We start from the raw sequence: 41,055 nt of genomic DNA, 5'->3' as shown, positions 1-41,055 counted from the left end.
CCCGGTTCCGGGTGCCCAGTCGGCATCCCCTCGGCGACGCCCCCGCCGATCAGCGGGACGTCCCACCCGGCCGATACCGCCCGAACCGCAGGACGTCACCCGAGATCCCATCACTGCGCATCTCGAATCCGTCGTGCGCCCTTTCGGCGCTCGGCCAACCAATTGCCTTGACATGGCCTCCGGTCGGCGATGTGAAGCCGCATCTTCGGCGGCACGCCACCGGGCTCCCTCCGCCCATTCCAAGATCCGGCCTGGCAGCTGTGGAGCAGGCCCTCGCCGACCTGCCGGCCTACGACCCGTGATCCAATAAGCGCGCTGCCGTCGGCCCGCACATAGCGGCCGACGGCGCGGCGGTCAGCTTGCGGCCTCGTAGTCGGCGTCCACCCTCTCCGGGTGTGAGTAGTCGAGGTACAGGAAATCCCGGCAAGGTTGATCTTGGTCAGCGGGCACACCGTTCTGTGGCCTCGCTGAGATTCACGGAAAGATCGTCGAGCGGGTGCCGGCGCTGGCTACGGTCCGGCCGTGCCGGTGGAGTTTCTGACTGATGAGCCGGCCGAGGCGTACGGGACGTTCGCCTGAGGTGGCCACGCGCCCGTGCAACACCGGCCTGGCGCAGGCCGCTTCAGCGATCGACCGGCTCGTACTCGAACCAGTCGAAGTGGACGGAGCCGGCCCCGGCGAACATACCAATCACCCGGCCGGTGAAACCGCCGGCGACCTCAGTCGAGAGGTACTTCCCGTCCAGGGAGGCGAGTTCGACGAAGGTGCCGTCCGGCTCCTCGATGCCGATCGTGACGGTGTCCGGGCCGGTGCGTGCGTCGTTCACCGCGTGTACGGCGGTGACCTCGATGCGGAGGACCACAGGCCCCGGGCCTGTCGGACGGGACGTGACGACCGTGTTCAACGGGCCGATACGGGCCCGCACTTGAACCTCGCCGTACGACGCCTCGATGTCGTAGTGATGCTGCTCGTCGAGGCGGACGGCCAGGCCTCCGCGGCCGTCCGCGACGTCGACCAGGGCTCGCACGCGGCATGACACGTGCTGCTGCCGCCGGCCGACGAACGTCACGTCGGTGTCGTCGAGGGACCCGCCGCGTGCCTGAAGAGTGAGCCAGCCGGGCTTCTCCTTCGTGGTGCACGCCTCCGGCGGTCGGTGGCGCAGCGAGATCCAGTGCGGGGCCGGCGCGGGCAGGTCGAAGTCGTCCCGGCCCGGCACGGCGGCCTGCGGTTGCAGAGGCCAGTTCGGGGCGGGCATCGAGGTCGACAGTTCACCCACGACCGGCCAGCCGTCCGCCCAGTCGACCGGCACCAGGAACGTCTCCCGGCCGAGTACGTGCCATCCCGGGGTGCCACCGCCCGGTCGTACGCCGAGCAGCACCATCCACCACGAGCCGTCCGGTGCCTGCACCAGGTCGGCGTGGCCGGTGTTCTGGACGGGGTGGTCGGTGCCTCGGTGGGTCAGGACCGGGTTGGCCGGGCACGGCTCGAACGGACCCGTGGGCGTGCGGCTGCGGGCGATCGAGACGCTGTGGCAGCGTTCGGTGCCGCCTTCGGCGATCAACAGGTACCAGTAGTCGCCGATCTTGTAGAGGTGCGGTGCTTCGGGCGCCTTTGCGCCGGGCGCGCCGGACCAGAGCCGGCGCGACGGACCGAACGTCTCCCCGGTGTGGGGATCGATGCGGACCTGTCCGACTCCGGCGGTGGTGCACCAGCAGTTACCGTCCTCGTCCCAGGCGAGGTCCGGGTCGATGCCCTGTACCCCGGGCAGGTGGACGGGATCGGACCAGGGTCCGGCCGGATCGGTGGCTGTGAAGAGCAGATTGCCGTCCCCGCTCACATTGGTGACGATCAGCCAGAAGCGGCCGTCGTGGTGGCGGAGGGTGGGTGCGTAGATGCCGCCCGAGGACGGGGTGTCGAGCGGCAGGCGCAGCTGGCTCGGCCGGTCGAGCGCATTGCCGATCTGGGCCCAGTTCACGAGGTCCCGGCTGTGGAAGACGGGCACCCCGGGGAAGTACTCGAAGCTGGAGCAGGCCAGGTAGTAGTCCTGACCCGCCCGGCAGACGGAGGGGTCGGGATGGAAGCCGGGGATCACCGGATTGTCGATGGTGTTGGCGTTCTCGGACTTGCTCGACACCCTCATCGAATCCTTACGCTTGTAGGTGGGTTGGTTCAGCGGTGGAGCTGGACGACCACGATCGAGTAGGCCGGTACCGTCTGGCTGGTCGCGCTGCCCGTCGTCGCGGAGCCGATCGACGTGGCGTTCTTCAGGTACGAGTACACGGTCGGGGTGGCGGCGGACGGGCTGAACCCGCTGTAGGACAGCGTGACCGTGGCGGCGTTGACGGGGTCCTTGTTGATGAGCATGACGCTGAGGTCGCCGCCTGCCCGCCGAACCGCGTGCGCGGAGATGATCGGTGTCGAGCCGACGGCCCGGACCAGCGTGTCGCCCGGAGCGCCCAGCTTGGTGATCATCCGGGTGCCGTGGTACGGAGGGAAGGGTGTGTTCAGGGGCGGCTCGCAGGAGGCACCGCTGGACAGGATTCCTCCGTCGTCGTAGTCCGTGGCGCCTTCGACCGTGGTCACGCGCGAGCAGTCCGTGCCGTTGTGCAGATTCCACCAGTCGACGGTGAACGCGCCGTTCTCCATCCAGGTCAGATACTCGTCCGGCGCGAACAGGCCGTTCGGGGAGGTGTTCTTGTAGGCGTTGGCGTTGACCTCCGTCACCGCGATGCCCACGTTGGGTGCGTTGCTCCCGGCGTACTGGTTGATCAGCGAGCGCAGGGTGGCGGCCATGTTCGGGATCTCGGCCTGGGGCTTGCCCAGCAGGTCGGCCTGGCTGTTGCCGATCGGATAGTGGTGCACGATGACGAAGTCGATCTTCGATCCGGCGATCGACAGGACCGTGTGGTTCCAGTCCATCGAGTCTCCCGGTCCCGTGATGCCGTCCGGCCAGGCCCCGGGAGTGGTCAGCACCGCACCGATCTTGATGGACGGGTCGACGGCCTTCATGGCGGTGGCGTACTGGACGAGGTTGGTCGCGTACGTCGTGGCGGTCTTACTGGCATGGTGGTCGATTTCCCAGGTGGCGCCATAGAGGCCGTTGCCGTAGACCTCGTTGCCGATCTCCCAGTACTTCACGCCGTAGCCCTTGGTCACGTTGGCGTAGCGCACCCAGGCCGCCGCCTCCTCGGGTGTGCCCGAGCCGTAGTTGGCGGTGATGATCGGCTGTGCGCCGACAGCGCGTACCGTGCCCATGAAGGTGTCGAACCCCGTGTTGGGCGCGACGTAGCCGCCCTCGACGGTGTGGGTCTGCCAGTGGTAGCCGTCGGCGTAGCTGCCGCCCGGGTAGCGGACCATCCCAGTACCGGCGTTCTTCAGCAGCCCTGGGACGTCGGGATGGTTCATGTTGCCGTCGTAGACCGCGACGTTCATACCGACACCGGTCGCCGGGATCGTCGCAAGCGCACGGCCTGCTTCGACCGACACCGAGGCGCTGATGGCAGCGGGAACGGCCACTGCTGACGGTGTGACAGCCACGCCCGGGGCGGCCACGGCCAGTGACACCGCTGCGGCCAGCCCGATCAGTCGGGCGCGATACCTGTGGACCAACCTCCGCATGAGCTCCTCCAAGGGAATGCGACCGAGGTGGGTGGAGTGGGACGGCGTTCATGGTCCGGCGCGTCGCGGGCTTTTCCAGCCTCGCGAGAAGAACGAAACTTTCGCTCTGTGAGGTCAGATAATTTCTTCGCCGAGATTAGCCAGGGGAACCACGGTGGTCAACGGTCGCGCAGCCCGCTCCCCTTACAGGAACCTCGGACACACCGACTCGCCCGCCGCCGACGGGCTGTCGGCGGCGGGCGTCTGTGCAGTTGGTTAAGCGCGGAGCGGCGGGCAGCCGCTGAGGTCAGCCTTTGGGGGGAGCCGTGCTGCCCCGGACCGTGAGGGTCGTCGCGATCTCCACCCCGACCTGAGGTGCCGCTTCACCGCGGCCGAGTGTGAGCGCCAACTCGGTGGCGGCCGCGGCCATCTCGGTCAGCGGCTGGTGGACGGTGGTCAGCGGTGGGTCCACCCAGGCCACGACCGGCAGGTCGTCGAACCCGACGACGCTCAGGTCGTCCGGGATCCGCAGGCCGGCCTCGCGCGCCGCCTGGTAGACCCCCAGCGCCTGTAGGTCGTTGGCGGTGAAGATCGCGGTCGGGCGCTCGGGCAGAGCGAGCAGGGAACGGGCCGCCGCGCAGCCGTCCTCGTGGGTGAGCGGGGCGTGCACGACGAGTTCCGGATCGACCGGCAGACCCGCGGCCTGCATCGCGGAGCGGTATCCGTCCAGCCGGGCGCAGCAGTACAGCTGGTCGTCAGGGCCGCTGATCATGGCGATGCGGCGGTGCCCGAGTTCGGTGAGGTGACGGGTCGCGGCCCGGCCGCCGGACCAGTTGGTGGCGCCCACGAACGGGACGTCGTCGGGCAGCTCCGTGGCGGGGTCGAAGACGACGAACGGGATTCCCTTCGCCTTCAGCTGCTCACGCTCGGCCTCGGAGAGCTGGGCCACGGACAGGACACAGTTGGGACGCCTGGAGACGGTGTCGTCCCAGGTGGGCTCGGCCGTGTCGTGCAGCCCGAACTCGGAGACCATGAGGCCGACCCGGTGTCGGCGGGCCACCCGCTCGACGCCCCTGATGATCTCCACCGCCCACATGTGCTTGAGCTCGCGGAAGACGAGCTCCACGACGTTGTTTCTGTTGGCCCCCGAGGGTTTGCGGTAGCCGTGCTCGTTGACCAGTGCCTCGACCCGGGCACGGGTGTCCGCGGAGACCCCCGACTTTCCGTTGATCACCTTGGACACGGTAGGGACGGAGACCCCCGCCGACTCGGCGATGAACGCGATGGTCACCGGCCGGGACGTGTCGCCCTGCCCGTCGTCCTTGCCCGCCGGCCCGTCAGCCGCGTTGTCCGCCAAGATCGCCTTCCCGGTCTTCGAATCGCTCGCACCAGGCGGGGCCGGATGCAAGAGACGCTTGAACAGAACTGTGTGGGTATGCCCGGCCATTCTGGCATCTCTTCCTGACTTACCTGTGGCCCCGAGCACATCTTCATGTTAACTTCTCCGCCGCACAGAGCGAAAGTTTCCTTTCTGAAGGCGCGACTCGGTCGCGACGGGCGATCTCCACGTGCCGAGCATGTCCGACACAGGGACCCGCCTGGGTCTGCGCCGCCCCCGACCGGAAGGTGCACGCGATGACGAGGAGACGGACCCGGTTTCTCCCGCGACGGCGCCGGCCGTCACGGCCTCACCGAAGACTGACGGCACTTCTCCTGGCGATCGTCCTGCTCCCGCTGGTGCCCGCCACCGCACAGGCCGACGATCCGCCCGTCCCGCCGCCGAGCGCCCCGGCCGCCCGCAGCGCGGTGGCCGCCATGCAGCCCGGCTGGAACCTGGGCAACACCTACGACGCGATCCCCGACGAGACGTCCTGGGGCAACCCGCCCGTGACCAGGGCACTACTGAAGAAGGTCAGGTCGCAGGGGTTCAAGAGCATCCGCCTGCCCGTCACCTGGGGCGTCCACCAAGGTGCCGCCCCGGACTACACGATCGACCCGGCCTGGATGGCGAAAGTCCGGCAAGTCGCCGACATGGCGCTGGACGAAGGCCTGTACGTGCTGCTCAACATGCACCACGACTCATGGATGTGGGTCAACAACCTCTCGACGGATCACGACGCCGTGCTCGCCCGCTACCGCGCCACCTGGACCCAGATCGCGGCGGAGTTCCGCGACGAACCGTCCAGACTCGTCCTCGAAAGCATCAACGAGCCGACATTCAGCGGCACTTCGGGCGACGACGAGAACTACCGGATGCTCGCCGAACTCAACCGGGCCTTCCACACGATCGTCCGCAACTCCGGCGGCGGGAACACATCCCGCCTGCTCGTGCTGCCCACCCTGTACACGAACGCCGACCAGGGCCGACTCGACGCACTGGCCGCCGAACTGACCTCCCTGCGCGATCCCATGATCGCCACGACGATCCACTTCTACGGCTGGTGGCCGTTCAGCGTGAACATCGCCGGCTACACCAGGTTCGACACCACCTCGGAGCAGGACCTCACCAACACCTTCGACCGCGCGTACAACACCTTCGTGTCGCGCGGCATCCCGGTCATCATCGGGGAGTACGCACTGCTGGCCTACGACCACAACCGCCCCGGCATCATCGAACGCGGTGAGCAGCTCAAGTACTTCGAGTTCCTCGGCGAATACGCACGCCGGCGAAAGCTCACCACCATGCTGTGGGACGCCGGTCAGTTCCTGAACCGCAACACCTTGCAGTGGCGGGACCCGGAGCTGTTCGCCCAGATCAAGTCGAGTTGGACCACACGTTCGGGAACCGCTTCCAGCGACATGGTGTTCCTCACCAAGTCGGCTGCCATCACGAGTCAGACGCTCACCCTCAACACCAACGGCACCGACTTCCAGGGCCTGCGCCACGGCTCCCGCAACCTCGTGCGGGGCAGGGACTACGCCGTCTCCGGCAGCCAGCTCACGCTGACAGCGGCCACGCTCGGCGACTTGGCGGGCGAACGGACGTACGGGGTCAACGCAACGCTGGAGGCCCGGTTCTCCCGCGGTGTCCCGTGGCGGATCGATGTGATCACGTACGACACTCCGGTCCTGTCGAACGCCTCGGGAAGCACCACCGGCCTGAGCATCCCCACCGAGTTCCGCGGGGACAGGCTCGCGACGATGGAGGCCCGGTACGACGACGGGAGCAACGCGGGCCCGGCGAGCTGGACTCCCTACCAGCAGTGGGACACCGCCTTCTCGGCCTACACCAGTGACTCGATCAAGCTGACATCCGAGTTCTTCGCCTCGCTCAAGGACGACTCCCGCGTGACGCTCACCTTCCACTTCTGGAGCGGCGCCTCAACGACGTACTACGTCACCAAGTCCGGCAGTTCCGTCACCGGCACGACCGCCTGACCTCGTCCGTCGCGGTTCCGGTCTTCCCGCAGGCCCGTCGTTGAAGCGCTTCGACGGCGGCACAGCCCCTCGACATCTCACCGGCGAAAGCAGCCCACCCATGACTTCCGACATGAACCGCAGAACCCTTCTCAGCACAGCCGCGGCCGTTGCCGGCACCGTCGCGATGGCGCCGCTGCTGTCCGCGTGCGGCGACGGTGGGCAGAGCACCGGCGGAGCCAGCACGAAGAAGGGGCTCAAGACCGCACTGCCGTCGTTCGCGCCCAACAGCTCGCTCAAGCCGGACATCCCGTCCGTCGCCGGCGGCGCCGACATCGCGACCGACCCCGGCTTCCTGACCTATCCGGCCCAACAGGCCCGGACCGTGGACGGTGTTCCGGGCAAGGGCGGCAGCTACACCGCCGTCACTCCGCTGTGGGGGACCGTCCCCTCGCCCAGCAACTCCTTCTACCAGGCCATGAACAAGGCCCTGGGTGTCGATCTCAAGATCAAACCCACCGACGGCAACAACTACCTCACCATCATCCCCACGATGACCTCGGCCAAGAAGCTGCCCGACTGGCTCCAGCTGCCGGCCTGGTGGAACTCCGGCTTCAACACCGGCGGCCTGGCCGGCACCCAACTCGCCGACCTCACCCCCTACCTGGCCGGAGACAAGATCAAGAAGTATCCGAACCTCGCCGCCATCCCCAGCGGCGCCTGGCAGGCGGGCTCCTGGGGCAACAAGATCTACGGCATCCCGTCCTACTCCAGCAGCTGCGTCGTCGCGGGCACCACCTTCTACCGCCGAGACATCCTGGACGCCAAGGGCATCACCGCCGACCAGATCACATCGGCGGCCGACCTGTTCGCGCTGGGCAAGGAGCTGACCGACGCCAAACGCGGGGTCTGGGCCTTCGACGACGTGTGGACGTACCTCTTCCCCTTCTGGGGTGTGCCCAACAAGTGGAAGGTCGAGAACGGCAAACTGATCAACAAGTACGAGACCCCGGAGTTCCTCGACGCCCTCGACTGGCACTACAAGCTCGCCAAGTCCGGCTCCATGCACCCCGACGCCCTCGCCGGACAGGAGGCCTCCGCGAGCACCCGTTTCTACTCGGGGAAGGTCCTCATCTCCGGCGGTGGCACCGGAGCGTGGAATCTCACCGACCAGCAGTCCGGTTCGGCCGCGAACAAGGACTACCGGCGCGGAGCCTTCGACGTCTTCGCGGCCGACGGCACGTCCAGGCCGAGCCTGTTCCTGGGCAACTCCACGGGCGTCATCAGCTACCTCAACCGCGGGCTCGGAAAGGACCAGATCGAGGAACTGCTGGCGGTCGCCGACTATCTGGCCGCCCCCTACGGTTCGGCCGAGTACACGATGGTCAACTTCGGCGTCGAGGGCGTCCACCACACCATGGTGAAGGGAGTCCCCACTTTCACCGACGCGGGAAAGAAGTACGTACAGCCCCAGACGTACTCGTTCCTGGCCTCGTGCCCGCAGGTGGTCAGCAACCCCGGAGCCGACCAGGTGACCAGGGACTTCACCGCCTGGCAGGCCGCCAACGTCAAGTATCTGTACAAACCGGTGTTCTGGAACATGAACATCTCCCTACCCGCCTCTCTGGCCACGGCGGACGCGGCGCAGTCGGTGGAGGACACCATCAAGGACTGCTGCCACGGCAAGCAGAAGGTCTCGGACGTCCAGGCCGCGATCGCCGCGTGGAAGAGCAGCGGCACCCGGCTCAAGAACTGGCTGACGACCAACGTCCTGGAGAAGTACGGCACCGGCCAGTGAGGACAGCGCAGTGACCACCACCATGGCCCGCAAGACCGAGAAGAACACAGCGCGGAAACCGTCGCAGCCACACGTCAGACTTCACTGGCGGATCCGGCTGCGCCGGGACAAGTCCCTGGTCATCATGACGATTCCGGCCGTCGTGCTGCTCCTGGTGTTCAACTACGCGCCACTCTTCGGCCTGATCACGGCCTTCCAGTACTACGACCCCCTGGTCGGCGTCTGGCACAGCCCATGGGCCGGGCTGGAGCAGTTCACCACCCTCGTCCAGGACTCCTTGTTCTGGGGAGCGTTGAAGAACACGCTCTACCTCAGCCTCGTCCAGCTGATCCTCTTCTTCCCGATCCCCATCGCCCTCGCCCTGCTGCTCAACACCGTGCTCAGCGAGCGGCTGCGCAACCTCATCCAGTCGATCGTCTACCTCCCCCACTTCTTCTCGTGGGTACTGACGATCACGATCTTCCAGCAAATGCTCGGCGGGGCCGGCGTGCTCAACCAGTTCCTGCGCCAGCACGGCGCCGGCACCTGGGACATCATGACCAACTCGAACACGTTCGCCCTGCTGGTCACCTCCCAGGCCGTCTGGAAGGAGGCGGGCTGGGGGATCATCGTCTTCCTCGCCGCACTCGCCGCGATCGACACCCACCTGTACGAGGCCGCCGCCGTGGACGGCGCCGGCCGCTGGCGCCGCATGTGGCACATCACGCTGCCCGGGATGCGCGGGGTGATCGTACTGCTGCTGGTACTGCGCCTGGGCAACGCGCTCACCGTGGGCTTCGAACAACTCCTGCTCCAACGCGTGGCCGTGGGCCACAACGCGGCGGATGTGCTGGACACCTTCTCCTTCTACTACGGCATCGCCACCAACAACTACAGCTATGGGGCTGCGGCGGGGCTCTTCAAGAGCGTCATCTCGCTGTTGCTGATCTGGGGCGCGAACAAGCTCGCACACTTCTTCGGGGAGGACGGGTTGTACCGCCGATGAGCACTGCCGTTCCGCTGCGACAGCGCCGCAGCGACAAGCGCCCGGTCTGGGAAGAGCCACCGACGGCCGCCACGACCACGGGCAAGAGCGCCGCTCTCACCTTGGTCGCCGCGGCCGTGCTGGTACCGCTGTGGATCATCGTGGTCACCAGCCTCTCCACCCAGGCCGCCGTCAACCGGGCCGGCGGCCTGGTGATCTGGCCCGACGGACTCACCGTCTCCGCCTACCGGGAGATGCTCGCCGACCCGACCGTGCGCACCGCTGTGCTGGTCAGCCTCAGCATCACCCTCGTGGGGACAGGCGTCTCCATGGTGGTCTCCGTGCTGTGCGCCTACGGACTGTCCCGCGCCCGCTCCTACGGACACCGGCCGATCCTGACGCTGCTGGTCGTCACCATGTTCGTCAGCGGCGGCCTGATCCCCACCTTCCTGGTGGTCACCGGTCTGGGCGGCTACGGCCGGTACTGGGCCCTGATCCTGCCCAGCGCGGTGTCGGTCTTCAACATCCTCGTGCTGCGCTCCTTCTACGCCGGCACATCGGCGGAACTCATCGACGCCGCCCGGATGGACGGAGCCGGCGACTGGCGGACCCTGTGGTCGGTGGTCCTGCCGACCTCCCGCGCCGTCACCGCGGTCATCACGCTCTTCTACGCCGTCGGCTACTGGAACGCCTTCTTCAACGTCATGCTCTACATGCCGACGGAAAGCCAGAAGTGGCCTTTGCAATATGTGCTGTTGACCTACGTGAACCGCGGCAACGGCCTACCGGGGTCCGTCAACAGCGGCTTCGGCAACGCTCACGCCGAAACAGCTCCGCTGTCGTTGCAGATGGCTGTGGTCGTGCTCACCCTCGTCCCCCTGCTCGTCGTCTACCCGTTCATGCAGAAGCACTTCAGGACCGGTGTGCTCACTGGAGCGATCAAGGGCTGACGGTGTCTCAGCGTCCGCCGCGCCAGGAAGAGGCCGCCGTTCCCCTGACCGGCACGGAGACGCTGAGCACCGCACCGGAGGTGGCGGTCGGACTCTTCACCCCGTAGCGGGCCGTGGTGACGTAGAGGCGGTTGTCGCTGGGATGCAGGCACACCGAGGTGGGGTGAGGGGCGGGGACGGTCACGGTGTGGAGCAGGCGGCCATCGGGGTGGTACCGGCGGACCACGCCCGCGCCCCACATCGCGACCCACAGGCAGCCCTCGGCGTCCACGGTCATTCCGTCGGGGCTGCCTTCGTCCTCGCGGAATCGGGTGAAGATCTCCGGGGCGCCGACGAGGTCGCCGGAGACGAGGTCGACCCGGCAGCGGAAGACTGTGCCGGCGGCCGTGTCGGCGAGGTACATGACCGTGCCGTCGACGGTGAACGCGGGTCCGTTGGCGATGGTCAGGCCGTCGAGGACGTGTACGACCGTGCCGTCGGGGTCCGTCCGGTAGAGCGAGCCCGCGCCGTGGGTGCCGTCATAGGCCATACTGCCCGCCCAGAAGCGGCCGGCGGGGTCGGCGACGCCGTCGTTCATCCGGCTGGGGACCGGGGTGCGGTCCTCGGGACGGTCCAGCCATTCGGGTGTGCCGTCAGGGGTGAGCAGTGCGATGCCGGTGTCCGCGGCAGCGATCCATGCTCCCGGACGGTCTCCGACCGGCGCGACGGCTCCCAACGGCACGTCGAGCCCGGCCAGTTGGCGCACAACCGCCGGTTCGGTGTCGTCTCTCAGTTCGAAGAGCCGACCGCTGAGGATGTCGACGTACACGTACCGGTCGTCGATCCAGCGACCGCCCTCGGCGAGTTCGTATGCTCCGTCGACGACGATCGCCGCCGGTACTGCCGTGGATGTCATGTTCAGTCCTCCGGATCAGCGAATGGTCATGCCCTCGGGCTGGTCGAACAGGCCGAGTTCGTCCCGCGTCGGCAGGCCCTCCCAGTCGCCCCGGGTCGCGACGGCGAAGGCCGCGGTGGTGACGGCTCGGTGCAGACGGGCGGGCATGTCCGCGCCGTCAAGACGTCCGGACAGGTACCCGGCCACGAAGGCGTCGCCCGCGCCGACCAGGTCGACCGCGCCGACCTCTCGCGCCGGGCAGTCGGTCGTGCCGTCAGCGGTGAAGGCGGTCGCACCACGTGCGCCGCGTTTGATGACCACCTCGTTGACGCCTGCGGCCAGGATGCTGTGCACGGCCTGGGCTTCGCCCGCTGCGGGCCGTTCCAGCATCAGCGGCAGCTCGTCCTCGGAGGCGATGAGCAGGTCGGTGTGGGCCAGCAGCGGCCGGAGCGCTGTGCGGGCGCGGTCCGACGTCCACAGCCGGGAGCGGTAGTTGACGTCGAGGCACACGGTGATGTCGGCGGCGCCGGCGGCCGTGACGGCGGCCAGGGCGGTCTCGGCCGCCGACGCGCTGAGCGCCGGTGTGATGCCGGTCAGATGCAGGAGGCGGGGTCCCGAGGCCAGCGCGGGCAGGACATCAGCCGGTGAGAGGGCCGAGCCTGCGGAACCGGCACGGTAGTAGTTGACGCGCGTGAGTGTGCCCAGGCGGGGTTCGGTCAGCAGCAGTCCCGTGGGCCGGCCGGTGTCGTCGGTGACCGCGTGGCCGGTGTCGATGCCTTCGGCGCGCAGGGTGCGCCGTACCAACGCGCCGAGTTCGTCCGCGCCGACCCGGCCGGCCCAGCGCACCCGGTGCCCGAGCCGGGCCAGGCCGATGGCGACGTTGGACTCGGCTCCCGCCACGGACAGGCCGAGACTGCCGCCGAGCCGCAGCGCTCCGTGGGCGCGCAGCGCCGCCATCGTCTCACCGAAGGTCACGACTTCGGGCGGGGCCTGGTGGTCCCGTGTCGTCACGGCGTCCCCCCTGTGGCCACCTTGCGGAACACGGCCGCGCGGGCGCGGAGTCGGTCCAGGTCGCCGCCGTCGGCCGCGTCCCCGACGAGGGGGGAGCCGACGCCCACGGCGAGGGCGCCCAGATCCAGGTAGTCGCGGGCGGCCTGTGCGTCCACGCCGCCGACGGGCACGAACGGCACCTCGGGGAAGGGGTCGCGCAGGGCACGCAGATAGCCGGGTCCGCCAAGCGATCCGGGGAAGAGCTTGATCGCGGCGGCACCCCGCGCGAGGGCGAGTTCGATCTCGCTCGGTGTCACGGCGCCCATCAGCACGGGTATGCCGTACGGCTCCAGGCCGTCTACCAGGGCCGGGGTGACGAGGTAGGACGCGCCGGCGTCCACGGCGCGGGTGGCGTCCGGGGCCGAGCGGACGGTGCCGGCGCCGACCAGCGCGTCGGGGCCGAGTTCGGCGCGCGCCTGCCGGATCACGGTCAGGGCGTCGGCGGTGGTCAGCGAGACCTCGACGGCCGTGATGCCCTCCTCGGCGAGGGTGATCACGGTGCGCAGGGCCGCGGCGGCATCCTTGCCACGGACGATCGCGAGTAGGCGGTGGGTGCGGAGCGATTCCACGAGGTTCATGGGGGCGGGCTCTCCTTGGACGTTCGGTTCGCGGGCAGCGGTCACCATTCGGTGAACGCCCCGTCGGCGCCCCGCCATACGGGGTTGCGCCAGCGGTGTCCGGTCTCGGCTGCGCGGCGTACCGCCTTCTCGTCGATCTCGACGCCGAGCCCGGCACGGGAGCTCGCGACGGCGTATCCGTCCTGGAACCGGAAGGGTTCGGGGTCCATCACGTACTCCAGCAGGTCGGCCCGCTGGTTGTAGTGGATGCCCATGCTCTGTTCCTGGATGAGGAAGTTCGGTACGGAGAAGGCGATCTGGAGGCTCGCGGCAAGGGCGATCGGGCCGAGGGGACAGTGCGGGGCCATGGTGACGTCGTACGTCTCGGCCATGGCCGCGATGCGGCGGACCTCGGAGATGCCGCCGGCGTGCGAGAGGTCGGGCTGGGCGACGGCGATGCCGCTGGTCATGACCTCGCGGAAGTCCCAGCGGGAGTAGAGGCGTTCGCCGGTCGCGAGCGGGACGCTCGTGGACTCCACCAGGCTGCGCAGGTGGCCCGAGTGTTCCGGCGAGACGGGTTCCTCGACGAACAGCGGGTGCAGCGGCTCCAGTTGGGGCAGCAGACGGCGTGACATGGCGGTGGAGGCCCGGCCGTGGAAGTCGACGGCGATGTCCCTCTCGTCGCCCAGCACTTCGCGGACGGCCGCGACCCGTGCGACGACCTCGGCGGTGCGGGCCGGGGTGTCGATCGGGGCGAGCTCGGCCGAGGCGTTCATCTTCACGGCGGTGAAGCCCGCCTTCATCTGTTCCTCGGCCAACTCCGCGACCTCGCTGGGGCGGTCCCCTCCGATCCAGGCGTACATCCGGACGCGGTCGCGTACCGGGCCGCCGAGGAGGCGGTGCACCGGGACGCCGTAGGTCTTGCCGGCGATGTCCCACAGGGCCTGGTCGATGCCCGCGACGGCGCTGGAGAGGATGGGGCCGCCACGATAGAAGCCGCCCTTGGTGAGCACCTGCCAGTGGTCCTCGATGCGCAGCGGGTCCTGCCCGACGAGGTAGTCCGCGAGCTCGTGAACTGCGGCGCGTACGGTCTCGGCGCGGCCCTCGATCAGAGGCTCGCCCCAGCCGGTGACGCCCTCGTCGGTGGCGATGCGCAGGAAGAGCCAGCGCGGAGCCACCAGGAACGTCTCAAGTCCGGTTATCTTCAAGGGGCTTCCTTCGGCAGCGGGTCGGTCGCGACGTCATCGTGTTCCTCCCGTGCCCGGACGGCCTCCAGGTCGTCGGAGGCTTGGGCGAGGAGTGACTCGACGGCGGCCACGGCGGCGTCGGGGTCGCCGGCTTCGATGGCGGCGAGCAGTGTCTGGTGCACGGGGATGGAGTCGGCGAAGTGCCGGGCGCCGTGCACGATCCGGTCGCGCACGCGCAGGCCGGCCTCGATGACGACCTCCATCCGGCTGAGGAGTTCGTTGTGCGCGGCGTCCAGCAGGGCGCGGTGGAAGGCCAGGTCCGCCTCGACCATCGCTTCCGCGTCCGTTCCCGCCGCAGCCATCGCGTCCAACGCCTGCCGCAGCGCGTCCAGATCGGACGGGGTACGGCGGGTCGCGGCAAGCCGGGCCCCGGCGGGCTCGACGATCGCGCGGACCTCGGCGAGATCTTCCAGGAAGCCCTCGGTGGGAGCACTGCTGCCCTGCCAGCGCAGCAGGTCGCTGTCGAGCAGGTTCCAGTCGGCGCGGGGCCGGATGGTCGTGCCGCGTTTCTGCCGTGATTCGAGCAGGCCCTTGGCGGCCAGTACGCGCAGCGCCTCGCGCACGACGGTCTTGCTGACGCCCAGTTCGGTTTCGAACTTGGCCGGGTCCACCACGGAGCCCGGGGGGTAGTCGCCGCGTATGATGCGCCGGCCCAGTTCTTCCACCGCTTGGCCGTGCAGCCCCCTGCCGGGATGGCTCACCACGTTCTCCGTTTCCGTATCGGTCCTGTTCGCGGAGGCCGCGCACGGCGGCCTACCGCGCGGTGCGCGGCGCTCACGAGGACTCCTTCATGACGCTCCATCCTCCATCGACCACCAGGCCGGCTCCGGTCACGTAGGAGGCGTCCCCCGATGCCAGGAAGACCACTGCGGCGGCCACCTCCTCCGGCTGCCCGAAGCGCTTCGCGGCCGTGGCCGCCACGCTGCGCGCCCGCTCGGACTCCGATATGCCCTCCCAGGCGGCGGTGAGGATGGGTCCGGGCAGCACCGTGTTGACCCGGATGTCAGGACCGTACTCGACGGCCAGCTGCCGACCCAGCGAGCACAGCGCGCCCTTCGCGGCGGCGTACGCGGCATGGCCCGGCAGACCGATGACCGCGTGCACCGAGGAGGTGAGGACGACCGAGCCCCGCGCCTCGCGCAGCATGGCCGCGAAGGTCTTCATCGCCCGCCAGGCCGGCTTGAGCAGCACGGCCATCTGACCGTCCCACTCGGCCTCGCTCAGTTCGTGGGCGGGTTTGTTGAGCTGGGCGAAGGCGTTGCTGTGCAGCACGTCCAGCCGCCCGTGGTGCTCATCGATGTGGCGGGCGAGGTTCTCCCAGTCGGCGGCGGAGGTCACGTCGCAGCGTACGTACTCCGCCCGTCCTCCGCTGTCCACGATGCCTGCCGCGAGCGCCTTGCCCGCCGCGTCGTCCACGTCCGTGACGACGACGGCCGCGCCCTCGTCCGCGAGCCTTCGGGCCGTGGCGGCGCCGATTCCGTGGGCGGCGCCGGTGATCACCGCCACCCGCCCCGCCATCCTGCGGCACTCCGTCATCGCGTGCGTCTCCCCTCTGATGTCTGCTCCTGCACCCACCATAGCTGTTTCAATTAATTATGAATATATCTTGACGGCATGGCGATGACGCTCCAAAACTGACCCGCATGCAACCAGCACCCTCGATACCGATCGACACCCGGCGGCACCTGCGCCCGCCCGGGATCGCCTTCGGCGGCGACTACAACCCGGAGCAGTGGCCCGAGGAGGTGTGGGCCGAGGACGTCGCGCTGATGAAGGAGGCGGGCGTCTCCATGGTCACGGCCGGGATCTTCTCCTGGGCCAAGGTGGAGCCAAGGCCCGGGGAGTACGACTTCACCTGGTTCGACAGGGTGATGGACAACCTCGCCGGGGCGGGTGTGGCGGTGTGCCTGGCCACCATGACGGCATCCCCGCCACCCTGGCTGTCCCGGCTGCACCCCGAGATCCTCCCCGAGACCGCCGACGGCCGGCGCATGTGGCTCGGCGGACGCCAGCACTACTGCCCCTCCAGCGCCGTGTACCGCGAGCACGCCGCCCGCCTGGTCGAGCGACTGGCCACCCGGTACGCCGACCACCCCGCCCTGGAGATGTGGCACATCGGCAACGAGTACGGCTGCCACACCCCGATGTGCTGGTGCGACGAGTCGGCGGCTGACTTCCGGCGCTGGCTGTCCGAGCGGTACGGCGGCATCGAGGCGCTCAACGACGCATGGTCAACGGCATTCTGGTCCCAGGGGTACGACAGTTTCGACGAGGTGCTGCCGCCACGGCTCGCACCGACCTTCCCCAACCCCGCGCAGCAGCTGGACTTCGCCCGGTTCTCCGACGACGCGCTGCTCCAGTGCTACCTGGCGGAAAATGAGGTCCTGCGCCGGAGCACACCGGACGTTCCCGTCACCACCAACTTCATCGGTGTGCACAAGCCCGTCGACGCCTTCCGCTGGGCCGCCCAGGAGGACGTCGTCTCGGTCGACGTCTACCAGGACCCGCACGACGAGGACACCCACGTCGCGGCGGGCTTCATCTTCGATGTCGCGCGTTCCGCCCGTGCCGGTCAGCCGTGGATGCTGATGGAGCAGGCGCCCAGCGCGGTCAACTGGCGTGACCGCAACGGGCCCAAGCCGCCCGGCCGCATGCGCCTGTGGAGCTGGCAGGCGGTCGCCCAGGGCGCGGACGCGGTGCTGTACTTCCAGTGGCGCCAGTCCCGTGGAGGCGCCGAGAAGTACCACTCGGCAATGCTCCCGCACGGCGGCACCGACACGCGCACCTTCCGTGAGGTGAGCGAGCTGGGCCGCGAACTCGCCTCCGTGCCTCGGATCGCCGGCACACGGTCCACCGCCGACGTCGCCCTCGTACTGGACTGGAACAGCTGGTGGGCCCTGGAGCTGGACTCACATCCGTCCACCGCGCTGAACCAGATGGACATCGCGCTCGCCCACTACCGGCCCCTGTTCGAAGCCGGCATCGCCTGCGACGTCGTACCCCCCGACCGGGACCTGTCCGGCTACCGCCTGGTCGTCGCACCCAACCTGTACCTGCTGAAGGAACGGGACTCCGAACGTCTCACCGAGTTCGTGCGCGGTGGCGGCCATCTGCTGGTGTCGTTCTTCTCCGGCATCGTCGACAACTGCGACCGGGTGCACCTGGGCGGCTATCCCGCGCCGCTGAGCGAGGTACTGGGCCTGCGCGTCGAGGAGTTCTGGCCGCTGGCGGAGAACGAGACCGTCGACGTCCGGCACGTCGACGGCACGGTCAGCCGCGCCGACCTATGGTCGGAGACCGTGGTACCCGAAGGCGCCCAGGCAGTGGCCGAGTTCGGCTCCGGGCACCTTGCGGGGCAGCCCGCCGTCACGCGGCACTCCTTCGGCGACGGAACCGCGTGGTACGTCGCGACACGCCTCGCACCGGAGGCGATGCGGGCCCTGACCGACGACGTGTGCCGTACGGCGTCCGCAGGCCCCGTGCTTCCCGGCCTGCCCCAGCACGTCCAGGCGACCGTGCGCGAGGGAGACGGCGGACGGTTCGTCTTCCTGCTGAACCACGGCCGGGAAGAGGTCGAAGTCAGGCTCCCTCAGCCGCTGACCGACGCCCTGACCCGAGAGACGGCTCCCGCCGACCGCATCACCCTGCCGGGAGCCGGAGTAGCCGTACTGACCGAGCCGTAGACCACCGATCGAGCCGTAGACAAAGAGATGTAAGGGACGTACATGAACAGCTCACCACCCTCACGGAGATCAGTGCTCCGATGGGGTGCCGGGGCGGCTGGAGTCTCCGCGCTTTCGGCCCTCACCGGCTGCGGGCAGACCGTCGGAGCCGCCCGCACGACCCGGCAGGAATCCACCCGCCCCGGCCAGAAGGTGAATCTCGTCTTCTGGACCTGGGTGCCGATGCAGAAGACCGTCGATCTCTGGAACAAGACGCACCCCGACATCCACGTCGAGATGCAGACCATCCCCGCGAGCACCGGGGGCGGCTACCAGAAGATGTTCTCCGCCCTGACAGCCGGGAACCCGCCGGACCTTGCGCAGGTCGAGTACCAGGAGCTTCCCGCCTTCATGCTGGTCAACGGCCTGACGGATCTGAGCAGTTACGGGGCCGACGAGCTGCGCGACAAGTACGTGCCGTGGCAGTGGAACCAGGGCGTCTTCGGCGGGCGGGTCCACACCATCCCCCAGGCGTCCGGCCCGATGGGACTCTTCTACCGCCAGGACCTTCTCGCGAAGTGGGGCATCGAAACCCCTGCCACCTGGGCCGAATTCGAGAAGGCCGCCCGCGTGGTCAAGGCCCGCGGCAACGGTGCCAGGCTGTCCGCGTTCAACCCCAACTCGCCCGCCTGGTTCGCCGCGATGTGCTGGCAGCGCGGGGCTCGCTGGGTGCACACCGAGGGTGACACCTGGATCGTCGGCATGAACGACGACCGCTCCCGCGAGGTCGCCGAATACTGGCAGAGATTGGTCCGCGACGACCTCGTCTTCGTCGAACCCGACCTGTCCAGCGGCTGGTACCGGCAGTTGCAGACCGGGCAGGTCGTCACCTGGATCGGACCGCAGTGGGGCGACGCCCTGCTGCGCGGCAACGCACCGGGCACCAAGGGAAAGTGGCGGGTCGCCCCACTCCCCCAGTGGAAGGCGGGACAGAACGCCTCCGCCAACTGGGGCGGAGCCTCCACCGCGGTCCTTCAGGGCAGCCGCCACCCGCGTGAGGCGCTGCAGTTCGCGCACTGGATCAACAGCGACCCGAAGGCCGTCGACCTCAACATCGCCGTCGGCTACGGCTGGCCCGCCGCAACCGGCGTGTTCGAAGGATCGGCACTCGACAAGCCCGACCCGTTCTTCGGCGGCCAGCGGTACAACGACGTCTTCACCGCGTCCGACCGGGCCATCGACACCTCCTGGAAGTGGTCACCCACCACCGACGCCGACTTCGCCCACCTCGGCGACGCCTTCGGCGCCGCCATGGCGGGAGAGGGCACGTTCGCCTCGGCTCTGGCCGACGCGCAGAAACGCGCCGTGGACGACCTGCTGGCCAAGGGCCTGAAGGCGAGGAGCCAGTCATGAGCAGCAACGACCTTGCTCGGGGCGGACGTCGGGGCACCGCTCGCCCGGACCGCGCCGCCTGGGGATTCCTGCTTCCCTTCGTCGCCCTCTTCCTGTTCGTGTTCGTCCTGCCGCTGGGCTACGCGGTCTACGAGAGCCTGCTGAAGCCGATCCGCTCCGGTCCGCTGGGCCTGGGCCCGGCCACCATCGGCTTCGCCGGTCTCGACAACTACACCCTCGCGCTCCAGCAGTCGGACTTCCTGGGCAGCTTCGGTCGGGTGCTGCTCTTCGGCATCGTCCAGGTCCCCGTGATGCTGCTGCTGGCCACCGTGCTGGCGCTGGTCCTCGACACGCTCTCCCAGCGCTGGGCGGGCATCCTGCGCGCCGCCTACTTCCTGCCCTACGGCGTACCCGGAGTCATCGCGTCGATCCTGTGGGGCTTCCTCTACGTACCGGGTGTCAGTCCCCTCGTCGACCTGCTCGGCAGGATCGGGCTCGCGCCCGACTTCCTCGGCTACCACGGCGTGCTGTGGTCCATCGCCAACATCGTGATCTGGGAGTTCACCGGCTACAACATGCTGGTGATCGTCGCCCAGCTCAAGTCGATCCCGCAGGAGTTGTACGAGGCCGCGCGCATCGACGGCGCGAGCTCCTGGCAGACGGCGGTGAGGATCAAGCTGCCGCTGGCCCGGCCCGCGCTGGTGCTCACCGGCGTGTTCTCCATCATCGGCACCCTGCAGCTGTTCGCCGAACCGCTGGTCATCAAGCCGCTGACCTCATCGGTCACCAGTGCGTACACGCCGAACCTGGCCGCCTACAACGAGGCGTTCGCCAACAACAACATCTACCTCGCCGCGGCCGAGTCGGTGATCCTCGCCCTGGTCGCGAGTGTGCTGTCCTTCGGCTTCCTCAGCCTGGTGAACCGTAAGGAAAGGGGCGCACGGTGAGCGTGTCCACACCGCAGACGACGAAGTCGGTGGACACCTCCACCGGCACCTCGCGAGCCGCCGTGGCCGGCCATGACGGTCGGCCGCCCCGAAGGCCGAAACCCTCGCGGATTCTGGTGGTCGCCCTGCTCACGATCGCGGCCCTCTACTTCCTGCTGCCCGTCTACTGGCTGGTGGTGGCCTCCACCAAGAGCAGCGCGGGGCTCTTCGGCAGTTTCGGGCTGTGGTTCTCCGACTCGCAGTGGCTGCACAACCTGTCGCAGGTCTTCTCCTACGACGACGGCGTCTTCTGGAACTGGACATGGAACAGCTTCCTTTACGCCGGGATCGGCGGCGCGCTGGCGACCCTGCTGGCATGTGCCGCCGGGTACGCCCTCGCCGTGTACCGCTTCCGCGGTCGCGAGGCGGTCTTCAAGGTCGTGCTCGCCGGTGTGCTGCTGCCCAGCACCGCGCTCGCACTCCCCCTGTACCTGCTGTTCAGCGAAGTGGGCCTGAACAACACCTACTGGGCCGTACTGATCCCCAGCATGGTCAGCCCGTTCGGGGTGTACCTGTGCCGCATCTACGCCGAGGCGGCCGTACCCATGGAGATGCTGGAAGCGGCACGGGTCGACGGCGCCGGCGAGCTGCGGATCTTCAACACCCTCGTCCTGCGCACCATGACGCCCGCCCTGGTGACCGTATTCCTCTTCCAGTTCGTCGGCATCTGGAACAACTACTTCCTGCCGCTGGTCATGCTCTCCGACGACCACAAGTACCCCCTGACCCTGGGCCTCACCACCTGGCAGTCCCAGGCGGACCGGCACCCCGAGCTCTACCAGCTCACCGTGGGAGGCGCGTTCCTGTCGATCCTCCCGCTGGCCGCCGCGATGCTCGTCCTCCAGCGCTTCTGGCGGTCCGGCCTCACCCAGGGCAGCGTCAAGGGCTGAAAGAAGCCGGTGAGAAGGGGAAGGGCAGCCTGCCCCTCCCCTTCTCACCGGCCGTCGATCCTCAGGGTCATCTGCCCTTCGGACGGGCTGCCTTGCGGAACGCGTCGTAGACGAGCTTGGGCCGCTCCTCGTCGAACGTGAGCAGGCCCATGACGGAGATCCCGTTGTAGGCCTGGTTGTATCCGGCCCGCTGTTTGTAGTCCTTGAGCACCCAATAGGTGAACCCGGCTACGAACTCGCTGCGCGCGGCCACCTGATTCCAGTGCGCGGTGAAGCTCGCCGCCTGCCACTCCTCGGTGCCCTGCGTGGTATCGGGACCGTGGGTTCCGGCCACCGACCAGGTGCCGTTCTCCGTGATCAGGATCGGCTTGCCGGGGTACTTCGCGTGCACCGCGTCCAGCGTCGGGCCGAGGTCGGCGTCCTTGCCGTAGAAGTAGCCGAAGTACTCGTTGAACCCGATCACGTCCGCGAGGTCGAAGGCGGGGTCGTTGCTGGTGTTGGACGCCCAGGTCACCGGACGGGCGGTGAGGTCGACCGCCTTCACCGCCGCCTTCATGTCGGCGAGCCAGGCCCGGTAGACCGGGGCACCGTCGGCGTCGATCTCCGACTCGTTCTGCAGTCCCCAGAGGATCACCGAGGGGTGGTTGTGCTGGTTCCACGCCATCGTCAGGGCCAAGGCGCGGGCGAGGCCGTAGCGCTCGGTCTGCAGCTTCTCCTGGGCGGTGTTGAGCCACATGGTGTCGATGTCGTCCATCACCAGCACGCCATGCGCGTCCGCCCAGTCGTAGACGTAGGGGTGCCGGTTGTAGACGCAGTTGCGGATGAAGTTGGCGCCCACTGCTGTGATGTGGCCAAGCTCGCGGTCATACTCGGTCGGCGTCATCGCCCTGCCGTGCGCGGCCGTCTCCTCGTGCCAGTTGAGCCCCTTTAGGAGCAGGGGTCTGCCGTTCAGCCTCAACTGCGCCTCGCCGACGGTCAGTTCACGCACGCCGTACACGGTGGACAACGTGTCCACCCGTGGGCCCGAGTGCCTCCCGGCGGTCAGGGTGGCTCGGGCGGTGAGCGTGCGCGGCGACGCCGGGCTCCATCGCGGGGCGCCGGGTATGCGGAGCACGACCCGTACGACGCCCGCCGACCGGGCAGCGATCCGGGCCGGGACCACGACGGGACTGCCGCCGCTCTCCCGGCCGGGATCGAGTGTGACCTGGCCGTCGAAGTCGGAGGTCCCGTGGTTCTCGATGACCGCGTGTGCCTCAAGGCGCCCGCGCGCGGCGGACACGAGCAGTTTGGCGAGGGTGACCTGCGGGACCGCCTCGATCCAAGCCGAGCGGGTCAGTCCCGCGTACGGCCAGTAGTCCACGGGCTTGTACGGGATCTCGTGGTCGTCGGTGACCGGCTGCGGAGGCGAGGCCGTGTAGTCGGTGTAGCTCGCCCGACGGAAGACCCGCACGGCGATCGTCTGGCGCGTTCCGGGCCGGAGCGCCCCCGCGGCCGGCAGCGCGAAGGGCGAGTTGGCACCTTCGTGCTTGCCGAGGTGCGTGCCGTCGACCCAGACCTCGGCGCTGTATCCGGCGGCCAGGAAAGCGATGCGCACGTGCCGGGCACGCCAGGACGCGGGTACGTCGACGGTGGTGCGGTACCAGGCGTAGCCGTCGGTGAATGCCGTGCCCTGGCCGAAGGGGGCGGTCTCCGAGCCGAAGCCGGGCGTGTCCAGCAGGTCCCAGGCCGCTGGGACGTCGATGCGGCCCCATCCCCGGTCGTCGTGGTGCGGGGACTGCCAGCCCTCGTCGAGCCCATGATCGGCGGGGTCGAAGCGGAAGCGCCACCGCTTGTCCAGGGACAGGTAGTCGCGCGTGGGCTCATGGGTGCGCCAGCCGTCGAAGGCCGGGAGCACCGTGCCGTACTGGAAGACGACGTTGGTGCCGCCGACGTCACGCACATGGGTGCCGGAGGGCTCGGTGGCCGGGTGGGTGTCGAGCACCGGGCCGTTCGCGTCGGCCGTGGCCGCGCCGTCTGCCGCTCGCGCCGTCTCCGGCCAGGCCGGCAGGGCGACGAAGGCGGCCGCGCCCAGCGCCGTGACGACGGTGCGCCGGGAGGGAGGGATGGATTCGGTCATGACGGGCGGCTCCTTGAGTCACGTACGTGTTCGTCCGCCCCACAGCCTGGACAAGCCAACCACCCTCGTCAAGGATTATTCATAAATAATGAATTGAGCTAGCGTGGTGCCGTCGACCGCCGACGGCGCCTTCCGTACACGAACGACGGGTGACCTCATGACCACCGCATCGCAGCAAGCCACGACGCCCGAGACCACGGGCCGACTGGCCATCACCTTGTGGGACTTCAGCTGGTACACACAGGCCGGACCCGGTGAGCCCTTCGCCGACCTCGACCGCGCCTTCGCCGAGACGGTGGAGCGGGGCTTCAACACCGTGCGGATCTGTGCCATGCCCTTCCTGCTGTTCTCCGGACGCGTCCCCGACCCGGAATCCCTCCAGGTCCGGGGCCTGGGCGAGCAGTTCGGACAGCGCACCCGCTGGTACGACGTCCGTGGCGGCTACCCGCTGGACGGCCGCCGACGGCTCGTCGAGCTGTTCGAGGCGGCCGCCCGGCACAACTGCAAGGTGATCGTCTCCTCGTGGGAGTACCAGCAGTCCCCCAGCTTCGCCGACACCGACGCCTGGCATCGCGCCCTGGCCGAAGTGCCGGGCCCGGACCGCGCCGAGGCGGTGGCCGAAGCCCTCGCCGAGCTGTTGGACTTCCTCACCGAGCGCGGGCTGTCCGACCGTGTCGCCTACGTCGAGGTGCACAACGAGGTCGACAACTGCTCCTTGGTACCGGCCGACGGCACCGCCGGCCACTACGCCCGGCTGCGCGACCCCCTCGAACGCGCCGTGAAACTGCTGCAGGCCCGCCACCCCGCCGTCCCCGTGACCTACTCGCTGGGAGAGCCCTGGCCCGGCGAACTCGACGACCTGCCCGAGCAGGCCCAGATCGCCCACTTCCACTTCTACGTCTACGGCGTCCTCGGCGCCCTCTACGAGGCCGTCGGGCTCGGCCACGGCACCGAAGCGGCGCCCGAGACCACCTCCTGGCCGACCCCCGAACTGGCCGCCATGCTGCGCCCCGACGCGCCCGCCTTCGCCGACTACCAGCCGGACGAACCGTGGCGCCTGGCCGCCACGGGCATCCCGCGCGAACTGTTCTACGCGCACGACTGGGTGGACCCCGACCGCTGGGACCTGTGGCTCTACGAGAACTATCCGACGCACCGGCAGGCCATGCGGGACACGCTGGCCGGATGGGTCGACTCCGTCGCCGAGTACGCCCGCGTGCGCGGCATCCCCGCCGTCCTCGGCGAAGGCGTCGTGGGGTACACGCCTCTCCTGACACGCTTCGAGGAGGACACCGTCGGCAAGGACATCGCGGAGTTCGTCGTCGACCGCTGCCTCGCGGCCGGCTTCCAGGGCGTCGTCCTGACCTCCAACGCCGCCCCGCACCACCCCATGTGGCACACCGACCAGGACTGGATGCGGCGAGTCAACGCCCGCGTCACCGCGGGCTGAACGCGATCCCGCAGCGGGCCCGGAACGCAGACGCCGAGCTGCCGCCCCCGGCACTGATGTCGAGGCGAGCAGTCGGCTTCAGCGACCTCGCGAAGCACACACGGAAACGGTCAGGCGGCGCGCTGAGCACCAGGGCCCACCGCGCAGCCGACGACTGAGCACGGGCCCGGCACTCCAGAGTTCCGGGCCCGATGGCGCATACCGGTCGGATCATGATGGCTCCGACCGGATCATCATGAGGTTGAGGGCGGGTCGCACGACTCGCGACGCGGTCCGGTTCCGGCGCGGACACGAGCTTCTCCTGTCCTCGGGTACCGGACGGTGCGTCTAGACGGTCATGGCGTCGCGTACGAGCGCGGTGTCGACGAACTGCTCGAAGCGGACGATGAGTCCACCCCGTACGACGAAGTGGTGGGCGACGCGCACGTCGATCGGCTTGCCGGTGGCCTTGTTGACGGCGGTGTAGCGGGCGAGGACGACGACGTTCTCGCCGTCGACGACGTAGGTGTCGTCGTGGGCGGCCCAGCCGTCCCAGTCCTGGCCGAGCTTCTCCATCACGCTGGACGTGACACCGTCGGGGGTGCGGTACGTGCCGGCGAGGGGGAAGCCGGCCATCTCCGTCCACTCCACGTCGGGGGCGAGAGTGGCCCGCAGGGCCTCCAGGTCACCGGCCGCGGAGGCCAGGTACTGGCGTCGTACGACGTCGGCGGGAGCGGTGGAGGTGGCGAACTCGGTCACGGTCAGCCCCACTTCATCTCGCCCTTGGCGACCTTCGCGCCGATCTGGGCAGCGATCAGCATGCCGTTGTCCGGATAGCGCTTGACGAGGGCGTCGGTCAGCGCGGCGCCGTCGGCTGCCTTGCCGAGCTCCTCCTCGAAGCTGAGGAGGTACTCGCGGGTGGCGGAGATGGCGGTCGCGTCGGCCGCGGTGCCGGGCAGGCGGTGGCCGGGGACGACCAGTTCGGGCTGGAGGGCGGCCATCTCGTCCAGCAGGTCGATCCAGGCGGCGCGGTCGCCGGGGGTGGGGGTGTCGGCGACCCAGACGTGCTCCTGCTGGAAGAGCAGGACGCCGCCGAGGAGGGCACGGCTCTCGGCCTGCCACAGGTAGTGGCGGTCGGGCAGCCCGGCCGGGCCGCCCTTGAGCTCGAAGCGGTGGCCCTCCAGGGTCAGGGTGTCGCCGGTCAGCGGAGTGAGGTCGACCAGACGGGAGGGGAGGTTCGGGCCGAGCGCGGCCCAGGCCTTGAGCTTGCCCTCGTAGGAGTGCTTGATGTGCTCGATGACGAGCGGGGTGGCCACGAACTTCGCCTCGGGAAAGGCGTCGGCGAGCACCTCGGCGCCGAAGTAGAAGTCGGGGTCGGCGTGGGAGACGAAGACGGTGGTCAGTGTCTTGCCGGAGTCGAGGATCTCGGCGGCCAGGCGGTGGCCGTCGGCGCGGGTGAAGGCGGCGTCCACCAGCAGCGCCTCACTCTCGCCGGTGACGAGGGCGGCGGTCTTGTTCTTGCTGCCGGCCGGGAAGTCCAGGTCGAGGACCTTGAAGGACAGGGTGCTCATTACGGGGCTCCTGTGCGAGTGGGGTGGGGATGGGGAGGTTCAGGGCGTGGGAAGGCCTGCGAGCCGCCGGTCGATCTCGTCGGCTGTGGCATGGCCGTGGGCCAACGGGGTGACGGAGTCTCCGTCGACGGCGAGCAGGGTGGGGAAGCCGGTGACGCCCAGGTCAGCCGCGCGGTGGAAGTCGTCCGCCGCCGTATGCGGCGCCTCGGGGCCTTCGAAAGCGGCGACCACGGCGTCGGCGTCGAGTCCGGCCTCCTCGGCGACCTTCCGGTACGTGGCCGCCTCCGACAGGCTGCGTCCGCCGACGTAGAAGGCGTGCTGGAGGGCCGCGGCGAGCTCCGCCGCACGGTCGGGGGCGGCCTGGCGCAGGGCCGCGACGCCACGGGCGGCGGCCTCGGAGTCCATCACGAACGAGCCGTCGGCGATCAGCTTCTCGTACGCCTCGCCGAACTCGGCGCCGGTCAGCTCGGCGATCTTGGCGTTCGCGCCCTGAACGTAGCCGAACTGGCGGATCGGCACCCGGCGCGATCCGGTGAACAGGCCGCCGGAGACGACCTCCACCGACAGTTCGGGGTGGCGGGCGACGATTTCGTGCAGGGTCGCGGAGAACCCGTGCGACCAGCCGCAGTAGGCGTCGAAGACATAGACGAGCTTCATCGAAGACCTCGGCAGAGTGGGGTGCCCGCCTGACGCGAGCGATTCACCTGACCAAACAGTAGCTGACTCGTCAGATATTCCTCGACTCCTGTGACGTGAGACATACAGGGGTAGCTCACGCCACTACATCAGCCTCGGCGCCAAACCGCAGGTCAGGGCAGCCTGGGCAAAACATCCCGGGCTGTGTGGCTGAGGATCCGGAGATCCTCCGCGAACCGCGCGCGGTCCGCGGGCGGAAGGGGCTGCACGAAGTAACGCTGGATGTTCTCCAGGTGAACCCGCGACGCGCGTACGGCCGTCTCCTCGCCCAGCGGGGTCAGGCGCACCAGCCGCCCGCGCCGGTCGTCCGGATCCTCCGCACGCTCGACGAGACCCGCCGCCTCCATACGGTCCACCAGCCGGGTGGCGCCACCCGTGGTCAGGACCTGCTCCTGGGCGACGGCCCGCATCGACAGCCCCGGCTCACCCGCCCGGCCGAGGATCAGCAGCACCTCGAACACCAGATGACTGATACCGCACTCCACCTCGAGCGCCCGGCCGAGGATGTACTCCAGCCGATTGGCCGCCCCTTGCAGCCGTCCGAACGCCAGAATGAGCTCGTGGTCAGCGGCCTCCTTCGCCGTCCTGATCTCCGCTTGCTCACCCACGGCTGCGCCGCCCCCTCCACCACTCGTCCTGGTACCACCGTACCGATCATGCAGAGGCGCAACGCCGGAAAGCACGGCCTGCGGCACGAGACCGTCGAACCCGTGACAGTCCCGGACTGAGCCACTGTTCCCGCCGTCGCCGACACGGGCTCACGCGCCGCAGTCGTGCGTCAGATGACGGCGGCGATCGTGGTCCGGTTGGGTTCGATGCCTTGGGGCCAGAGGTCGGGACCGAACGTTTCCCCAGCAGACCGAGCACGATCGGGGCCCCACGGCAGCGGGAAGTGCGGTGCGGTGGAATCGCGAAGACCAAGCAGGATCTCGACGAGACCGTCCGACTCGTCGGGCCGAGGGCAGCGAGATCGCGGCCCAGCCGGCCGACGTCCGTGACTTCGTCCGCAGCGACGGCGGCACACTGGACGACCCGTTCGCCGTCGGTGACCGGCGCGGGCCGAGGGCGACGGCAGGATCGCAGCCAACTCATCGCCGACCGAACGGGTCATCGGCGTCATTCCGGATGGACAGCGCCGATGTCACCCGACGTCAAAGCGCGGCCGTACACACCGCGCACTCGGCTTCGGAAGCCGGCGTGGCCCGCCGATGGGAACTGACAGGGGTGTCTGGCGCGATCAGCCCGGACCCGACGCCTTCTCGGGCTCTCGGGCTCTCGGGCCCTTCACGCCGTGCTGCGAAGGACATGTGGCTGTCGCAGGCGGGAGGCCCGGTCAGTGCCGGAAGTCCCGTTCCTGGTCGTCCAGTGCGGCTGAGACGCTCTCCGCTGCGGCGGTCAGGGCCGCCACGAGCCTCTTCACCCTCCCTGCCGAGTACCGCACGCTCGGCAGCGACACCGACACGGCCGCGATCGTGGTGCCTTTCATGTCGGTCACCCCGCGCCCGATGGCGACGACACCGCGCTCGGATCGCTCCAGGTTGACGGCGACGCCGCTCCGCCGAACGGCACGGAGCTCGGCACGCAGCTCCGTGAGGTCCGGGTGGTCTTCGGTCGTATCGGCCGGGATGTGGGTGTAGAGCGCGGTCAGCTCGTCGTCGCTGAGGGCGGCCAGTATGACCAGGCCGCCGCTCACCTGGTGTGCGGGGAAGACCATGCCCTCCCTGTTGCCGACGCGGAGGGCCTGCCTGCATTCGATCGAGGCGATGAAGCGGACGGTACGGCCAGTGCGGATGGTGACGTTCGCGGTCTCGTCGACAGTGTCGACGAGGGTCTGCAGCGGGCCGAGGGCTGCAGACCGGAGGGCGCTGACGTTCGACTGGGCTTTGGCCGCCATCTCCAGAACCGGGCCGACCCGATAGCTGCGGTCGTCGTTCTGCACCGCGAAGTCCCGGTAGACGAGTGTGGAGAGCAGCCGGTGAGCGCTGGAGCGGGCCACCCCGAGCCGCCGGGCGGCCTCCGACACGGTGAGCGGTCCCTCCACCTGCATTATCACTGCCAGTTGGAGGGCATGGTCCACGCTCGTCACCCCGTAGACAGGCGGGTTCTTCATCGACTTGGCCACGGCGGCCGCCTCCCCGAGGTTGTTCTGCTGAACAGAATCTACTGTTCCAGAGAGGGGAAGGCGAAGCACGGTGGAGGCATGACCGAAGAGGACGACGTCGTTTCCCCCCTGCACCTCACCGCCGAGGACCGGCCGGACCAGCCGCCCGTCACAGCCGGGCTCAAGGACCTCTACCGGGACTTCGAGAAGGCGCTCATGGTGCCGCTGTGGACCCGGATCGGCGACCTGATGCCCGGGCAGCCACGGTCGAAGGCGCAGCCTCACCTGTGGGAGTGGAAGGCTCTGATCGACCTGGCCGCCCGGTCCGGCGACCTCGTTCCGGTGGGCCGCGGCGGAGAGCGCCGGGCCATAGCCCTGGCCAACCCGAGCCTGGGCGGCAGGCCCTACGCGACCCCGACCCTGTGGGCCGCCATCCAGTACCTGATGCCCGGTGAGGATGCCCCCGAGCACCGGCACACCCAGAACGCCTTCCGGTTCGTGGTCGAGGGCGAAGGTGTGTGGACCGTCGTGGAGGGCGACCCGGTGCCCATGCGCCGCGGCGACTTCCTGCCGCAGCCCGGGATGAACTGGCACGCGCACCACAACTCGGCCAGTGAGCCCATGGCGTGGATCGACGGCCTGGACATCCCCTTCCAGTACGACATCGAGGCGCAGTTCTTCGACTTCGGCCGGGACGAGCTGACCGAGGAGGAGCACGCGACGCCCGACCGGTCCCGCTCTGAGCGGCTGTGGGGACACCCGGGGCTGCTGCCGGTCTCGCAGTTGGGGCACAAGGAGGGCACTCCGCTGCTGTGCTACCGCTGGGCGGACACGGATGCCGCGCTGACCGACCAGCTGGAGCTGGAACGCGAGGGCCGCCCCGGCACCGTCGGGCCCGGCCACGCGCTGGTGCGCTACACCAACCCCACCACGGCCGGCGACGTCCTGCCGACGATCCGTGCCCAGTTCCACCGCCTCGTCCCTGGCGCGGAGACCGCCCCGCGCCGGGAGACGGGTTCATCGGTCTACCAGGTCTTCGACGGCTCGGGCCGGGTGACCGTGGGCGATTTCTCCTGGCCGGTCCGGCGCGGCGACCTCTTCGTCGTCCCGTCCTGGCAGCCCCTGTCGATCCGCTCGGAGGCCTCGCCGTCCGACTCCGAGTCCGGCTCGCTGGACCTGTTCCAGTTCAGCGACGCCCCCCTGTTCAGCAAGCTCAACCTGTTCCGCACCCACATCGAGGAGAACGCGTGAAGCTCGCCACCATCCGTCTCGGCGACGGCACCACCACCGCGGTGCGCGTCGCCGGCGACGCCCTCGTCGATCTCGGACTGCCGGACGTGGGTGCCGTACTGGCATCGGCCGGCGGCCTCGAAGTCGCCGCATCGGCCGACGGCGAGCGGTACGCGGGCGCGGACGCCGCGTTCGCCCCGCTCGTCCCCCACCCCACCAAGGTGGTCTGCGTGGGCCTGAACTACCAGAACCACATCAAGGAGATGGGCCGCGACCTGCCCGAATTCCCCACCCTCTTCTGCAAGTTCGCGGACACCCTCGTCGGCGCCCTCGACGACGTGCGACGCCCGGTCGAGACCGAGCAGTTCGACTGGGAGGCCGAACTCGCCGTGGTCGTCGGCCGACAGGTCCGGCGCGCCGACGAGGCGGAGGCCGAGGCCGCCATCGCGGGCTTCACCGTCCTCAACGATGTCACCTGCCGCGACTGGCAGTTCCGCACCCGCGAGTGGCTGCAGGGCAAGAACTGGGACTCCACCACCCCGCTCGGCCCGTTCCTGGTCACCACCGACGAGGTCGGCGGCCCGCGCCCCGCGCTCGACATCCGCTGCGAGGTCAACGGCCAGGTCATGCAGCAGGACAACACCGGCGACCTGCTCTTCGACCCGGTCCACCTGGTCCGCTACGTCTCCACGATGATCCGGCTCAACCCCGGCGACATCATCGCCACCGGCACCCCCGGCGGCGTCGGCCACGCCCGCAAGCCCCAGGTGTACCTGCGCGAGGGCGACACCGTCGTCGCCGAGATCGAGGGCCTGGGCCGCCTCGAGAACCGCGTCGTCTCCGAGGGGTCGTGATGAGGACCCTCCGGACGACGCTGGCCTGGGTGGCCGAGGGCACCGCACTGTGCGGCAAGGCCGTCGCCGGCCTCGACGAGGAGGCGTACCGCGCGCCCTCGTTGCTCCCCGGCTGGACCCGGGGGCACATCGTGGCCCATGTGGCCGCCAACGCCCGGGCCCTCAGGAACCTCATGCACTGGGCCCGCACCGGTGAGCCCACCCCGATGTACAGCTCGCCGGAGCAGCGCCTGGCGGACATCGAGTCGGGCGCCGGGCTGCCCGCCGCCTGGCTCACCGCCTGGTTCGAGGAGTCGGCGCAGCTGCTGTCCTACGCGATGGCCGAACTGACCGAGGGGCAGTGGCGGGCGGAGGTACTGACCGCCCAAGGGCGGACCGTTCCGGCGAGTGAGGTCCCGTGGATGCGCACCAGGGAGGTCATGGTGCATGCCGTCGACCTCGACACGGGCATCCAATTCGCCGACCTGCCCGAGGAGTTCCTCGCCGAACTGCGCCACGACATCGTCGGCAGGCGCGGCAGCGAAACTGTCCCCGCCGTCCAGGGCAGCGACGCCGACATCACCGCCTACCTCGCGGGCCGCCCGTACACCGGCGTGACGACCGACGACGGCTCCCCGGCCGAACCCCTGGCTCCGTGGCTGTGACCCTGCGGGAGCGAGACATGAACACCACAGACACCCCCCGGCGCCCCGACGTACTGGTGGTCGGCGGCGGAATCGGCGGTCTCTCGGCCGCGCTGGCACTCACCCTCCAGGGCCTGCGAGTCCGCCTCTATGAGCAAGCCCCGGAGTTCGGCGAGGTCGGGGCAGGACTGCAGCTCGCGCCGAACTGCACGCGGATCCTGCACGAATACGGCCTCCTCGACGAGGTCGTCCGACTCGGTGTGCTGCCCGAGCACATGATCATGAAGGACGCCCTCGACGCGAGCGAGCTGACCCGGGTCGACCTCAAGGACCTGGAACGCCGATACGGCTTCCCGTACTTGGTCATCCACCGCAGCGACCTGCACGGCGTCCTCCTGCGCGGCTGCGAGCGGACAGGAGGGGAACTGGTGACCGGCACACGCTGTGTGACGTACGAGAACATCGAGGGCGGCGCGCGTGTCACCTTCGCCGACGGCCGGAGCGACGAGGCCGAGGTCATCCTCGCTGCGGACGGGCTGCACTCCGTCGCGCGGCCCCTGCTCGTCGACGACGAACCCGTCAACTCGGCGTACGTCGCCTACCGTGGCGCGGTCCCCATCGAGCAGGTGCGCGCCAACGACGTACACGAGAAGGACGTCGTGCTGTACGTCGGACCGCACTGTCACTTCGTCCAGTACCCGCTGCGCGGCGGCCGGATGTTCAACCAGGTCGCGGTGTTCCGGTCGCCGAAAGCCCTGGCCGGCCAGGACGACTGGGGCACCCCGGACGAACTCGACCGGGCCTTCGAGGGAACGTGCGGCCCGGTCCAGAAGGGCCTGCCGTTGATGTGGCGCGACCGCTGGTGGCGGATGTTCGACCGCGAGCCGCTCATGAAGTGGGTCGCTGGCCGCATCGCCCTGCTCGGCGACGCGGCCCACCCTCCGCTGCAGTACATGGCCCAGGGCGCCGTCATGGCCGTCGAGGACGGCTGGGTGCTGGCCCAGCACGTGGGCGCACAGCGCGCGAAGCGGTCCGGGCAGGGGTCCGGTGTCGGCTGGGAGACGGCACTCGCCGCCTACGAGGCCGTACGACCCGAACACTGCCGCCGTGTCGTCCTCACCGCACGCTCCTGGGGCGAACTCTGGCACCAGTCCGGTACCAAGCGGGAGCAGCGCAACGCCGTGCTGCGCGCCCGCGACACCTACGACTACTCCTTCATGGACTGGGTCTACGGCCCAACGGCGCTGACTCCCTCGGCGCTCTGCTGATCGGCCTGGTCCCCCGTACACAGGAAGCGGACACTCGGGCGGGGCATGCGGGTGAGGGCGAACCGTGCGCCCCCTCGCGGAGCAGACGTGAGCGCCCCACAGGGCACTCAGAACAGGGTCTCCGGGCGCGTGATCTCTTGAGGGACCCAGCGTGAAGCACTGTTCAGTGCCACGGAGGTCTCGATGACCACTGCGACCTGTTCCGCCGCCGGCGCGACCGCCGTGTCGACCACCCTGGGCTGGCGTCTGGTCAACGAGCGCATACCAGAGGTGACCGCTGGCGACGAGCACCGAGCCACCACGCAAAGTCATGATCGACTACCCCGATTCCGGCAGGAACGACGTCGCGTCTCCGCTGGAATGGGCTGTCCGGCGGCGGCATCGGCGGACAGCGATGTTCCGTGGCACCGGCTGCCACAGCTGCCTGGTCAAGCGGGGGGGAGGTGCCCCGTCCGGTGAAGGACTCGATGAACGCCGTTGTCTCAGGCCGGTTGATGGCCTGCGCGATCACCGGAGCCTCCGCACGGCCGATTTCCCCGCGGGGCAACTCCCGCGAGCGGAAAAGCCGTTTGGCCTGCCTGAGCACGAACGGAGCTCCCGCCGCGAGACGTTGGGTGAGTCGGCCGACCCGCCCGGCGAGGGAAGTCATCCACCACCTCGGAGACCAAGCCCCACCGTCGATCGACGTCCAGCCGCCGTGGGACGTCCCCGACACCGTCGTGATCACCGCCGCGGTGTCGGGTCGCATCGTCCGGCAGGAGCCGGAGGACCGGTCCGCCGGCTTCGGCCTCGACTACGACTCGTTCGTGACCGCCGCCGTGGAATCGATCGAAGCGGGAGCCAGTGGCATACACCTGGACATCCTCGGCATCCCGAAGATCTGGCCACCGGATCCCGTGCCGCCCATCAGGAACGTCCCGCCGCGGGGAGGAATTCCTCCCTTGCCGGATGTGGAGAGCGGGCGTGGACACACGCCCGCTCTCCTCACCCAGCGCAGCCACTCAGTTGATGCGGACGATCTTCCAGAGCTGGTCGTCGTTGTTGAGGTCGTTCCACTGCACGACCGGAGCGCCGTTGCTGGTGGAGGACCCGGCGACACCGGCGTGGAGACCGCTGTTCACGTTCCTGAGCTCGTAGTAGCCGTCGCCCGCGTCGACGAGTGTCCACTTCTGCGAGTCGGCGGTGGAGGGTGTGTTCTGGACGACGGCGGCTCCCGCGGAGGTGGAGCTGTTCCCGATGTCCAGGTTGAGGTTGCTGTTGACGTTCTTGATGGTCCAGGCTCCGCTGCCCGTGGACTGGAAGGTGAACAGCTGGCAGAAGCAGCCGGAGTTGTTCCACTGCTGGACAGCCGTGCCGGAGGCGGTGGAGGCCTGGGGGATGTCGAGGTACCTACCGCTGTTCTTGTTGACGAAGACGTACTGTCCGGTGCCCAGCGGGGGCAGGGCGGTCTGGGTGAAGTCCCAGCGCTGACAGTCACAATTGGTGCCGCTCCACTGGGCGGCCTGCGTTCCCCCGGCCGTGGAGGCACCCGGGATCTCCAGGTACTTGCCGGTCACGCGGTTGGTGATCGTGTAGCCGCCGGCGGGGTGCGGGGCGACGGCCCATTCGTGGTCGAGGGTGCCGTTGTCGTCCCACTGCAGGATCTTGGCGCCGTCGGCGGTGGACTGGTTCTGGACGCCCAGTACCTTGCCACTGGCCACATTGAAGATCTTGAAGTAGCCGGACGGCTGCTGGGCGAAGCGCCACTTCTGGTCGGTGCCGTTGGTGGTGGTCTGCTGGGTCGCGCCGGTGCCGTTGGTGGTGGAACCGCCGGCGATGGTGAGCTTCAGGTCGCTGTGCGCGTTGGACAGGGTGTAGGTGGCGCCGTCGGAGATGCCGCCGCCCAGGTCGACGACGCTGTAGGTGACCGGGTTGAGGCCTGTGCTTCGCCCGCGGCCCCCGCTGAGCACCATCAGGCTGTGGCCGTCGGCCAACGGGAGCAGGCCTCGGCTGTAGCCCCTGGCGACGTTGGAACGCATACGGGTCCAGGCGTTCGCCGCGCCGTTCTGCGTGTTGATGAACAGATCGTCCTGGGTGTCGCCGCTGACGACGAGGGTGCCGTTCGGGCCTCCGGCCGGCAGCCAGGTGACGAAGGGCGCGCCGCTGGGGATGGTGCCGTCGGTCGAGCGCAGCACCTGGCCGGGGGCGGAGATGAAGTTCTCGGGGTCGGAGGAGATGTGGTAGTACACGGAGCAGCCGCCCTCGGGCGCACCGCAGTACTCGTGGGTCATGACGTAGTTGCCGTTGGGCAGCCGGGTGACCACGGGCATGCCCGGGCGGTCCGCGTACGTGGGCATCGCCACGTCGTCCACGACCGGGCCCCAGTTGCGGAGGTCCGTGGAGACCTGGTGGACGATCTTCTGGCCGTGGTCGGGGTCGCGCTGGTCGGAGTAGTAGACGATCAGCTTGTCGCCGGAGATCAGGAAGAACGGCTCCCAGACCGGCGTGTAGCCGTTGCTGGATATCGCCCGTCCACCGGTGGCGATGTTGGTGACGAAGCTCCAGCTCTGGCCGCGGTCGGTGCTGGCGTACAGGTCGATCTTGATGGCCGCGCGGTCGGCGGGGACGGAGGCTCCGGCGGCGAGGATGGTGCCCACCGGGAAGCCGCCCATGGCCTTGGGGAGTTCGAACAGCTCGGGCTCCCAGCGCATGCCCCAGCCGTTCTGGGTGTCGGCGACCTCGGAGATCTTCGTCCAGGAGTTGCCGTTGTCGGTGCTGCGGTAGATCGGGAAGACCGGCGTGCCATTGGTGTACTGCTCGAACGTCGACAGGATCGTGCCGTTGGCCGAGCCGTTGTGCTGCAGACGCAGCGCCCGCGGATAGAGCGAACCGGGCGAGGGCGCGTCCGACGGTGGCGTGTACAGCGTCTGCGACGGACGGGCTTCCGCCTCCGCCCGGCCCGCGGCGGGGAGAGTCAGCGTCCCTACCGCGACGAGCAGGGCAAGCATCAACGTCAGGAGGGAGAGGGGACGGTAACGCGGAGCGGCGCCGGGTCTGGCGCCTGTCTTCGCAGGGGACATGTGCGGCTCCCGGGGAAAGGGATGGAGGTGTTTTCGGTGCCCGCCGTAGCCCGCGGTGATCCAGGCGGGGAGGCGGAGTCGATGAGTGACGTCAGCCGGTGCGACGCGTGGGTGCGGACGGCGTCGCGGTGTTGACGCCGCCGACGGCCGTGCGGTGAGGCGGCCGTCGGGACGGCACAGGGCGGCTCGGGCATGTGGCCGAGTTGCCCTGCTGAAGACGGGGGTGGGTGCTGCTCAGATGGCCGGAGGTACCGTCCGGCCGTGCGGGGGCGGCGGGGGTGCGGTCGAGCCGCGGACGACGAGGTCGACCGGTGGTTCGCTCGCCGCAGGCAACTCGCTCTCCGGCTTTTCGATGGCGTGCACGAGCAGCCTGATTCCTTCTCGTGCCGCGGCGTCGAAGGGCTGACGTACCGTGGTCAGGGGAGGAGTGACGTAGGCGAAGACGGGGTTGCCGTCGAAACCGACCACGCTGATGTCCTCCGGCACACGCCGGCCGGCCTCCCGCAGGGCGTGGATCAGGCCGATGGCCATCTCGTCGCCCGCCGCGAACACCGCCGTCACCGAGCTGTCCACAGCCAGCGCGCGACCTGCCGCGTAACCGGATTCGGGTGACCAGTCGCCTTGGATCACCGGCGGTTCCTGTGCCCCTCGTGCCGCCAGTGCCGCCCGCCAGCCCTCGATACGGTCCGTGGACGCGTACCAACGGGCGGGGCCGGCGAGGTGGTGAACGGTCGTGTGCCCCAGGTCCAGCAGATGATCGGTGGCCGTCCGTGCCAGTGCGTGGGCGCCGACGCCCACGGTCAGGGTCCGGGCGGAGGGGAAGGACGGCGGCGCGCCCAGGAACAGGACCGGCACGTCGATGCGGAGGGATACCTCTCCTTCCACGACGGGCTCGGAGACGACGATCCCGTCAACTCCCTGTTCCAGTAGGGACATCACCGCGCCGGCGATGCCTTCAGGGTCCCCGTCCGGCGTATTGACCACACGCAGCGCGTACCCGGCGTCGCGCACGGCTTTCTCGATGCCCACGAGGAGCATGGCGGTTCCGTACCCGGCCGTCCCCAGGGCGACGACGCCGATGGAGCGGTTCCGCCCCGAGGCCAGCGCCCTGGCCGCGTGGTTCAGCCGGTATCCGAGTTTCTCGGCGGCACCGAGGACGCGTTCCCGGACCTCGTCGGACACATACGGCTCGTTGTTGAGGACCCGCGACACCGTCTTGCGCGAAACGCCGGCCACGCGGGCCACGTCCGCGCTGCGCGGTGCGGGAGAACCCGCGCTGCGCCCTGCCACTGGTGTCATGAGAGCTCCTGTCGGCCGTATGCCTGTCGCCTGCTGCCTCGCCACCTGGCACTTGCATCAGGCGAGGTCAGCCATATGACCGCGCGGTCACTGACCGCGCGGTCATATCTAGACAGCCGGACGGTCAGGCGTCAAGAGCACGCGCAGAATTTCTTCCGCCGACAGGCCGCACAGCCGCGAAAGGAGCGGTCCGCTCGATATGTTCTCCGCAGAGCCTTGACAGCGAGCTCCCGGGAAGTTCACTCTTCGACGCGTCGACCGATCGGATCTGTCCGATCGCGTTTGTTTCTGGTCGCATCGTCGACCGTTCCCCGTCATGCCCTCCTTGAGCCGACGCGCCATGCCCGGGCCATGACAGCCCCTCAGGAGCCGAAATGCGCCTTTCATCCCCTGGTCAGCCCCTGCCTGGTACCAGCCGCCGCGCCGTGCTGCGCGGACTCGGCGGAGCCGCGGTACTGGGTGCCGGCATCCCCCTGCTGAGTGCCTGCGCCGGCAGCTCCACCTCGTCGGAAACCAAAACCGTCACCGTCGGCTCCAACGCGTCCGACGCCGTGCCGAAGAAGGCGTACGGCGACGTCTACGCGGCCTTCACGAAGCAGTCCGGGATCACGGTCGACATCAACACCAAGGACCACAACACGTTCCAGGAGCAGATCAACTCCTACCTGCAGGGCACACCGGACGACGTGTTCCAGTGGTTCGCCGGCTACCGGATGCAGTTCTTCGCGGCCAAGGGGCTGGCCACCCCGATCGACGACGTGTGGAAGACGATCGGCGACAACTTCCCCAGTGCCATGCACGACCTGAGCAAGGGTCAGGACGGCAAGTACTACCTGGTGCCGCTGACCACGTCCCCGTGGGCAGTCTTCTACCGCAAGAGCGTCTTCCAGAAGTACGGCTACGAGGTCCCCACCACGTGGGACGCGTACGTCGCCCTGTGCAAGCAGATGAAGAAGGACGGCCTCGTCCCGATCGCGTTCGGCGACAAGGACGCCTGGCCGGCGATGGGCTCCTTCGACCAGATCAACTTCCGCCTCAACGGCTACGACTTCCACGTCGAGCTGATGGCGGGCAAGGCTTCGTGGACCGACGCCAAGGTCCGCAGGGTTTTCGACACCTGGGCCGAGACCCTCCCCTACCACCAGGAGGGCGCGGTCGGCCGTACCTGGCAGGACGCCGCCCAGACGCTGGTGGCGAAGAAGGCCGGCATGTATATGCTCGGCATGTTCGTGGCCCAGCAGTTCACCAACAAGGCCGACCTGGACGACCTCGACTTCTTCGCCTTCCCCGAGATCGACCCGGCGTACGGGCAGGACACCGTGGAGGCGCCGACCGACGGCATCATGCTCAGCAAGAAGCCCAAGAACCACGCCGGATCCGTCAAACTGCTCGAATTCCTGGGCACGCCCCAGGCCGAGGAGACCTACCTGAAGGCCGACCCGAGCCTTATCGCCGCCTCATCGAAGGCCGACACCTCCGCCTACAGCGCCCTTCAGAAGAAGGCGTACGAGATGATCAGCGGCGCACAGCACCTCACGCAGTTCATGGACCGTGACAGCCGACCGGACTTCACCTCGACGGTGATGCAGCCCGCGCTGCAGAAGTTCGTCCGCAATCCCAAGGACGTCGACAGCCTGCTGTCCTCGATCGAGCGCCAGAAGAAGACGATCTTCGCGTCCGCCTGAGACCCCCTTCTGAAGCGGATGAGCACCGACACCATGAGCTCCGAAACGACCACGAAGACCCCGGAGGTGGCCACGGTGCCGCCTCCGGGCGCCGCGACGCCGAAGAGGCGGGCTTCGCAGGGCCACCGGCGCCTGCTGACCCGCCGCGACCGGCTCACGCTCGGCCTGATGGCCGGCGTGCCGACGATCCTGCACGTGACCCTCGTCTGGGTCACCGCCCTCGCCTCCATCGCCCTGGCCTTCACCACCTGGGACGGCATCGGCTTCGACTCCATCACGTGGGTGGGGTTGGACAACTTCAAGGAGCTGTTCACCAACAACCCGCAGTTCTGGCCCGCCGTAGAGCACAACGTCGTCTGGTTCGTCGTGCTCATCCTGATCCCCACCCCGCTCGGGCTCTTCCTCGCGGTCCAGCTGGACAAGAAGGTCCGCTTCAGCCGCGTCTACCAGACCGCCTTCTTCCTGCCGGTCGTGGTCTCACTCGCGGTCACCGGATTCGTCTGGCAGCTCGTCTACAACCCCGACACCGGCCTGATCAACAGCCTCATCGGGGCCAACAAGCCCGGCCACTACATCGACTGGATCGGCGACCCGCACCTGAACCTGTGGGCGATCCTGGTCGCCGCGTGCTGGCGGCACACCGGCTACATGATGATCCTCTACCTGGCCGGCCTGAAGGGCGTGGATCCGTCCCTTCGCGAGGCGTCCTCGCTGGACGGCGCCAACGAGTGGCAGACGTTCAAGAACGTGATCTTCCCGACCCTGCGGCCCACGAACACCGTGGTGCTCGTGGTGACGATCATCGAGGCGCTGCGCGCCTTCGACCTGGTCTTCGTCTTCAACAAGGGCGCCCAGGGCACCGAACTGCTGTCGATCCTGATCACCAACAACATCATCGGCGAGTCCAGCCGCATCGGATACGGCTCCGCGATCGCCGTCGTCCTCCTCGTGATCTCCCTCGCCGTGATCATCCCCTACCTGATCTCGACCTTCCGGAAGGAGCGGAGCGCATGAGCACCATCACCGTGTCCCCGAAGCAGCGCACGCCCATCCGCCCCGCCCGGATCCTGCTGCACACGTTCCTCGTCGCGACGGCCCTGGCCTGGCTGGCACCCCTGCTGTGGGCGCTGTTCGCGGCCCTGCGCCCGTACTCCGAGACCAGCAACAAGGGCTACGTCTCCTGGCCCGACAAGCTCAGCTTCGACAACTTCACCAACGCGTATCTGCAGTCGGACATGATGCACTACTTCGGGAACACGCTGATCATCGCGATCCCGGCGGTGCTGCTCACCCTGTTCCTGTCCTCCTGCATCGCCTTCTACGTCAGCCGCTTCGACTTCCGCGTCAACCTCTTCCTGCTCCTGGTCTTCACCGCCGGCAACCTCCTCCCCCAGCAGGTCATCATCACCCCGCTGTACCGCCTGTACCTACTCATCGACCTGCCCGGCATCACGATGAGCGGCAAGCTGTACGACTCCGCGCTCGGCCTGGTCCTCATCCACATGGCGTTCCAGTCCGGCTTCTGCGCCTTCGTGCTCAGCAACTACATGCGGATGCTCCCGCACGAACTGACCGAGGCGGCCCTCGTCGACGGCGCCTCCGTGTGGCGGCAGTACTGGCAGATCGTGCTGCCACTGTGCAAACCGGCGATGGCGGCCCTGGCGACCCTGCTCTCCATCTGGATCTACAACGACTTCTTCTGGGCCATCGTGCTGATCTCCACCGGCGAGAACATGCCGATCACCTCGGCCCTGAACAACCTCTCCGGCCAGTACTTCACCGACCCCAACCTCGTCGCCG

33 protein-coding genes are annotated in these 41,055 nt (G+C 68.9%); 16 read left to right on the top strand and 17 right to left on the bottom strand.

Annotated features, from left to right (window positions below; genetic code table 11):
• Positions 1-622 precede the first annotated feature (622 nt).
• The 3 genes from FNH08_RS07095 to FNH08_RS07085 all read right to left on the bottom strand — a co-directional run bounded on the left by FNH08_RS07095 (position 623) and on the right by FNH08_RS07085 (position 4,954).
• Positions 623-2,140 (bottom strand): glycoside hydrolase family 43 protein, encoded by a 1,518-nt coding sequence (locus tag FNH08_RS07095; protein ID WP_152770386.1) that lies wholly within the window; start codon positions 2,138-2,140, stop codon positions 623-625.
• Positions 2,141-2,169: 29 nt separating this feature from the next.
• On the bottom strand, positions 2,170-3,618 hold the full coding sequence (locus FNH08_RS07090; protein WP_152770385.1) for an alpha-L-arabinofuranosidase: 1,449 nt from the start codon (positions 3,616-3,618) through the stop codon (positions 2,170-2,172).
• A gap of 286 nt (positions 3,619-3,904) precedes the next feature.
• The gene (locus FNH08_RS07085; protein ID WP_228033954.1) at positions 3,905-4,954 is read right to left on the bottom strand and encodes a LacI family DNA-binding transcriptional regulator; all 1,050 of its coding nucleotides are present in this window, start codon (positions 4,952-4,954) and stop codon (positions 3,905-3,907) included.
• 278 nt (positions 4,955-5,232) lie between these two features.
• Between FNH08_RS07085 and FNH08_RS07080 the strand changes: the two genes are divergently transcribed.
• The 4 genes from FNH08_RS07080 to FNH08_RS07065 all read left to right on the top strand — a co-directional run bounded on the left by FNH08_RS07080 (position 5,233) and on the right by FNH08_RS07065 (position 10,666).
• Complete coding sequence (locus FNH08_RS07080; RefSeq protein ID WP_152770383.1) at positions 5,233-6,975, top strand: cellulase family glycosylhydrolase; 1,743 nt, start codon at positions 5,233-5,235, stop codon at positions 6,973-6,975.
• A gap of 100 nt (positions 6,976-7,075) precedes the next feature.
• Positions 7,076-8,752: an ABC transporter substrate-binding protein gene (locus FNH08_RS07075; protein WP_228033953.1), complete on the top strand. Its 1,677-nt coding sequence runs from the start codon at positions 7,076-7,078 to the stop codon at positions 8,750-8,752.
• Between the two features lie 22 nt (positions 8,753-8,774).
• Positions 8,775-9,737, top strand: coding sequence for an ABC transporter permease (locus FNH08_RS07070; RefSeq protein WP_152770394.1), 963 nt, complete (start codon positions 8,775-8,777; stop codon positions 9,735-9,737).
• Entirely contained in the window at positions 9,734-10,666 is a 933-nt protein-coding gene (locus FNH08_RS07065; RefSeq protein WP_152770381.1) for a carbohydrate ABC transporter permease, read from the top strand. The genes FNH08_RS07070 and FNH08_RS07065 overlap by 4 nt, the downstream gene beginning before the upstream one ends.
• Before the next feature lie 7 nt (positions 10,667-10,673).
• On the opposite strand, the gene FNH08_RS07060 is transcribed toward FNH08_RS07065, so the two are convergent.
• From FNH08_RS07060 to FNH08_RS07035, 6 genes are all read right to left on the bottom strand, one after another.
• The gene (locus tag FNH08_RS07060; protein WP_152770380.1) at positions 10,674-11,561 is read right to left on the bottom strand and encodes an SMP-30/gluconolactonase/LRE family protein; all 888 of its coding nucleotides are present in this window, start codon (positions 11,559-11,561) and stop codon (positions 10,674-10,676) included.
• Between the two features lie 15 nt (positions 11,562-11,576).
• The gene (locus FNH08_RS07055; protein WP_322723910.1) at positions 11,577-12,551 is read right to left on the bottom strand and encodes a sugar kinase; all 975 of its coding nucleotides are present in this window, start codon (positions 12,549-12,551) and stop codon (positions 11,577-11,579) included.
• Positions 12,548-13,168 (bottom strand): bifunctional 4-hydroxy-2-oxoglutarate aldolase/2-dehydro-3-deoxy-phosphogluconate aldolase, encoded by a 621-nt coding sequence (locus tag FNH08_RS07050; protein ID WP_152770379.1) that lies wholly within the window; start codon positions 13,166-13,168, stop codon positions 12,548-12,550. The genes FNH08_RS07055 and FNH08_RS07050 overlap by 4 nt, the downstream gene beginning before the upstream one ends.
• A gap of 41 nt (positions 13,169-13,209) precedes the next feature.
• Complete coding sequence (gene dgoD, locus FNH08_RS07045; protein ID WP_152770378.1) at positions 13,210-14,355, bottom strand: galactonate dehydratase; 1,146 nt, start codon at positions 14,353-14,355, stop codon at positions 13,210-13,212.
• Positions 14,352-15,098 carry a FadR/GntR family transcriptional regulator gene (locus FNH08_RS07040; protein ID WP_322723908.1) on the bottom strand — a complete coding sequence of 249 codons (747 nt, stop codon included), beginning with the start codon at positions 15,096-15,098 and terminating at the stop codon, positions 14,352-14,354. The genes dgoD and FNH08_RS07040 overlap by 4 nt, the downstream gene beginning before the upstream one ends.
• Before the next feature lie 70 nt (positions 15,099-15,168).
• Positions 15,169-15,930 (bottom strand): SDR family NAD(P)-dependent oxidoreductase, encoded by a 762-nt coding sequence (locus FNH08_RS07035; RefSeq protein ID WP_228033952.1) that lies wholly within the window; start codon positions 15,928-15,930, stop codon positions 15,169-15,171.
• 107 nt (positions 15,931-16,037) lie between these two features.
• Between FNH08_RS07035 and FNH08_RS07030 the strand changes: the two genes are divergently transcribed.
• The 4 genes from FNH08_RS07030 (at position 16,038) to FNH08_RS07015 (ending at position 21,324) form a co-directional block, all read left to right on the top strand.
• Positions 16,038-18,077 (top strand): beta-galactosidase, encoded by a 2,040-nt coding sequence (locus tag FNH08_RS07030; RefSeq protein ID WP_152770377.1) that lies wholly within the window; start codon positions 16,038-16,040, stop codon positions 18,075-18,077.
• A 72-nt stretch (positions 18,078-18,149) separates the two neighbouring features.
• Positions 18,150-19,469: an ABC transporter substrate-binding protein gene (locus FNH08_RS07025; RefSeq protein ID WP_322723906.1), complete on the top strand. Its 1,320-nt coding sequence runs from the start codon at positions 18,150-18,152 to the stop codon at positions 19,467-19,469.
• Positions 19,466-20,395: a carbohydrate ABC transporter permease gene (locus tag FNH08_RS07020; protein ID WP_152770375.1), complete on the top strand. Its 930-nt coding sequence runs from the start codon at positions 19,466-19,468 to the stop codon at positions 20,393-20,395. The genes FNH08_RS07025 and FNH08_RS07020 overlap by 4 nt, the downstream gene beginning before the upstream one ends.
• Before the next feature lie 62 nt (positions 20,396-20,457).
• Positions 20,458-21,324, top strand: coding sequence for a carbohydrate ABC transporter permease (locus tag FNH08_RS07015; protein ID WP_322723913.1), 867 nt, complete (start codon positions 20,458-20,460; stop codon positions 21,322-21,324).
• Positions 21,325-21,391: 67 nt separating this feature from the next.
• Here the strand turns inward: FNH08_RS07015 and FNH08_RS07010 are convergent, their stop codons facing one another.
• Entirely contained in the window at positions 21,392-23,440 is a 2,049-nt protein-coding gene (locus FNH08_RS07010; protein ID WP_152770374.1) for a glycoside hydrolase family 2 protein, read from the bottom strand.
• Between the two features lie 157 nt (positions 23,441-23,597).
• Here FNH08_RS07010 and FNH08_RS07005 point away from each other — a divergent pair, with 157 nt between their 5' ends.
• Entirely contained in the window at positions 23,598-24,890 is a 1,293-nt protein-coding gene (locus tag FNH08_RS07005) for a cellulase-like family protein (protein ID WP_152770373.1), read from the top strand.
• Between the two features lie 327 nt (positions 24,891-25,217).
• On the opposite strand, the gene FNH08_RS07000 is transcribed toward FNH08_RS07005, so the two are convergent.
• The 5 genes from FNH08_RS07000 to FNH08_RS06980 all read right to left on the bottom strand — a co-directional run bounded on the left by FNH08_RS07000 (position 25,218) and on the right by FNH08_RS06980 (position 29,258).
• The gene (locus FNH08_RS07000; RefSeq protein ID WP_322723904.1) at positions 25,218-25,640 is read right to left on the bottom strand and encodes a nuclear transport factor 2 family protein; all 423 of its coding nucleotides are present in this window, start codon (positions 25,638-25,640) and stop codon (positions 25,218-25,220) included.
• On the bottom strand, positions 25,631-26,440 hold the full coding sequence (locus tag FNH08_RS06995) for an MBL fold metallo-hydrolase (RefSeq protein WP_152770372.1): 810 nt from the start codon (positions 26,438-26,440) through the stop codon (positions 25,631-25,633). The genes FNH08_RS07000 and FNH08_RS06995 overlap by 10 nt, the downstream gene beginning before the upstream one ends.
• Before the next feature lie 39 nt (positions 26,441-26,479).
• A complete protein-coding gene (locus tag FNH08_RS06990) occupies positions 26,480-27,097 on the bottom strand; it encodes a DsbA family protein (protein ID WP_152770371.1) in 618 nt (205 codons plus the stop codon).
• Between the two features lie 152 nt (positions 27,098-27,249).
• Positions 27,250-27,744: a MarR family winged helix-turn-helix transcriptional regulator gene (locus FNH08_RS06985; protein ID WP_322723902.1), complete on the bottom strand. Its 495-nt coding sequence runs from the start codon at positions 27,742-27,744 to the stop codon at positions 27,250-27,252.
• Between the two features lie 725 nt (positions 27,745-28,469).
• A complete protein-coding gene (locus FNH08_RS06980; protein WP_322723900.1) occupies positions 28,470-29,258 on the bottom strand; it encodes an IclR family transcriptional regulator in 789 nt (262 codons plus the stop codon).
• 78 nt (positions 29,259-29,336) lie between these two features.
• On the opposite strand from FNH08_RS06980, the gene FNH08_RS06975 reads away from it, so the two are divergent.
• From FNH08_RS06975 to FNH08_RS06960, 4 genes are read left to right on the top strand one after another with little or no spacing between them, the layout of a single operon-like run.
• Positions 29,337-30,488: a cupin domain-containing protein gene (locus FNH08_RS06975; protein WP_152770370.1), complete on the top strand. Its 1,152-nt coding sequence runs from the start codon at positions 29,337-29,339 to the stop codon at positions 30,486-30,488.
• Complete coding sequence (locus FNH08_RS06970; protein ID WP_322723898.1) at positions 30,485-31,321, top strand: fumarylacetoacetate hydrolase family protein; 837 nt, start codon at positions 30,485-30,487, stop codon at positions 31,319-31,321. The genes FNH08_RS06975 and FNH08_RS06970 overlap by 4 nt, the downstream gene beginning before the upstream one ends.
• The gene (locus FNH08_RS06965) at positions 31,321-31,965 is read left to right on the top strand and encodes a maleylpyruvate isomerase family mycothiol-dependent enzyme (RefSeq protein ID WP_152770369.1); all 645 of its coding nucleotides are present in this window, start codon (positions 31,321-31,323) and stop codon (positions 31,963-31,965) included. Before FNH08_RS06970 ends, FNH08_RS06965 begins: the two co-directional genes overlap by 1 nt.
• A 17-nt stretch (positions 31,966-31,982) precedes the next feature.
• Positions 31,983-33,212, top strand: a complete 1,230-nt coding sequence (locus FNH08_RS06960; protein ID WP_152770368.1) for an FAD-dependent oxidoreductase — start codon at positions 31,983-31,985, stop codon at positions 33,210-33,212.
• 1,001 nt (positions 33,213-34,213) lie between these two features.
• Here FNH08_RS06960 and FNH08_RS06955 read toward each other — a convergent pair.
• A complete protein-coding gene (locus FNH08_RS06955) occupies positions 34,214-36,271 on the bottom strand; it encodes an RICIN domain-containing protein (RefSeq protein ID WP_152770367.1) in 2,058 nt (685 codons plus the stop codon).
• Between the two features lie 234 nt (positions 36,272-36,505).
• Positions 36,506-37,570, bottom strand: coding sequence for a LacI family DNA-binding transcriptional regulator (locus FNH08_RS06950; protein WP_152770366.1), 1,065 nt, complete (start codon positions 37,568-37,570; stop codon positions 36,506-36,508).
• A 374-nt stretch (positions 37,571-37,944) separates the two neighbouring features.
• Here FNH08_RS06950 and FNH08_RS06945 point away from each other — a divergent pair, with 374 nt between their 5' ends.
• From FNH08_RS06945 to FNH08_RS06935, 3 genes are all read left to right on the top strand, one after another.
• The gene (locus FNH08_RS06945; protein ID WP_152770365.1) at positions 37,945-39,255 is read left to right on the top strand and encodes an ABC transporter substrate-binding protein; all 1,311 of its coding nucleotides are present in this window, start codon (positions 37,945-37,947) and stop codon (positions 39,253-39,255) included.
• 33 nt (positions 39,256-39,288) lie between these two features.
• A complete protein-coding gene (locus FNH08_RS06940; protein ID WP_152770364.1) occupies positions 39,289-40,269 on the top strand; it encodes a carbohydrate ABC transporter permease in 981 nt (326 codons plus the stop codon).
• Positions 40,266-41,055, top strand: a 790-nt coding sequence (locus tag FNH08_RS06935; protein ID WP_152770363.1) for a carbohydrate ABC transporter permease, incomplete at its 3' end; no start/stop codon positions are given. The genes FNH08_RS06940 and FNH08_RS06935, both read left to right, overlap by 4 nt.

Origin of the sequence: Streptomyces spongiae, from assembly GCF_009377185.1 — a bacterium.
GTDB classification, from domain to species: domain Bacteria; phylum Actinomycetota; class Actinomycetes; order Streptomycetales; family Streptomycetaceae; genus Streptomyces; species Streptomyces spongiae.
The sequence above is the reverse complement of the archived record's forward strand: the minus strand, read 5'-3'. Positions and strand labels throughout refer to the sequence as shown.

Coding starts and splice junctions, on each gene's coding strand:
- FNH08_RS07095 (WP_152770386.1), bottom strand. CDS start 2,140: ATGAGGGTGTCGAGCAAGTCCGAGAACGCCAACACCATCGACAATCCG.
- FNH08_RS07090 (WP_152770385.1), bottom strand. CDS start 3,618: ATGCGGAGGTTGGTCCACAGGTATCGCGCCCGACTGATCGGGCTGGCC.
- FNH08_RS07080 (WP_152770383.1), top strand. CDS start 5,233: ATGACGAGGAGACGGACCCGGTTTCTCCCGCGACGGCGCCGGCCGTCA.
- FNH08_RS07075 (WP_228033953.1), top strand. CDS start 7,076: ATGACTTCCGACATGAACCGCAGAACCCTTCTCAGCACAGCCGCGGCC.
- FNH08_RS07070 (WP_152770394.1), top strand. CDS start 8,775: ATGGCCCGCAAGACCGAGAAGAACACAGCGCGGAAACCGTCGCAGCCA.
- FNH08_RS07065 (WP_152770381.1), top strand. CDS start 9,734: ATGAGCACTGCCGTTCCGCTGCGACAGCGCCGCAGCGACAAGCGCCCG.
- FNH08_RS07060 (WP_152770380.1), bottom strand. CDS start 11,561: ATGACATCCACGGCAGTACCGGCGGCGATCGTCGTCGACGGAGCATAC.
- FNH08_RS07050 (WP_152770379.1), bottom strand. CDS start 13,168: ATGAACCTCGTGGAATCGCTCCGCACCCACCGCCTACTCGCGATCGTC.
- FNH08_RS07035 (WP_228033952.1), bottom strand. CDS start 15,930: ATGACGGAGTGCCGCAGGATGGCGGGGCGGGTGGCGGTGATCACCGGC.
- FNH08_RS07030 (WP_152770377.1), top strand. CDS start 16,038: ATGCAACCAGCACCCTCGATACCGATCGACACCCGGCGGCACCTGCGC.
- FNH08_RS07020 (WP_152770375.1), top strand. CDS start 19,466: ATGAGCAGCAACGACCTTGCTCGGGGCGGACGTCGGGGCACCGCTCGC.
- FNH08_RS07010 (WP_152770374.1), bottom strand. CDS start 23,440: ATGACCGAATCCATCCCTCCCTCCCGGCGCACCGTCGTCACGGCGCTG.
- FNH08_RS07005 (WP_152770373.1), top strand. CDS start 23,598: ATGACCACCGCATCGCAGCAAGCCACGACGCCCGAGACCACGGGCCGA.
- FNH08_RS06995 (WP_152770372.1), bottom strand. CDS start 26,440: ATGAGCACCCTGTCCTTCAAGGTCCTCGACCTGGACTTCCCGGCCGGC.
- FNH08_RS06990 (WP_152770371.1), bottom strand. CDS start 27,097: ATGAAGCTCGTCTATGTCTTCGACGCCTACTGCGGCTGGTCGCACGGG.
- FNH08_RS06975 (WP_152770370.1), top strand. CDS start 29,337: ATGACCGAAGAGGACGACGTCGTTTCCCCCCTGCACCTCACCGCCGAG.
- FNH08_RS06965 (WP_152770369.1), top strand. CDS start 31,321: ATGAGGACCCTCCGGACGACGCTGGCCTGGGTGGCCGAGGGCACCGCA.
- FNH08_RS06960 (WP_152770368.1), top strand. CDS start 31,983: ATGAACACCACAGACACCCCCCGGCGCCCCGACGTACTGGTGGTCGGC.
- FNH08_RS06955 (WP_152770367.1), bottom strand. CDS start 36,271: ATGTCCCCTGCGAAGACAGGCGCCAGACCCGGCGCCGCTCCGCGTTAC.
- FNH08_RS06950 (WP_152770366.1), bottom strand. CDS start 37,570: ATGACACCAGTGGCAGGGCGCAGCGCGGGTTCTCCCGCACCGCGCAGC.
- FNH08_RS06945 (WP_152770365.1), top strand. CDS start 37,945: ATGCGCCTTTCATCCCCTGGTCAGCCCCTGCCTGGTACCAGCCGCCGC.
- FNH08_RS06940 (WP_152770364.1), top strand. CDS start 39,289: ATGAGCTCCGAAACGACCACGAAGACCCCGGAGGTGGCCACGGTGCCG.